This window comes from uncultured Psychroserpens sp. (assembly GCF_947501425.1).
GTDB lineage: Bacteria > Bacteroidota > Bacteroidia > Flavobacteriales > Flavobacteriaceae > Psychroserpens.
The window spans coordinates 1-57,671 of sequence record NZ_CANMVN010000005.1 but is presented as its reverse complement, the minus strand read 5'-3'; the positions used below and the strand labels follow the sequence as shown (position 1 = coordinate 57,671).

The following is a 57,671-nucleotide window of genomic DNA, read 5'->3' as shown; positions in this document are numbered from 1 at the left end:
GTAAAGCCAGCATCAGAACTAGAAATCAAACCTGTTGGGTCTGCAACTGTAACAATATTGGTAGCTTCATCAATGAGATTCACTCTGGCATTGTCATTACCAGCTGTAGCTGAATTAATACCTACTGGAGAACACCAGTAATTATATGCGTACTCATTTGCTGTTCCAGTTTGATATATACTCAATTCACCTATTCCAGAATTACCTGTAGTGCCAGTGCCTTGAATTAATTGTGCCTCGTTGCGCAAATATACTTTTGAATCGGCTTCTTGTAAGTTGACATTATCGTTTACAAACACAACTTCATCGGAAACAAAAATGTAAGCATTATTGCGAACTGTAAGTTGCGCAAAACTTAACGATGATATTGAAATTGCAATAATGAGGGCGTACAATTTTTTCATAATGGATTAATTCTAAATGGGTTTAATCTTGGTTTTCTAGAAGCACATTAAGTTTAGACTCTAAAAGTAATACTTTATCCTCTAAATCCTGAATTTTTGAATTTTGATTATCAATTAATGATTGTTGCTCCTTGATGGCTTTTGTCAAGATAGGTATAATTCTAGTGTAGTCCATAACAACAAATTGCTCATGACTATTACTTATTCCTTGTTTTGGTTTGATCTCAGCAGTAGCGTTAGTGTTTAAATTTTTGTCTCTGACTATCTCTGGTAATACTTCTCTAACTTCCTGTGCAATAAAGCCATACTCCATTTCTGTGTTGAGACCCATATAAGGATACTTATCATAGTCATAAAAATAGGTTACAGGGTTTAATTGAGAAATAATACTTAAAGCACCATTAATCTGTGTAATATTCTTTTTAGTTCTTTCGTCTGAAATAGCTCCAAAAAAACCTGTATATCCTAAATCGTTATAAAATTGACCTCCCCAGCCTTGGTCTGGACCACCACTATTAAAGCGAGAGCCGATAACTCCGGTACCTTGCCATTCGTTACTAGAACCAAAAACACCAATCGTATTTGAGTTGCCAGATCCTCCATAAATAGCTAAACCAAATACACCAGCTGGTGTAAAGGTAGTACCTGAGTAACTGGTTACACCTTCTATTGCATTATATGGATTGGTAGCAGAGGAATTGAATCCACTTAGGGAGACACCATCAGTTCCAGAATTTGTGCTTTCAGCTAATGAAGTTGCACCAATATTGCCTGTATTGACTACTTGAAAAGTGTAAGCAGGTGTTGTTGTACCAATACCAACTTGGGCTTGTGTAAAACTAAAAGTAAATAGAATTAATAAGCCGGTTAAGGTTTTAAGGTCGATTAAGGTTTTCATATTCAATTAATTAATATTAGACTAAATATATTACTAAGATGCTTTAGTTTTTCTACTTTTGTAAGTATTTTCGATGAATCGTGAATTATTTTCGTTAACATTACTTATTATGCAAAGAAAAATTAGTTATTTATTAATCCTAATTGGCGGAATTATAGCTATTTACGCTCAAGCTCAGGAACAACAAAATCAGTATATTTTGATTGGAGGCATTGTAATTTTAATGGTTGGAATTTACAGTGTGTCAAGACGAATTCCGAGCAAAACAGATAATGAAGACGATCAGCAAATGCCTATGCTATGAGACTAAAGGTTGGAGATGCTGTTTCTGTTTTAGATGAAGATATCAACGGTATCGTTTCTAAGATATCTGGAGATGTAGTTACCATTCATACAGAGGATGGTTTTGATATGGAATTCTCATTGTCTGAAGTTATAAAAACCAAACCTCTCACATCACAACTGTTTGTAAATACTGATCCAGATGCTATTATTTCTGAAAAGGAGCAGGTCACTAAACGAAAATCTGTAAAGGTTAAGCCTAAAGAACGCAATCAGCCATCTATGGAAGTTGATCTGCATATCAATCAAATTACTACGCGTCATAAGCACATGAATAATTTTGATATGCTTAATCTGCAATTAGATACAGCCAGACATAAGTTAGAATATGCTATTAGGAACCGAATTCAAAAAATTGTTTTCATTCATGGTGTAGGTGAGGGTGTACTTAAAACCGAATTGGAGTATCTTTTTGGACGTTATAATAACGTGAAATTCTATCCTGCTGATTATCAGAAATACGGTTTAGGTGCTACTGAAGTATATGTTCTTCAGAATGTTTAATCTTCTGTGCTAAAAGTGAGTGTGTTGGTGTAAGTTCCTAAGAATAAAGGCTGTATGTTTATAATTTCAATATTAGCCTCTAAAATTGTCACTTCAACAGTCACTAATCTGGTAAATTCATTGTCAATGAATTCATCTTGAATATACTCATCAACTGCATTACTGTCTAAATACCTTGGCGTATTATTTACACCATTTGAAAAATCAAAATCATCGGTTAAAGATAAATTGTCATTTTCATCTTCATCAGCGGTTAAAACACCATCTCCATCATCATCATTGTCTAAATAATTAGGAGTTCCGTCATTATCTGTATCTAATGCATCAGTGATGTCTCCATCTTCATTTGGATCAAACTCTTCAATCGCTGTTGGAACATTATCATTATCATCGTCTTCATCTATATAGTCAGGTATACCATCTCCATCAGAGTCAATTGCATTAGGGTAGGAACCATCTTCAGCTTGAGCGCCACGACCTTCAAGATCTGATGGGATTCCGTCATTATCATCATCCTCATAAGTGGATATAAACTCAACTGTAGCTCCTGAAGCAGCTTCATAATCATTAGTAATTGTGGTTCCAGGAACTGGTATGATTTGGCATATCAGGTTTTCTGGATTACCATCATAAGTTCTGTAGTTAAATGCTATAGTAGTACCATTGATATCTAAGGTGTAAGGTTCTCCAGTATTATCAGATGGATTGAAAATAGCATTATTAGCTGTGTTTACAGGAAATTTTAGTGATAGCGACTCATTAGGATCAGTTTTGATATCATATAGCAAATATTCTTGACTATTTTCATCACCACAAAGTTCCAGTTCTTCATCAAATAACAATTCTACCTCAAAGACATCTCCATCATCACAGGAAAAAGCAAGTAATCCAATAAAGCAAATGTATAGTAGTCGTCGCATGATCATAGATTTTAAAACAAAAATAATAGAATTGTTGAGTTAATATATACGTTTAACAAATAATTTTGATGGCTATAAAAAACAGTTATAAAGTTGCATCTTTGCATAATAATTTCAAACGTTATGAAGACTGTTTATTTTGATAATGCTGCTACAACGCAAATACGAGATGAAGTGATTGATCGTATGAGTGAAGTTATGAAATATAATTTTGGAAACGCTTCATCTACACATAGTTATGGTAGGCAATCTAAATCTTTAATTGAATCTTCAAGGAAGCGTATTGCATCGCATTTTAATGTTTCTGCAGCCGAGATTGTCTTTACTTCTGGTGGCACTGAAGCTGATAATTTGGTGTTGAGAAGTACTGTTAGAGATCTTGGTGTTAAAGCAATCATTACTTCAAAAATTGAACATCATGCTATTTTGCATACAGTTAATCAGCTGGAGAAAGAATATGGTATCAAAGTGCATTATGTCAACCTTAACGAGAAAGGAGACATCGATATGTCTCATCTGGAAAGTTTGTTGCAGTCTGAGCAAAAGCAATTGGTATCTCTTATGCATATTAATAATGAAATTGGAAACAAACTAGATATCAAGCGTGTGGCCGACTTGTGTAAGGCGAATAATGCACTGTTTCATAGTGATACTGTACAGTCTATTGGACATTACAGAATGGATCTTCAACAGATTCCAATTGATTATTTAGCTGCTAGCGCTCATAAATTTCATGGCCCGAAAGGTGTAGGATTTGCTTTTCTTCGGAAAAATAGCGGACTCCGAGCATCGATTTTTGGTGGTGAGCAGGAGCGTGGTTTAAGAGCAGGAACTGAGTCTATCCATAACATCATAGGACTGGATGAGGCCTTGCATATGTCCTATGAAAACCTTGATGAAGAGCGTGCCTATATTGAAGGCATAAAAACGTATTTTATCGAGCAGCTGAAATCGACATTTTCTGATATCTCATTCAACGGGCAATCAGGCAATATGGATAGAAGTACCTACACGCTCATTAATGTCTGTTTACCAATAGCTGCTGACAAAGCTGGACTATTGCAATTTCAGTTGGATCTTAAAGGGATTGCGTGTTCAAAAGGTAGTGCTTGTCAGAGTGGAAGTTCTCAAAATTCACATGTGCTCACCGAAATTTTAGATGAAGTACACTTGCAGCGACCTTCTGTGCGATTTTCATTCAGTAGGTTTAATACAAAAAGTGATGTAGACTATGTTATTGAGGTCTTAAAAGAGTTTGTGGATTAAAGACTCATAATGTGATTTTCTAAATTATCTTCAGAGGATAAGCTTAGTTTTTTTCTGAGTCGGTATCTGGCTTTTTTAACCCCTTCAAGAGAGATGTTGAGTAGAGATGCAATGGTATTAGAATCAAATTTCATCTTCAATAAGGCAATCAATCTAATGTCATTCTTTGTTAAATTACTGTAAGAGTTAGTGATATTTCCGTAAAAGTCAGGATTCATTTCAATAAATTGATTGGTAAACTGTTCCCAGTTATCATCTATTTGCTTTTCAATATGGAGTTTATTAAACAAATGATTAACTTGAACGTTATTACCGTTTTGCTTTTTGAGCTCTGAGAGGTCAGCTTTTAGCTCTGTTAGGAGTTCATTCTTTTGTGCGATATGTAATGCCTTAGACGCGAGTTCTCGTTTTTGATAGTCTACTTTTTGATTGAGATTATCATTCTCTAATTCTTTCACCTTGGCAATTGCTTCTTGTTTTAGCGCTTTTAGCCTAAACTTATTGATAAATGCATAAGCGATAGCTGCCAATAGAAGTAAAGCAATAAATAAGCTAATATTTCTATTGTTTGATGCCTTGTTTTTTGCTGATAATATATCGTTTTCCTGTTGGTGGATCTTAATTTGATTTTCTCTTTTCTCAGCTTCATAGAATTTTTCTAAGGCTGCTATTTCTTTAATTTTATCCGCACCTAAAATACTATCTTTTAGCTTGATATATTCTTTAAAAGATGCGTGGCTAAGTGTGTTGTTATTAACCTCATAACTGGCGTCGGCAAGTGTTAGTAAGCTTTTTAGTCTAGAGTATTTATCATTAGATATTTTGGATACAGAATCAGATTTCAACGCATATTCATACGCTAGTCTAGGCGCATTCTTCTTTTTGTATGCTACAACCAGAAAATTATAGAGATTGATGTTCAAGCTACTATCATCAATGTTTTTATTGACTTTTAGTGCATTTTTTAGATTGTCAATGGCTTTATTGTAGTCTCCTAATTGAATGTTTAGATTTCCATAATGTTGGTACACGTAAGCATTAGCCAACTGATGTTTATTAATAACAATTTTATGAGCTATCGGCAAATATTTTTGAACACTATCGGTTTGTTTTATATCGAGATAAGATGAGCACATATCAATAAGCGCTATAGCATATCTGAGTTCTTCACCCTTATTTTTATAAATCAAAGCTGCTTTTTTAGTAGCTTCTATAGACTTTTCTTCCTCTTGCATTTCGGAGTAAACCATAGCTAGATCTAAATTGACCATAGCTATTCCTGAGGAATCATTGATTGAGGTGTAGTTCTTTTCTGAATCAATTAAGCTTTTCAAGGCATTCTTGTAGTCACTTAGGTTAATATATGCTGCTCCAATGTAGGATTGTGCATGGGCGATTTTTTCGGTTTCACCACATCTATTAGCAATTTCCAGAGCATGACTGGCGCGTTTTAGTGTAAGATTAGGATCGTCTTGAAACAGTGCAAATCGAGTTAAATTAAATTGACTTACCGCTAATTTACAATCATATCCAGAGGTTTTTATTCTATCATATCCTTTTTGATGCATTTGTTCAGCAATGCTATCCCAATGGCCCATATCTAACCTGAGATTTGCAAATTTGTGATAGAATAAGGCAGCAGTAGTATCGGTTCCTACATGCTCCAACGCATCATTCAAAGTGTCGAATATGCCGAGATCTATTTTTTGTTTTCCAAGGTTTGATTTAAGGTGATTATAAATGCTATCAAGCGCTGTTTTGTCAAATGTTTCAGTTTGTGAAAAATTAAATAAAGATGATAAACAGAATAAAAAAGCACAAAAGGTTTTTTTGATATACATGGTAATCACGTTTAGGTATTCGGTTAAATAATTGATAGCTAATCTTATCTATAAAAATAAGTCTTTTTCAGTGGAAAGAAAAAAGTAAGAACTGATAATTAGATAGTGAATGAAATCACCAATGAGTAAAAACCTCTAATCTTTGGTTTTAATTACTTCGGAACATTGCTTGGTAAGCTTGTAGGTACGTCCGTTAAATTCAAAAAGACAACTGCACGTAAATTGTTCAGTGTCATCAATATCTGAAGATGAAATGGTTTCTATATCTCTGTTATCTGTGCCTTCATTTGAACAATAACATACTGTAGTTAAATCATCAGTATCATAAAACACTGAAATGGACCGACTGATGTCGTCATAAAAAATATGTTGTTCTGCAATTCTTGAACTCACCGAATATTCAAAATCCAATTGAAAGGCACCATCTTCAAAATGAGTTAAAGTAACATATTCCTCAAAACATGCATTGCATCTCATAACATTTCCAAAAAGTAAATATCTCGTTTTATTGTAGGTGTTAAAGGTTTTAATCTCATCATAACCATCGGAGAAAAAAATAGATGTGTCAGTTTCGCTATTCATAGCATCTACTTCAACATAGCTGTTGTTTTTTAGGTAGTACATCCATGACATGCGACTTCTATAAGAACCACCTGTTTTTTCATCTAAAGAAAAATGATACAGTTTATTGTCTTCAGATTTTATAGCATACAATTCATCGTTAAAATGGGTTGTTAAGTCTTTTGTAGTTGCTTCTTTTTGAGACATTACTACTGAAAGTAATCGACCAATTTTGCTTTGAGTGATTGATATGGCATTATACATATCAATTGAATCTGTCACTTTGAGGCCTTCATCGTTAAGATATAATATGGTTTCTATTTTTGAAAGTTTTAAATCTTTAACAGCATATGACTCAGAGCCAAAAGGCGACTGCGTTTGGTAGATCTCCAATTGTTCATTGAGTAGTTTTACCGCTGTGTTGAAATTTGATTCTTGGGCAAAAGTAACATAGGGAATAATTAAAATTAAAACTTTCAAAAATCTCATCTAAAACCTTGTTGATAGTCGCACATTAAATACACGTGGTGTTAAGAAGTTTGGAATAGCAAATTGACGCTTACTATATACATCTCTTACCCAAGTATTAGTAATAGTGTTTTGATTATTGAACATATTGAAAATCTCAATTCCAATAGTAAGTTCTTTAAATTTTTCTTTCCAGCTAGACGTGTAAGTTTTGTTAGGATCTACCATTACATAAGAAATACCCAGATCAGCTCGTCTGTAATCGCGTAAACGGGTTTGGAAATCGTAAGGATCGGCATAACTCGGTGATCCACCTGGAACTCCAGTGTTGTATACCAGATTTAGATACATTTTCAACTCAGGGATGTTAGGTACATAATCCTGAAATAAAATACCAAATTTTAAACGTTGATCTGTTGGTCGTGCAATAAAGCCTCTATCGTCAATATTTTCTTCAGTTTTAAGATAGCCAACACTAAACCAGCTTTCTGTACCTGGAACGAATTCACCATTCAAGCGTAAATCAACACCATAAGCATAAGCTGTAGCATTATTTCTGGCTCTGTAGCGTATTCTAACATTTTCTAAGGTGTAAGGATTTACATCTGACAATCCTTTATAGTAGGCTTCGGAAACCAGCTTAAACGGACGATTCCACAACTGAAAACTATACTCGTTACCAAGAACCACATGAAAGGACTTCTGCGCTTTGACATCGGGTTGTACAACACCTGAAGAATCACGTAGCTCGCGATAGAATGGTGGCTGATAATATAAACCTCCAGACACACGGAAAAGCATATCTTTTTCCCAGTCGGGTTTTATGGCAAATTGGGCTCTCGGACTAAAAACAATTTGATTAGAGCTGGATACACCTTCCTGGTTTGGAACTTCACTGTCTACATTCCAACTGTGAACTCTCACACCAGCATTGTAAAATACATCACTATTTCCTAAAGTAGTTCGTTTACTCCACTGAGCATAGGCTTGAAGTCTGTTTATTTTAACCGAATTAGTTGCTCTTACATTCTGGAATGCAACCAAAGGACCTTCAAATGGTTCGTAAGGTTGATTGTTTGGAATATCAAAAATTGGAGGTCTTACCGAAAATCCTGCACTATCAATAACTTCCCATTCAATCAAGCGGTCTCTGATATCTTCATGGGTGTATTTTAAAGACCATTCTAGTGTGCTTTCCTCATCAAGTTTGTAATCACCTTTGTGTTCTACGTTGACAATAACTGCATCTAAGTCGTTTCTGGCATGTGTGAGTTGTGAGCCAATACCTTCGGAAAACTCAACTTCTCCAAGATTTTCGTCTCCAATATTACTATTCACTTCACCAAGTCTGTATTGTGCTAATATGTCGTAGTACTCTTCTTCAGTCGTATGATAGCCCGAAGCAATAAGTTTTAAAGTGAGATCGTCATTGACGAAATAGTTGGCTTTGAACGCACCAAATGTCGTAAGATACTCGTCTTTCTCTTGTCCGTCATAAAACACCAACAAAGCTACAGGCTCGTCGAGTGTTCCAAAATTGGTTTGCCTGTTCTTTGGTCGGAACGTATATTTATTTAAAGATATATTTCCGAGGAAATTCAAATGAAATTTATCACTGAACTTATAAGTGAGATACGTTTGTGCATCTGCAAAGACAGGTCTTACATTAGTTTCGGTTTCTAAGGAATTAATGAATAAACTATTGTCTCTATAGCGTAAACCAACAATACCTGAAAATTTCGAATCTTTACTCACAGCTTCAGCAGCTACGGAGCCACCTAGCAGGCTGGCTTCAGCACGAACGCCAAAACGAATTGGATTTCGATAAGTAATATCAAGAACAGATGATAATTTATCACCATATTTGGCTTGAAATCCACCTGCGGAAAAATCGACATTCTGAACTAAGTCTGTATTGACAAAACTCAAACCTTCTTGTTGTCCTGAGCGAATTAAAAAAGGTCTGTAGACTTCAATTTCGTTAACATAAACAAGGTTTTCATCAAAGTTTCCACCTCTAACAGAATATTGTGTACTCAATTCATTAGAAATATTTACACCTGGTAGTGTTTTCAGGATATTCTCAACACCTGGTTGTGCGCCTTTAATAGTACGTAACACTTCTGGTGTGATAGTCGTTACGCCGTCTACAGATTGCCTGGTGTTGGTATTAATAACAACCATTCCAATTTGAACAGCATCTACTTTTAGTATTGGATTATACTCAATTTCTTGACCATTTTTTAGATTAAATGTTTGTTCAACACGTTCATGAGAGATGTGTGTAAAAACAATAGTAACATCTTGGTTTGCCGGGATTTTTAATTCAAAGAACCCATTAATATTGGATGTTGTTCCGCTGTCTGTTCCTTTAATTTGGATATTGACATCTTGAATTGGAAAATTTTCATCATTCAAAATGACGCCTTTAATAGTAGCGGTTTGTGATATTCCGAAGAAAGAAAAGCCTAGTAAGGCAATGAGTAGTGTGATGTTTAGCTTCAAGAGGTTGTTTTATTTTCTAAAAAATGTTGCTTCAAATGTAGTATTATTTCCAACATTATCGGTAACAATTACTTTAAGTTTATTTTCGGTTTCTGTACTAATATTATCTTCAAAGTCATACGTTAGGGTATCTTTTTTGTAATCATACTCCATCAAAATCCATTGTCCGTTTATAGTAGCTCTGTAATTACTAATGCCAGATAAATCGTCTTCAATCTTCACTTTTAGACGGTTTAATTTACTGATCCATTTACCATCCTGAAAATTCACAGGTGTAATGGTAGGGCTCACAGAATCAGTAACTAAAGTGAATGTTCCTAATGATTTGGTTCTGGCTGATAACGTATTTCCTATTCGTTTTGTTCTTATATAACTCGGCCTTTGGTAATATCCGTATAATTTAGCGATGAATAATTTTTCTTTATCGACATCACTGTAATTGCTTACATCAAATTTTATATTGTAATTCTTAGTTAACGGAATCACATCTCTGTGTAATTTAAGTGTATCGTTGCTGACACTAAAATCCATATAAAAGTCTTCGTAAAAGGTATGCTTTGGAAAACTTACGGATACAATTCCATCTTGCAGCTCTGTGACTTGATCTGCATAAACATAAGTGTTAGGTTTGAGCTCTGGCATTTCAAGGATTTCTTTTGCAGGTTTTCCTTTTATAGGAATTGATAACCAAGTTTCATTGTCTTTAAAGTCTCTAAGCCTAACTTTATAAACTGTATTTGTGCTGTCTTCAACTTTTACATAACCATTTCCATCAACATCTTTTAGCATGCTTAATGTGTTTCCTTGCTGAACGAATAGCTTTTGTACTCTGGATTTCTTTTCCTTGAAAACTTCAAAGTCTATAAAACGATTGATATGCTTGCTTTCGTCAAAACTAAAACGCTTGAAATCCATTTCAAAGCTTTTATTTCCGTTATAAAACGCCTGTATATTGCTGAGTCCGTTTTTGTTATTTGCCATATCTTGCTGGTCATAACTAACCACTCCAAAACCTATGTCGCCACGCGCTTCAATAGGAGCAGTACTGTAATCCCCATTTTTATTAGGTATTAGTCTTAGCTCTACACGTTTTTTGACATTGTCAACATGTGACTTTCTGTCTTTTGGATAAGCATAAACGGCAAGGAGAATAGGTCGCTTTGTGTCCTTAATATCAATGCCAAATAACATAGGATTTATAGGACGCTCCTCATTATCTCTGATTTCAAAATGGAGATGTGGTCCACCCGAACTACCTGAGTTTCCAGAGAATGCTACAACTTCGTCTGTTGAGACAGGAAGTTCATCGGGTGAAGGAAATACTTCAACCTCATAGCTTTCTTTTTCATATTGACAAGCTTTGATATAAGCTTCTATTTTGGGAGAGAATTTACTTAAATGAGCATAAACAGAAACATAGCCATTTGGATGGGTAATGTAAAGGGCTTTCCCATAACCATAATGTGAAACTTTGATTCTACTCACATAACCCTCGGCAACGGTATACACTTTGAGTCCTGTGCGTTGACGTGTTTTAATGTCTAGACCTGAATGAAAATGATTAGATCGTAACTCTGCGAAAGTACCAGATAAGACCAAATCGATATCTAAAGGGTTTCTAAAATAGTCTTGAGGATAGGGCGTTTGGCTAAAACAAAATTGAGATAAAAATATGACTACAAAAAAATATTTCATGTTTCTGATGTGCTACGTTAAACTTCTTTAACGTAAAAATATTGATTTTAATTTAATATAGAAAATATTCTATAAGTGTATTCTCTCATAGAAAAAGTGAATATCTGTAAAAAAGTAAAAATAACAAACTAAAACTTATAAAAAGGAGTTAAAGTATATTTATAAATCGTTAAGGACTAGTGATTATGCCTAGGATGACAGTATTAATTTCAAAAATAATAGGAAAACAATTGCTATTTTTCACTTAGTATATTAACTTTGTTACATCAGTATTGAAATTTGTAAATGAGTAAAATTGAAGATGTTGTAGATTCTTTAGAGAATAAAATAAGTAAAGTTTTGCACAAACTTGAAGTGTTGAAACAAACCAATGCAAAAATTTCAGAAGAATTAGCAATACAACAACAAAAAAGTATTCAACAGCAAGAAGAAATAAGTTCTTGGGTTGAAAAATATGAATCACTCAAAGTTGCAAACTCATTACTGGGCAGTGACGAGAATAACAGAGAAACCAAGCTCAAAATAAATACGTTAATCAGAGATATTGATCATTGTATAGCTCAATTATCTGAATAATGTTAACTATAATTCATGGCAGAACAGCTTAAAATAAAGCTATCTATAGCTAATAGAGTTTACCCTTTAACAATTGCACCAAGTCAAGAAGAAGGGTTGCGAAAAGCAGCTAAAAAGATTGAAGCCATGATTACTCAGTTTGAGCAAAATTATTCTGTTCGAGATAAGCAAGATGTGTTAGCCATGTGTGCTTTACAGTTTGCTACTCAAGTAGAACAGAAAACAATAGATAAAGCCAGTGTTAGTGAAGAAGTAGAGGAAAAGCTCAATGCTTTAAATCAACTGCTTAACGATCATTTAAGTGCATAACGTTCTTTAAAATAAAATAGGTTACTGCCTACATTAGTTATTATTTTTTGATAAACTCAACGTTAATTCTTTAAAAAGGGTGAGTTTAAGTTGTAAAACCGTGCTGCTATTACTGATTTATTTCAGTTCTTGGGCAGATTTTTGATCAGCTTGTTAGCCCTAAACTTGTTTTTAAGGAGTTTATACAAAATCCAAAACTGATGTAGGCTTTTTTTTTTACATATAAACACTAACTAAACATGGATACGAACACAATTTTAATGATTGTTGGAGGAGTAGTACTAGGTATTGTACTCGGATATATTATTGCAAAAACATTAGAAAAAAGCAATGCATCTAAGCTAATAAAGGATGCCAAAAGTGAAGCCAATTCAATTTTGAAACAAGCTAAGAGCGAAGGAGAGTCTATCAAAAAAGATAAAATTCTTCAAGCTAAAGAAAAATTTATTGAACTTAAAGCAGAACACGAAAAGGTCATTTTATCTCGTGACAAAAAGATGGCTGAAGCCGAAAAACGCACAAGAGATAAAGAATCTCAGGTGTCAAGTGAGTTGGCAAAGAATAAAAAATCAAATCAATCTTTAGAGGATAAAATAAAGGATTATAATTTCCGACTTGAATTCTTGGAAAAAAAGAAGGATGAAGTTGAAAAGGCTCACAAGAGTCAAATCAAACAACTAGAGGTAATCTCTGGTCTATCTGCTGAAGATGCTAAAGAACAATTGGTAGAGTCTCTTAAAAGTGAAGCTAAAACCGATGCAATGAGTTATATCCAAGATCGATTGGAAGAAGCTAAATTAACAGCACAGCAAGAAGCCAAAAAAGTAATTATTAATACCATACAACGTATAGGAACAGAAGAAGCCATTGATAATTGTGTGTCTGTATTTAATATCGAATCTGATGATGTTAAAGGAAGGATAATTGGTCGTGAAGGACGAAATATTCGTGCAATAGAGGCAGCTACAGGTGTAGAAATTATTGTTGATGATACTCCTGAAGCTATTATTTTGTCATGCTTTGATTCTGTGAGACGTGAGATCGCACGTTTATCACTTCATAAGCTGGTTACTGATGGTAGAATTCATCCAGCTCGAATTGAAGAGGTGGTTAGAAAGACTCAAAAACAAATTGAACAAGAAATTGTTGAAGTAGGGAAGCGTACTGTTATCGATCTTGGTATTCACGGATTACATCCAGAATTAATCAAATTAGTCGGACGTATGAAATACCGTTCGTCTTATGGTCAAAACTTATTGCAGCACTCAAGAGAAGTTGCAAAACTTTGTGGTGTCATGGCAGCCGAATTAGGTCTCAATCCTAAATTGGCTAAGCGTGCTGGATTATTACATGATATTGGAAAGGTACCATCATCTGAAGCGGATATGGAAACACCTCACGCTATTTTAGGAATGCAATGGGCAGAAAAACATGGTGAAAAACCTGAAGTATGTAATGCTATTGGAGCTCACCACGATGAAATAGAAATGACTACATTATTATCACCAATTGTTCAGGTTTGTGATGCCATCTCAGGAGCTAGACCAGGTGCAAGACGACAAGTATTGGACTCTTATATCCAACGACTTAAGGATTTGGAAGATGTTGCTTTTGGTTTCAATGGTGTTAATAAAGCTTACGCCATACAAGCTGGACGTGAACTTCGTGTGATGGTTGAAAGTGAAAAGGTCTCTGATGAGCAAGCCGCTAATTTGTCGTTTGAAATTTCGCAAAAAATCCAAACCGACATGACTTATCCAGGTCAGGTTAAAGTTACAGTAATTAGAGAGACCAGAGCAGTAAATATTGCAAAGTAGTCTTCAGAAAAATAGATAATTAAAAGCGCTTCAATTGAGGCGTTTTTATTTGTTAAAGCTTAGTGTAAATGTTGTGCCCTCGTTGAGTTTGCTCTCCACATCAATAGTACCACCTAATGCTTCAATTTGAGTCTTAGTAATGTATAAACCAATACCTCTTGAATCTTCTCGATTTGTACCATGAAAGGTCTGATACATTTCAAATAGTTGATTTTTAAATTTTTCAGTATCTATTCCAATACCATTATCTGAAACTAAAATCGTTACATCACTATCAGTTACTTCAGATTTTATAATAATCTTACCATGTCGCTCAGGATGTCGGTATTTTATACCATTAGAAATTAAATTAAAGATAATGCTTTCCAAATATGACCTGTTAGCAAATAGCTCAACATCTTTTTCAATAGTATTGAAAATGGCAATTTCGTTGTTGGCAATATCAATTTCAAGGTTATTAATTACTTTCTCTACAGAATCAAATACATTAACATTCTCATTTAGATCATTAGAATTGGATTTAGACTTAATGCTGATAATGTCATCAAGATCAACTATTGTAGAGGTTAATCCTTCAGAAATGGTCTTTAAATGTCCCATTAGCTCTTCTCTTTCAGTTTCAGAGTTTGTATCATCATAGAATTCTAAGATGTTTTTGAAATTACCAATATGAGTTTTCAAATTGTGGGATACTATATGCGTAAAATTATGGAGTCTCTTGTTTTGACTGGTAATGAGTTGAAGATATTTCTCTAGTTGCTCTTCTTTTTCAACCATTGAAGTAATATCTGTATGCGTGCCTATGATGCGTTTATATTTTCCTTCAGGTGTCCACTCAACCACTTTTCCTTTATCTCTAATCCATTTGTAAGTACCATCCTCGCATTTGATGCGATGTTCGTTTTCATACATATCAGTACTATTATCTAAATGGTCCTGAAATGCTTTGAAGTAATCGGTTCTGTCTTCTGGATGTACGCGATCGTTCCAATCGTTTGGATTATTTCCAAAATTAGGATCTTTCACACCTATGATCTGTTTGGAGCCTTCAGAGAAAAAAACTCGATTTAATTCAGCATCATATTCCCAAAGTCCGATGCTGGAATACTCCAAAGCTAATTGCCATTTTGAAGCGTCTAGTGAGAGTGAATCATCGTTTTTTGATCTTTGACTCGAAAGTTTATTAAATAACATTTTCATAGGTTAAATTTTAAATTTAGACACAGTAATATTTAAAATGTCACTAAAATTTAAATGTAGAAACTACTGTCTTGGATGATAGGTCATTAGCACATCTTTTAAATGCGAACGGTCTACATGCATGTAAATTTCAGTAGTAGTGATACTCTCATGACCAAGCATGAGCTGTATAGCCCTTAGATCGGCTCCATTTTCTAATAAATGTGTGGCAAATGAATGTCTAAAGGTATGAGGAGATATGACCTTATTTAAATTGATGGTCTTCGCTAAGTCCTTAATAATAGTAAAAATCATAGCTCTTGTTAACTGTTTACCTCTGTTGTTAAGAAACAACGTATCTGTATGCTGAGAATCTATAGTCATATGTGCTCTTATCTCTAACCATATGGTAATGTATTTTTGAGTATTAGAGCCAATTGGAACAAAACGTTGTTTATCACCTTTACCAGTCACTTTAATGAAGCCCTCATCAAAAAATAAATCAGATATGTTTAGATTAATAAGTTCACTAACCCGCAATCCACAACTGTAGAGCGTTTCTAGAATAGTTCTGTTACGTTCTCCAATTTGGACACCATTGTACGTTTTACTTAAGTCTATTGCATCAATTAAAGCATCAATTTCATCTGTAGAGAGTGTGTCGGGAAGCTTCCTTCCAATTTTTGGAGATTCAATATGATCTAATGGATTGGTGGTTCTGTAGTCTTCAAAAACCAAATAACTAAAAAAACTTCTTAATCCGGATATTAACCGTGACTGTGATCTTGAATTGAGCTGTTTGGAAGCTTCATAGATAAATGCTTGAATTGTTTCATGCGTTATATGAATAGGAGAGACACTAATATTATTTTTCGAGATATAACTTATTAGCTTTTCGACATCTAGCTGATAATTTGTGATAGAATTAGCAGATAATCCCCTCTCAATTTTAAGGTAATATGTATAGTCTTTTAAGGCGTTTTGCCACTTCATAGGTTCAAATTGAATGCAAGTTGTTGATTAATAGTATAAAAATACTATAATTTTTGCCTTGAAAACTATAAAATGCATACGTAATATGTCGTATTTTGATCAAAAATTGTTAATAACTAAAAATTTTAAAATACTGTTTTTCAGTAACTTACAATTTTTTGTTTATAAAATTGTTCATAAGATGTAAAAAAATGTTTATAATCTAAAAAAAAAGCGTTTAGTTTGTATCAATCAATTTTAAAACTTTTTAATTATGAAAAAATTAATGTTATTAGCTGCTGTTGCAGTTTTCGGATTTACTACCATGAATGCTCAAGAAGTAAAATTTGGAGCTAAAGCTGGTTTAAACTTAGCTTCTATTGGTGGAGATGACGTAAGTGACCTTAAATCAAGAACCGCTTTCCATATTGGAGCAGTTGCTGAAATTGGAATTTCTGATAAATTTGCTGTTCAGCCAGAATTATTATACTCTGCTCAAGGAGCTAAAGCTGATCAAGGAGATGGAGAGATTAAGTTAGACTACATTAGCATTCCTGTAATGGCTAAGTATATGGTAGCTGACGGTTTTGCAATCGAAGCTGGTCCTCAAGTGGGAATTCTTGCTTCTGCAAAATTAGACGATGGTACTGATGAAGTAGATGTTAAAGACGAAGTTAGTGGTATCGATTTTGGTGTAGGTTTAGGAGCTAGCTATAGACTAGAGAGCGGATTAAACTTTGCAGCTCGTTATAACTTAGGTTTATCAAACATTAATGATTTTGAAGGATCTGATAACTTCAAAAATCAAAACAATGTATTCCAAATTTCTGTTGGATATTTCTTTAACTAAGAGATAATTATAGTAAAAAAAGGAAGTCAAAAGACTTCCTTTTTTTATACTTATATATCGCTGAAAGTTGTAATTTTATCGATGAAACGCATAAATTTATGCGTTTTTTCTTGTTTCATATCATAGCAACATATATATTTGCCGACCAATTTAAAATTTAAAACCAAATTATTTAAACTTAATTATTATGAAAAAATTATTACTTATGGCTGCAGTTGCAGTATTCGGATTTACAAATGTAAATGCACAAGATGAAAACACAACTGGTGGTTTTGCTAAAGATGATGTTTATGTTTCTGGTACTGTTGGATTTAGTAACACAAAAGTTGCTGATGTAAAATCTAACGAATTTACATTTTCTCCAGCTGTTGGATACTTTATCAGTGACAACATTGCTTTAGAAGCAAACTTATTAGTTGGATCTGGAGAAGATTTTGACGAAGATAAAACGTCTACATTTGGTGCTGGTTTAGGTGCTACATACTTTTTTACACCTTCAAGCCAGTTTTCATTTACAGTAGGTGCTGGAGTTGCTTACGCAAGTTCTAAATTTGAGCCAAACGGTGGAGAAGAGTCTAAAGTTAATTCTTTTGGAGTTGCTGTATCGCCAGGACTTAACTATTTCGTATCTGATTGTTTCGCTTTAAGAGCTTCTGTTGGAGCATTATCTTATACAAGTGCTAAACCAGATTTCGATGGAGCAGAAGCAACAAACACTTTCGGATTAAACTTAGATTTATCTGATATCAACTTTGGTGTTGTTTACAAATTCTAATACAATCCTAACAATATATAAAAGGTCAAAGCAATAAGCTTTGGCCTTTTTTTATTCATTGTTAATTTACGATTTTTTACACAATTATTTGTAAGTAAAGTCTTAGTTTCGTTTCCTTAACTTTAAACTAAACCTATTATGAAAAAAGTACTTTTAATTGCTGTTGCTGCAATTTTTGGAATGACTACGACTAATGCACAATCTGACAAAGGTGATTTTACCTTAGCACCACAAATTGGAGTTAATATATCATCTTATGCATCTGATGCTGATTTTAACACAAGAACCTCAATAGCTGGTGGTGTTGTTGCTGAATATTATTTTAGTGATCGTTGGAGTTTTAGATCTGGATTGATCTACGACGCTATGGGAGCTGAAGATAGTTTTGGAAACATAGATAAGTTGAACTATATCACATTACCGTTAAATGCAAACTGGCATTTTGGTTCTAAAAGAAACTGGTATTTAAATTTCGGACCTGCAGTTTCGTTTTTAGCAAGTGCCAATGCAGAATTAACTGATGGACAAGAATTTGATCTTAAAGATTTCGTTCCTAGTACAGATATTGGTCTAACTATTGGTATTGGATACAAATTCAATATTGATGAGAACACACAAATGTATATTGATTATCAAGGGTATGGTGGATTTACCAATCTTGATGATACTGATGCTTTACCTTACGATATCAGAAACTCTAGAAGTTCATTTAATGTAGGCGTAATATTTAATTTATAAGCACATTATACAATTTGATATTAGAACCGAAGCTTTGCTTCGGTTTTTTTATGTTTGAAATTTAATATCTTTACTCTATGAAAAAACTCATTATTATCAATGGTCCTAATATCAATTTATTAGGTAAACGAGAGACTAATATCTACGGAAATCAATCCTTTGAGGATTTTTTTGATGCTATGGTCAATAAGTATCCCAATATCACGTTAGAACAATATCAATCTAATATAGAAGGAGAACTCATTGATAAAATTCAAGATGTAGGTTACAGTTATGATGGGATTATTCTCAATGCAGCAGCTTATACGCATAGCTCTATTGGAATAGGAGATGTTGTTAAAGCTGTTGAAACACCTGTTATTGAGGTTCATATTTCTAACACCTTCTCCAGAGAAGCGTTTAGACATCAATCTTATATTTCTCCTAATGCTCAAGGTGTTATTCTGGGTTTTGGTCTCAAGAGTTATGAGTTGGCTATCCAGAGTTTCTTAGATTGAATTACTTGTAAATAGTAACCATTTATCTAAAAATAGTTCTAATGATGAAACATTATTTGCTAACTGTTCTAATAAGTGCATTCATAAGTTTTAACACTAATGCTCAATCTCATGTTGATTTTGGAGTAAAGGGCGGACTCAATATCACCTTTTTTCAGGTTAATGAAGCCAATTTTGGTCCCAATACCGAAACTGAAGTAGGTTACTATGGAGGTGTTTTTGCCGATTTTTATGTGAGTGAGTCTTTCTCATTTCAGCCAGAGTTGCTATATATTGGGCTTGGAGATTTTAAATTTTTAAATGCACCATTATATGCTAAATATGAAGTAGCTCATAATTTGGATATTCTTCTTGGTCCGAGTTTAAACTATTTCTTTGATTTTTTTACTAATAAATTTAAAGTGAGAGGCGATGTAAGTATGGCCTATAATATTACTGATGATCTAGATGTGCACATAAAATACACCTTAGGTTTTGAAGAAATTTCTCCTAATGGTTTATTCTTCGGATTAGGATATCGATTATAAAAAAAAAGCGATTCAGAAATGAATCGCTTTTTTTAATTTATATGTTTGTTATTATAAGTGTATCACTTCATCATAAGCATCTGCTACAGCTTCCATAACAGCTTCACTCATTGTTGGGTGTGGATGAATAGCTTTCAAAACTTCATGACCTGTAGTTTCTAATTTTCTACCCAATACAGCTTCTGCAATCATATCTGTTACACCAGCACCAATCATGTGGCAGCCTAACCATTCACCGTATTTAGCATCAAAAATAACTTTTACAAATCCGTCTTTATTTCCTCCTGCGCTTGCCTTTCCAGAAGCAGAAAATGGGAATTTTCCAACTTTGATATCAATACCTTGCTCTTTGGCTTGCTTTTCTGTTAGACCTACACTTGCAATTTCTGGAGAACAATAGGTACAACCTGGTACATTTCCGTAGTCTAAAGCCTCAACATGATGGCCAGCTATTTTTTCTACACAAAGGATACCTTCAGCAGAAGCAACGTGAGCCAATGCTTGTCCAGGTGTTACATCACCAATAGCATAATATCCAGGGATATTAGTTTGGTAGTAATCATTGACTAAAATTTTATCTCTATCTACAGCAATACCTACATCTTCTAACCCTATATTTTCAATATTTGATTTAATTCCTACAGCAGATAACACCAAATCAGCTTCAAGTACCTCTTCACCTTTTTTGGTCTTTACCGTAGCTTTAACACCTGTTCCAGAAGTATCTACTTTAGTCACTTCCGAAGAGGTCATAACCTTGATGCCACTTTTCTTAAATGAGCGTTCCAATTGTTTTGACACCTCTTCATCCTCAACTGGGACAATATTTGGTAGGTATTCAACAATAGTCACTTCAGTTCCCATAGAGTTGTAGAAATAAGCAAACTCCACACCAATAGCACCAGAACCAACCACAATCATTTTCTTAGGTTGTTTATCTAATGTCATAGCTTCTCGGTAACCAATCACTTTTTTACCATCCTGAGGAAGGCTTGGTAACTCTCGTGAACGTGCTCCTGTAGCAATGATAATGTGGTCAGCACTATAGTCTTTTCCATCTACTTCAACTTTTTTACCAGTTTTCAATGTTCCGTAGCCTTCAATCACATCAATTTTGTTCTTCTTCATTAAAAATTGAACACCTTTACTCATACCATCGGCAACACCACGACTACGTTTTACAACAGCATCAAAATCATGATCGGCATCTTTTACCTTTAATCCGTAATCTTCTGCATGCTTTAAATATTCAAAAACTTGAGCAGATTTAAGCAAAGCTTTAGTAGGAATACAACCCCAATTAAGGCAAACACCGCCTAAGCTTTCTTTTTCTACAATAGCAGTTTTAAAGCCTAATTGAGAAGCTCTAATTGCAGTTACGTAGCCTCCAGGACCACTACCAAGTACTATAATATCATATTTACTCATGAGTCTATTTTTGTCTGATTTTTAAGGTTACGAAGTTACAAAACCAAATCGTAATATTAAAGGTCATCTGTAAAATGTCTTCTCCCTTTTTCTTTACTGAATTTGTCTTTGTTATAACTTGCTGATTTTCCTTTAGGAATTGATAAAGAAACCCAAGCGTCTCCTTTAAGAAGTTTGCCCAGATATACAATTTGCCCAGTATGATAGGCGTAATGTGCCAATTGACGATTAATAGCTTCGGTAACTGTATGACCTTGATTTCTTATGTAGATAATCCGTTCAAGATCTTCTGGAGTTAATGGTTTTATCGCATTGAATAAGCAATCCCATCCTGAATTCCATAAATCTATCAATGCTTTTTTATTCTGAAATGTATCTTCAAATTCTCCATCGCGATGTCTCCATTCTTTTTCACCATCCTCAGTCAGGAAGTTAGTCCAGCGACTAAGCATATTACCAACCATATGCTTAACAATAATAGCGATTGAGTTTGAGTCTTTTTCAAATTCATGTTTAAGTTCTTCAATACTAAATTGATCAATGGTTTTATCACCTAAACTTTTGTAATATTCAAATTGTTTAATGATGCTAGATAGATATGATGTATTCATTATGTTTGATTTAGCGACATAAAAATAGCGATACAAAATCTTCAAAACCATGAGATCTCATAGTTAGATTTTATATCGCTATTGGTGTATCCTTTACTTAAATTTTACTCTTCGGGAACAAACTTAAGAGCATCTCCATTGATGCAGTGACGTTTTCCAGTAGTTGATCTTGGACCATCACCAAACACATGACCTAAGTGTCCACCACAAGTAGCACAATGCTCTTCAGTTCTGGCATATCCTAAGTCATAATCTGTAGAATATTCTACATTGCCTTCAATCTCTCTGTCAAAACTTGGCCAACCTGTACCAGAGTCGTATTTGTGATCACTTTTAAATAGTGGTGTATTGCATGCAGCACAATGAAAAATACCTTTTCGGTATTCTTTATTCAACGGACTCGAAAATGGACGTTCGGTACCAGCTTTTCGTAAAACGTAAAATTGTTCGCTGGTTAGTTGTGCTTTCCATTCTGCTTCAGTTTTGGTAACTGGAAACTCTTTTTTGGTCTCAGTGTCATTTTTTTGTGCTGAAGAATTACAGCTAAATAAAAGTCCGAGGATAAAAACGATAACTATTCTTTTCATAATTTAAATGTCATAACAATCTATTGGTAGTAAAATTAAACATTAACTTACATTTTTTTAATAGTGATTATCATAAATTATCCTTAATTTATAAATTATTATTTTTAGGAGATATAAACAAGATGATATAAAACCGCTTAAGTCTAAATTATTAAATGAAAGTACTTTTTTGCACAAGAGAATTTCCACCATATGTGTATGGAGGAGCAGGAGTTCATGTTGAATATCTAGCATCTGAATTAGAAAAAATCACATCAATCGAAGTGAGAAGTTTTGGCGATCAAAACAGTGTCTCAGGTAATTTAACAGTTAAAGGATTTGATTATGAATATCCAGGTTTTGATTCTGCTGATCAAAAATTAAAGGCCGTTTTTCAAACTTTACGAACCTGTGTTAATATGAATGTTGACCCTGTAGATGCAGATGTTGTGCATTGTCATACCTGGTATGCGCATTTTGCAGGTATCGTTGCTAAATTGTGCTATGATATACCTTTGGTTATTACAACACATTCTCTAGAGCCATTAAGACCATGGAAACGGGAACAGTTAGGTCAGGGTTATGAGGCATCGTCGTGGATAGAAAAAACAGCTATTGAAATGGCTGATGCAGTCATAGCTGTTTCCGAAGAAACTAAAGATGATGTGCTTAAGTATTTTGATGTAGATCCATCTAAAATTAAAGTCATTTATAACGGTATCAATCTCAATGAATATCAAGTCACTAATACAACACATACCCTAGAACGATTTCATATTGATCCAAATACACCTTACGTACTTTTTGTTGGACGTATAACCAGACAAAAAGGCATTATTCATCTCGTCAATGCTATAAAGCATATTGACAAGAACACACAAATAGTGCTTTGTGCTGGTGCACCAGATACACCCGAAATTGCAAAAGAAATGGAAGATCGTATTGCTGAAGTGACTACGACCAGAAAAAATGTAACTTGGATTGCAGATATGTTGCCTAAAAAAGACGTCATTGAATTGTACTCACATGCTTCTGTCTTTTGTTGCCCTTCAATCTATGAACCATTTGGTATCATTAACTTAGAAGCTATGGCTTGTGAAACTGCTGTAGTAGCTAGTGCAGTAGGAGGTATTAAGGAAGTGGTTGTTCATAACGAAACGGGACTATTAGTACCTGTAGAGCAACAACAAACAGCCCCTTTTGAACCCTTAGATCCTGAAGGATTTTCTAAACATCTTGCTGAAGCTATAAATCAATTAATCAATAATGATGAACAAAGAATAGCCATGGGTAAAGCTGGACGTCAACGCGTAGAACGTGTTTTTGACTGGTCTGCTATAGCTAAACAAGTTCATCAATTATATCAATCTTTAAAATCGTAACCCATGATAAATAATAAAGTCTTATCTATAATTTTAGGAGGCGGTCAAGGTTCCAGACTATATCCGCTTACTGAAAACAGATCAAAGCCTGCTGTACCTATTGCAGGAAAATACAGATTGGTTGATATTCCAATTTCAAATTGCATCAATTCTGATATTAAACGCATGTTTGTATTGACGCAATTCAATTCAGCATCATTAAATAAACACATAAAAAACACCTATCATTTTAGTTTTTTTAGTTCTGCATTTGTAGATGTCTTAGCAGCTGAACAAACGATAAGCAGTGGTGAATGGTTTCAGGGTACTGCTGATGCTGTAAGACAAAGCATGCACCATTTTTTAGCGCATGATTTTGATTATGCATTAATCTTATCTGGTGATCAATTGTATCAAATGGATTTTAATGATATGATAAAAGCTCATGAAAATAGTGGTGCAAAAATTACTATAGCTACACAACCTGTTGATGCGAAAGATGCTACCTCATTTGGTATCTTAAAAACTGACGATGATAGTGTTATCAAGTCGTTTATAGAAAAACCTGATGCATCTTTATTACCAGATTGGTCCTCTAATGTAAGTGATGAGATGAAAAAAGCTGGACGACATTATCTGGCATCTATGGGAATTTATATTTTCAATAAAGACTTATTAATTGAACTGATGAACGTACCTGATACTGTTGACTTTGGAAAGGAAATCATTCCACAGGCGATTACAGAACATAAAACATTGAGTTATCAATATGAAGGCTACTGGACAGATATTGGTAATATAGATTCGTTTTTTGAGGCTAATCTTGGGCTAACTGACGATATTCCGCAATTTAATTTATATGATAATACCAGACGTATTTATACTAATGCAAGAATATTACCAACGTCAAAAATTTCTGGTACACTTTTAGATCGTACAGTAATTGCCGATGGATGCCTAATCCATGCAGCTAAGATTGAACGCTCTGTTATTGGAATTAGATCAAGAATTGGAAATGAATCTACTGTGATTAATTGTTATATGATGGGAAATGATTTTTATGAATCACTAGAGGAAGTAGAAGAACAAAAGATCAAAGTGTTTATGGGAATAGGAGAGCGTTGTTTTATTAAAAATGTTATCCTTGATAAAAACTGTAGAATTGGTGATGATGTCAGGATTAATGGTGGTCCTCATTTAAAAGATTTGGAAACCGATAATTACTTTATTAAAGAGGGCATTGTAGTGATAAAAAAAGGAGCAGTTATTCCAAAAGGAACCATAATCTAGAGCTATTATTTTTGAGAGGATTCTTTTCAAACGTTGTAGTTTGATAATTATAGTATATTCTTAATTTATTCATTAAAATTGAGGGTAATTTTATTAATTTCACAGCCTTAATGTACAATTAACCAACAAAATGCAAAATCAAAAACGTGTTGTCATTGATGCAGTTTCCCCACAAATTAACTGCGGAGAATTTTTTATTAAACGAATTGTAAACGAAATAGTAAATATTGATGCTCATGTGCTTGTTGATGGTCATGATGTCATCGCAGCTTCTGTATTGTATAAGCATGAAAAAGAGCGAAAATGGAGTGAAGCAAGAATGCACCATATTGAAAATGATGAATGGAAATCTTCTTTCACAGTCAATAAACAAGGATTTTATACGTATAAAGTTCAAGGATGGGTAGATTATGCGCTTAATTGGCAACATGGTATAGAGCGTAAGATTGATGACAATCAACATGTAAAATCTGAGTTATTGGAAGGTGTAACTTACTTAAAGACTTTGTTAAAGAAAGTTGATAGCACTGAGAAAGAATTTTTAAACAATTGTATCACTAACTTTGAAAATGAAAAAGCCTATGACGAAGCTATCAGTCAGGCTGTAAGCCAAAAGTTACATGCCATATTTGTCAAGTATCCTGAAAAGCTCTTAGTTAATGAAACACAAGATCTTCAGGTTTACGTGGATAGAAAAAAGGCAAGATTTAGTACATGGTATGAGTTTTTTCCGCGATCAGCTTCTGAAGTTGAAGGACAACACGGTACGTTTAAAGATTGTGAACGTTTGTTGCCGCGTGTAGCACAAATGGGATTTGATACCTTATATTTCCCTCCTGTACATCCTATAGGAGAGGTGAATAGAAAAGGCAAAAATAATACAACCGAAGCCAAAGAAGGTGATGTAGGATCTGCATGGGGAATTGGTTCAAAAGATGGTGGACATAAAGATTTACATCCACAATTGGGATCTGTTTCAGATTTTAAGCGTTTGATTAAAAAAGCTAAGGAATTTAATATTGAGATCGCTATGGATTATGCTTTACAAGCTGCTCCAGACCATCCCTGGGTTACATCACACCCAGACTGGTTTAAATGGCGTCCCGACGGAACTGTTCAGTATGCTGAAAACCCTCCAAAGAAGTATCAGGATATTTTACCAATCTATTGGGAAAGTAAAGATTATAAAAACCTTTGGAAAGAGTGCTTGGATACTATGCTGTATTGGATAGATTGCGGAATTCACGTCTTCCGTGTTGATAATCCTCATACTAAGCCTTATTATTTCTGGAACTGGCTCATTTCCGAAGTCAAAAAGCAACATCCTGATGTGATCTTTTTAGCTGAAGCATTTACAAAACCTAAAGTGATGCAGCGTTTAGCTAAAGAGGGCTACTCTCAATCATACACCTATTTTACATGGAGAGATAATAAGCATGAACTTATACAATACATGAATGAGCTCACTCAAACTGATCAGCGTGAGTATATGCAACCTAATTTCTGGCCTAATACACCTGATATTAATCCGTTTCATTTGCAAGGCGCTAATGAGTCTAAATACCTTCAGCGTTATGCACTAGCTGCTACTTTAAGTTCCAGTATTGGAATTTACGGACCAGTATTTGAGCAGATGATAAGTGAAGCTATTCCTGGAAAAGAAGAGTATTACATGTCGGAGAAATTTCAGATCAAACACTACGATTGGTTCAAGGAAAATAAACTGACGTTATTAATATCTAAGATTAATGCCATCAGGCATAACAACGAAGCCTTACAGCAAACTAACAATATCAAGTTCTGTCATATTGAAAATGACAACCTATTGGCATTCTACAAATGGAATCAGGATAAAACTAATGAATTATTGATCATTATTAGTTTAGATCAGTATTATGCACAACAAGGCAATGTACAATTACCTTTACAGGATTTAGGGATTCATAATGGACAGCAGGTTCGTGTTGAAGATCTGGTAACTGGAAGTAGTTATAATTGGCATAGTGAATGGAATTTTGTAGAGTTGCATCCAACCTTACCATTTCATATATTTAGTATTAATAAATAAATGGCAAAAAAAGTAACATCATCAACTGCATTGAATCCTCCCTATAACTTTAATGATAAATGGGAAGAACTACTTGAGAACAATGAGTTTATCAAAGTGTTTCTTTCTGATGTTTTAGAGCATTATATTATTAAGCAACGTTGGTATGGTGGAAAAGCCAGTAAGCTTAAGTACATAGAACTGGCTGAATATTTTAGAATACAACAACATGATGAAGTCTACTATGGATTGATTTTAGAGGTCAATTTCGTTGAAGCTTTTTACCAACATTATTTTTTACCAATTGCATTTGTCTCTGATGAGAGCTTTGCTAAAGATGACAGAATATTACCTATTAGCATCCAAGATCAAGAAGGCTTTATAATAGATGCGATTAATTTGGAGGCTTTTAGAAAAGTAGTTTTTGAACGTATTTTAACTGCGCTTCCTAAAGATAAAACACGAGTTCGATATCATAAAAGCGATTTATTTAAAGATTGCAAATATGAATCCTCACGGTTTATGGGAATGGAGCAAAGTAATACCTCTATAGTTTATAATGAAAAATACGTTCTAAAGTTCTTCCGAAGAATTTATGCCGATCGTAATCCAGATTATGAGATGAGCCGTTTTTTATCAGAAAAAAAGGATTTTAAAAACACACCTGCTTACTTGGGAAGTGTTCAGATTAAAGATCAGGAAAATACTAATATCACTATTGGTTTGATGCAGGAGATGGTTGAAAATGAAGGTGATGCTTGGGAATATATGCTCAAAGAGTTTCATAAAGTATTTTCAAATCTTGAATACAAGAATATTGATATTTCAAAACTTCCAGAAACTGAAGATTTTGGAAGATTACAAATCACCGATGTACCGCCTCAAATCATAGATTGGGTTGGTCTTAATGTGTTTAATAAAGTTCAAACCCTAGCTAAAAGAACTGCAGAAATGCATATTGCTTTAGGTAGTGAATTTGAAGATACAGCCTTTACACCTACACATTTTAATGGCGATTATACAGTTTGGTTAAAAAACAGATTACTATATCAATTTCAGAATAGGTTGAATACTATTGAGAATAGTTTGCATAAATTAGACGGATTGGCCTTAGAACTTGCGCATGAATTTCTCGATAAGAAAAATGAAATCAGAAAACGCTTTGTCAATTTTGATTGGACAAAATTAAAGGGAGAACGTATTAGAGTTCATGGCGATTACCACTTGGGACAGGTTTTGGTAAAAGATGACGATTTCTATATTCTGGATTTTGAAGGAGAGCCTGAAAGTACTATTCGAGATCGAAAAGTAAAACAACCGCCATTAAAAGATGTTGCAGGATTGTTTAGATCGTTTCATTATGCAATTTATGCAACAATTTTTAATAATATCGATCTTTACAAACACGAGCAGCATGAACTTTTTGAAGCTGGAGAAATACTATACCAATACCTTAAAGGTGTCTTTTTAGGCACTTATATCTTAAAAATTCAAGATGCCAATTTGAACATTGGTTACAATCAAGAGCGTATTTTTTTACTGAAATATGCCATGCTTGAAAAAGCAGTATATGAATTAGGCTACGAGCTTAATTCTCGTCCGCGTTGGGCAGTTATTCCTTTAAAAGGAATTTCAAATATCATTAATGATTAGTTTATGGCAGAAGTAATTGCACACAGTCTCTTTACAGATTTTGATATCGATCTCTTTAAAGCAGGGAAACATTATAAATTATACGAAAAAATGGGTTCTCACATCATGACCCTCAATGGTGTGGAAGGTACTTATTTTGCAGTTTGGGCACCTAGTGCAAAAATGGTCTCTGTTATAGGAGATTTCAATTTTTGGGTTGAAGGTGAACACCGATTAAATGTACGATGGGACGAAAGTGGCATTTGGGAAGGATTTATACCAGGCGCAGGAAAAGGAAGCACATATAAATATAAAATTCAAAGTCATAATAGCGATATCAAGACTGAAAAAGCAGATCCCTATGCACGCCGTTGTGAACATCCGCCTAAAACAGCATCTATTGTCTGGGATGAGCCTTACAAATGGAAAGATGCGAAATGGATGAAAAAGCGAAAAAAGAACAATGCTTTAAATGCACCTTTTTCAGTATATGAAGTTCACTTAGGATCATGGAAACGAAAATTGGAAGAGAACCGTTTTTTAACTTATGAAGAGTTAGCAGATGATCTTGTAACGTATCTTAAAGAGATGAATTTTACGCATGTCGAACTCATGCCAGTAATGGAATATCCATACGACCCAAGTTGGGGCTACCAACTTACAGGGTATTTTGCTCCAACATCACGCTTTGGTTATCCTGAAGAGTTTAAACTACTTGTAGATAAATTACATCAAAGCGATATAGGAATTATCTTGGATTGGGTGCCTTCTCATTTTCCTGAGGATGCTCACGGACTAGGTTTTTTTGATGGCTCTCATTTATATGAACATCCTGATAAACGCAAAGGTTATCATCCAGATTGGAAGAGTTTAATCTTTAACTACGGAAGAAATGAAGTAAAGTCATTTTTGATTAGTAACGCTATTTTCTGGTTAGACCAATATCATGCTGATGGCTTACGTGTTGATGCTGTAGCATCAATGCTATTTTTAGATTATAGTAGAGATGATGGAGAGTGGGAACCTAATATGTATGGTGGTCGCGAGAATTTAGAAGCCATGGCGTTCTTGAGAGAAATGAATGAAGCAGTATATACTATGTTTCCAGATGTGCAAACCATAGCTGAGGAGTCCACCTCGTTTCCAATGGTATCCAAACCTACATTTCTAGGTGGTTTAGGTTTTGGTATGAAATGGATGATGGGTTGGATGCATGATACACTTCAGTATTTTGCTAAAGAACCTATCTATAGAAAGCATCATCAAAACGATCTTACATTTTCAATGACCTATGCCTTTACCGAAAATTTCATGCTGCCTTTAAGTCATGATGAGGTTGTGTATGGTAAGCACTCAATTTTAGGTAGAATGCCAGGTGATGAATGGCAACGATTTGCCAACTTGAGATTATTATATAGTTACATGTTTACGCATCCTGGAACAAATTTATTGTTTCAAGGTGCAGAATTCGGGCAAAGTGAAGAATGGAATTTTCAACAAAGTCTGGATTGGCACTTGTTAGAGTACGCTCCACATAAAGGTGTTCAGCAATTACTAAAAGCCTTAAATACACTCTACAGATCTGAGCCAGCCTTACACGAAAAACAATTTTCTGCTGAAGGTTTTGAGTGGATCGATTACAACGATGCTGAAAATTCAGTATTAGTCTACATCAGAAAAGGAGAGAAGCGAAAAGATGATCTTATTGTAGCTTGCAATATGACACCAATGGCGAGAGAGAACTATCGTATCGGACTTCCGAAGAAAGGAAAACTTAAAGAAGTATTCAATAGTGATCTTAAAACATTCTTTGGTACCGGCGATTATAAAAATAAGCAGCTTACTTCAGAAAAAACATCATGGCAATTTAGAGACCATTCTGTAGAGATAACCATTCCTCCTTTGGGTATGGTAACTTTTAGGTATGTGTAAAATATAAAATCAAATAGGATTAAATTTCCGATTATCATAAAATACAATACCGAAATCGTTGTAGTTGATAAATCATAGCAATAACTAATTGCAATGCTTTTTTTCGTCCGTTTTTTTCCGTTTTTTTACATGCTTTTTGTAATAAAGAATGCTATATGATTGTAAATACAGAATTAGAAAGTAAAGGGAATTTATTTCCATCTAAAATAATAGATTTTAAGAAGGACGTTGATACGTTATATTTTACAACGGAAAATGAGGTTGTACTTCAGTTGACCGTATTGAGAGATAGTGTATTGCGTTTTAGATACAGTACTACAGGAAAGTTTGAAAACGACTTCTCCTACGCTATTACCAAATATGCAAGCACAGGGTATAACCTTTTGGAGATTGAAGACCTCAAAACACATTACAAAGTCACTACGTCAAGGCTGATCTGTCATATTTCAAAAGACAATTTAAAAGTGCAGTTATTTGATGCTGCAGACGGACTTGCTATCAATCAGGATGAAATTGGATTTCATTGGGAAGAGAGCTACGAGTATGGAGGCGATATTGTAAAAATGAGTAAGGTGTCTAATGATGGCGAGAGTTATTTCGGACTAGGAGACAAGCCTAATCATCTTAACTTAAAAGGAAAGCGCTATGAGAATTGGGTAACCGATTCTTATGCCTACGGAAAAGATACAGATCCCATATATAAGGCTATTCCATTCTACACAGGGCTTCATCACAATAGAGCTTATGGTATTTTCTTTGATAACTCGTTCAGGTCCTTTTTTGATTTCGCACAAGAACGAAGAAATGTGACCAGCTTCTGGGCTCAAGGTGGAGAAATGAACTACTATTTCATTTATGGTCCTAAAATGACTGAAGTTGTTGAGAGTTACACAGATCTTACAGGGAAACCACACCTGCTACCGCCATTATGGGCTTTAGGATTTCATCAATGTAAATGGAGTTATTATCCTGAGAGCAAGGTGAAGGAGATTACATCAACATTTCGAAAACTTCAAATTCCATGTGATGCCATTTATTTAGATATCGATTATATGGATGGTTTCCGCTGTTTTACCTGGAGCAAAGAGTATTTCCCAGATCCAAAGCGTATGGTGAAGGAACTGGCAGATGATGGTTTTAAAACCGTAGTCATTATTGATCCGGGAATTAAGATCGATAAAGAATATTCGGTTTTTAAAGAGGCTTTAGATAAAGATTATTTTTGTAAACGTGCTGACGGTCCTTACATGAAAGGAAAGGTGTGGCCTGGTGAATGTTATTTCCCAGATTTTACTAAACCTGAAGTACGAGACTGGTGGTCTGGACTGTTTAAAGAGCTTATAGAAGACATTGGTGTCAAAGGAGTTTGGAATGATATGAATGAGCCTGCTGTGATGGAAGTGCCAAACAAAACATTTCCTGATGATGTGCGTCATGATTATGATGGTAACCCTTGTAGCCATAGAAAAGCTCATAATGTCTACGGAATGCAAATGGCAAGAGCTACTTATCAAGGCTTAAAAAAGTTTGCGTATCCTAAGCGTCCGTTTGTCATTACACGAGCAGCATACTCAGGTACTCAGCGTTATACGTCTACTTGGACAGGTGACAATGTTGCCAATTGGGAGCACCTTTGGATTGCCAACGTGCAGGCACAACGTATGGCGATGTCTGGTTTTAGTTTTGCTGGAAGTGATATTGGCGGATTTGCAGAGCAACCACAAGGCGAATTGTTTACGCGTTGGATTCAGTTAGGAATTTTTCATCCGTTTTTTAGAGTGCACTCTTCAGGAGATCATGGTGATCAAGAACCTTGGGCTTTTGATACAGATGTTACTGACATTGTACGTAAGTTTATAGAAATCCGCTATGAATTGCTACCTTATTTATACACCGCGTTTTGGCATTATGTCGAAGATGGCACACCATTATTAAAGTCGCTGGTACTCTATGATCAGGAAGATGTACATACCCATTATAGGACTGACGAATTTATCTTCGGAAATCAGATTCTGGCATGTCCAGTTCTGGAACCTAACGCTAAAGGACGTCGTATGTATATCCCAAGGGGAAATTGGTATGACTTCTGGACAGATGCTATAGTTAAAGGAGGTAAAGAGATGTGGGTAGATGCCGATATTGATAGTATGCCAATTTTTGTAAAGGAAGGTGCTATCATTCCGAAGTACCCAAAACAACAGTATGTTGGTGAGAAAAAGATCGAATCAGTTATTCTAGACGTATATTATAAAAAAGGGAAAGAACGTTCTCAATTGTTTGATGATGCTCATGACGGCTACGATTATACAAAAGGGCGTTATAGTTATCGCACATTCAAGTTAGTTGGAAAGTCTGAAGAATTGATTATTCAGCAGCATAAAGAAGGAAAATTCAATGCCGAATACAAAACCTTTGAACTGAGAATTCATGGTCTGCCTTTTGATATTAAGGAAATACAATTAGACAACGTTAGTATCCCTTTGGATCATGTCACTAATAATGGCGTATCTAAAATGATTATTGAAAAAGAATTTACCGAGTTACATTTAAAAGGATAAATTTTTATCGTTTGAAATGTGACAAAATTCTAATTGTTTGTGTCAAACTTAATAGAATGATTTTTGTAAATTTAGCTAACACTATTAAATCTATAAACCATGAGTATTAAAAATAAAGTAGTAGCCATAGGTGTTTTAGCACTGTTTTTATCATGTGCTACTAATCCTTTTACTGGTAAAAAAACCTTAGCCTTAGTTCCTAATTCTCAGCTGTTTCCAACAGCTTTCGCACAATATGATCAGTTTTTAACAGAAAACAATGTAGTTACAGGAACCGCTGATGCTGAAATGATCAAACGAGTTGGTCAGCGTATTGCTGTAGCAGCAGAACGTTGGTTAAACGCTAATGGTCATCAAGGCTATCTGGATGATTACCAATGGGAATATAACTTGGTAAATGATAAAACCGTTAATGCATGGTGTATGCCAGGAGGCAAAATTGTATTCTACACAGGTATTTTACCTATAGCTCAAAACGAAACCGGAATTGCAGCAATTATGGGTCATGAGGTGGCTCACGCTTTAGCAAATCATGGTCAGCAACGTATGAGTGCAGGAATGCTGCAACAATTAGGTGCAGTTGCTGGGAATGTTGCAATTAAAGACCAACAATCCAGAGACATCTTCAATCAAGCCTATGGAGTAGGAAGCCAGGTAGGAGTAATGTTACCTTTTAGCAGAAGTCATGAAACACAATCTGATGAAATAGGAATCTATCTTATGGCTATTGCTGGTTACAATCCTGATGAGGCTGCTGAATTGTGGAAGCGTATGAAAGCAAATAGTGGCGGACAAGCTCCACCAGAATTTCTAAGCACACACCCTTCTAATGATTCAAGAATAAATAATTTAAAAATGTTAGCTCCAAAGGCTAGAGCAGAAGCTAAAAAGTTTGGTGTCGAATCTTTTCGACCTTTAGGTAACTTTTAATTGTAAAGAATAAAAATTATAGTAATTTAGAAGCTGTCCAATAAAGGGCAGCTTTTTTAATTTATACTATGGCACACCTAGAGAAGGGAAGTAAAAAACTGCTCAATGCTTGGGCGTTTTATGATTGGGCAAATTCTGTATATACGCTTACCATTGCATCATCTATTTTTCCTATATTTTATTCGGCATTATTTATATCGCAAACGGAAAAGCTTGTTCCTGCTTTTGGAATGGTTTTTAAAAGCACGGCACTGATAACGTATGTTACAGCATTTACTTTCTTAGTCGTTTCATTTACGTCTCCTATTTTGTCAGGTATAGCAGATTATGTTGGAAATAAGAAGAATTTTATGAAATTCTTCTGTTACGTAGGTGGTATAGGTTGTATTGGTTTATACTGGTTTAGTCTTGAGAATATCCATTTGAGTTTGCTGTTTTATTTTATGGGACTGATAGGCTATTGGGGAAGTTTAGTGTTTTACAATTCATATTTACCAGATATTGCTTTCCCAGAACAACAGGATCGAGTGAGTGCCAAAGGATTTAGTATGGGATATATAGGAAGTGTTATCTTATTGCTAATTAACCTTGCAATGGTCATGAAACCAGATTGGTTTGGTTTTGATATTAGTATTTCAGAAAATTTAAGAGAAACTGGTACAGAGGCTCAAATTGCAGAGGCTTTACAAAACGCAAAGGATAGTGCTTCATTTGAGGCAATGAAAGTATCTTTTATTACAGTTGGTTTGTGGTGGATTTTATTCAGTCAATATACATTTTATGTGCTCCCAAAAGGAGTATCTTCAGGCCATAAAGTTACAAAAGCTGTAGTTTTTAATGGATTGAAAGAGCTTAAACTCGTATGGAAACAATTGCAATTAAACTTAAGACTTAAACGTTACTTAATTGCTTTTTTTGTCTTTAGTATGGCAGTTCAAACCATTATGTTGGTAGCTGTATATTTTGGAGAAGAAGAGATAGCTTGGGGAAGCTCTGAAGCTAAAACTCAGGGATTGATTGTAAGCATTCTGGTTATTCAACTTGTAGCAATCTTAGGAGCTATTTTAACGTCTCGTGCGTCTTCAGCATTTGGAAACATTAAAACACTCATTGTAGTTAATTTTATATGGATGTCCCTTTGTGTCTATGCCTATTTTATGGAAACACCAATTCAATTTTATATTGCTGCATCTTTAGTAGGTCTCGTCATGGGAGGTATTCAGTCTTTAGCTAGATCTACGTATTCTAAATTTTTACCTGATACTGAAGATACAACCTCATATTTTAGCTTTTTTGATGTAGCCGAAAAAATAGGAATTGTAATCGGTATGGTCATTTTTGCAACTATAGATCAGCTTACCGGAAGTATGCGTAATGCTATTTTATTCCTGTTTATATTCTTTTTAGTAGGAATTATTCTTCTGTATAGAGTTCCTAAGGAAAACCCAAATGAAAAATTAAATTAGTATGTTTGTTTAAACTAAATCAATGTTATTATGAAAAAAATCAGTTATCTCTTGTGCCTATTTGTTCTATTATCGGCTTTTACTTGCGAAAATGAACCTTTAGAAGGCGACTTCGTTAATGAAGATATAGATAATCCAGGAGGAGGAGGTGATGTAACATTAGTAGGAACATGGGCCTTAGTTGATTTCACTGCTGATATCAATACCCAAACAAGTTTTGGAGGTATTGATTTTGTTGTAGATTTTCTAACTGAAGCCACCGATTCAGATTATATTTTAGAATTTACCGAAACAAGTTACACTGTTAATGGTGATTATGAATTAACATCATCTACAACTGTCAATGGAGAAACTACGAGTTATACAGATTCATATACTGATGTAAGTGGCTCTGGTGTGTATTCTACAGATGGCAATGAAATGACAGTTGATGGCTCATTTTTTGAATTGGATGTTGATGGTGTTGAGATGGAAGTGTTGCAAGGAGAGCAAACAGCAACTTATGAATTAAGTGCTGATGGTCAGACTTTGACATTTTCACAGAACGATGTAGAAACACAGAATGAAGGAGGTGCCGAAACAACGACCATCATTGTTTCAGAATCTGTTTGGCAAAAAGTAGAGTAAGACTAATATTTTAACATATATACAAGACCAGAGTTTGCTCTGGTCTTTTTTTGTGACTATGTTATTAACATCATAATTTATTATTAATTAGTATGTTTGTACAAACCCAATTCCAAATATTATGAAAAAGTTAAGTGCTTTATTTTGTCTTTTAATCTTATTATCTGCTTTTACCTGTGAAGACGAGCCTTTAGAAGGTGATTTCGTTACAGGAGAAAACACTTGTGAAGAAGCGACACTTAATACTGCAGAAGCTGCATTGAATTTTATATCAGTTAATGAGGATACTTATACACAATTATGTAATGCTTACAGAAATGCTTTGGAAGCTCAAATAGTAGCTTGTGGTGATGACGATGGTAGTTTACAGGATGTTATAGATGCTCTAGGAGATTGTACCAATAGTAACCCAATTGACGATTGTACTACGGCTACTGAGGCAGCCGATGCTGCTGAAGCTGCATTTGATGATGCTACAACAGATAACTACACACAATTATGTACGGCTTATAAAGCAGCTCTGGAAAATCAAATTTTTGAATGTGGAGATGAAGATGGAAGTATTCAGTCTATGATTGATGCATTAGGAGATTGTACACAAACAGCTACGCAAGTTGAAATTAGTTTGACAGCAGGTACATTACCAATAGAGTTTGATATTGTTGATGTTGTAGTTGATGGTGATATATTGAAAATAACAGGAGAAACATCTGCTCAAAACAATTACACTATTTATTTTGAAGTTGGTCAAGGTCAGACAGGAGTAGACATAATTAATCCTACTTTTGAATTAACACTTACTTCTGTATTCTTTCCATCAACGCAGGGCTTTGATGACTTTACTTCTAATATCACTGTGAATGAAACAGGTGTTTTAACTGGAACTTTTGGAGGTATAGTAACTAATTCTGGAGGAGGAGATCTAAGCTTAACTTCTGGAATGATAAACATCACCTACTAAGAAATTAAATTAATAGCCTATATAATAAAAGCCACTAGTCAATAGAACTAGTGGCTTTATTTTTTGATTGATGTGATAAGTTTAATTGTCTATACTTCCTGAACCAGACACTTTAGTGTCTTTGTTTTTTGGGTTCCCTCTGTATTCAATATCTCCAGAACCTGTTACTCGAGCTTTAAGATTTCCATTGCAAACAACTGCAGCATCACCAGATCCTGTGACAGATACATCAGTATTGGTAGCTTGTAAGTTAAATCCGTGGAAATCACCAGATCCAGTCACTCCAGCTCTTAGGTCGGTTGTAGACCCTTTTAAGGTCATATCGCCAGAACCTGTGACTTTACCAGATACATTTTTAGTTTGTACATCAAGAACAACGTCGCCAGAGCCAGATAGCGATACGTCTAAACTGTTAGACGTAATTGTGTCTTCATTCCATAGGTCACCTGATCCTGATAAGGATACTTTGTCAATATCTTCAAAAGGAATGGTGATCTTTATGGTTTTATTTCTACTCGGACTAATATTCTTGCCTTTTTCAGTTTTGATATGAAGGCTCCCATTTTTAACTTCTGTAACTATATATTGTAAAAGATTAGACTCTCCTTCAAGTGTTAATTGACCCTCTGTTCCTGCTACTAATATGTAGTCAAAACTTCCTGCACATTTAACAGCATCATAATCTGATGTTGATCTGGTTTCTGTGGTCATATTGCCATTTCCTTTGATCTTTTTCCATTGCGCCTGCGATACTGTAAAGCTTAGAAGCGCAATAACGACTACTATTGAATTTTTCATAATATGTGGTTTTAATTTTGTTGTATTTTTACTGTCTTTTGAATGAAACGCTACCATATTCAGATTTGATTCTGATCATATTTCCGCTGTTGGAATTTCCGTAGTAACCTTGATAATATTTGTCAGATGATTTTATACGTTTATTGGTAAAATTGAAATCGTCTGCATTTCGTAATGATGCATATTCAAGGTCAATATCAAAATTGAAATTGTAAGCTGGATCATAACCAATAGTAATACCATTGTAATCTGATTCTATTTCAATATTACCAGCATTTGCTGCCATTTTTTCAATTTTTATTGAACCATAATCAGCTTTGATACTTACGTTTTTATAAATAGTTCCAAGTCTTAGTGTTAAGTAGTCACCATTACCATCTACATTATTCACATTGTTGATTTTCATAGACCCATAATCACAGTTGTAATTAATGTTTTCTGCAATTTCAATTTCAGACTTTGTATAATCTGCATTGATATCTAAGCTTTTTGCTTTTCCAACGGTATAACCGCTATAATCTGCATTGATTCTTCCGCTTTTGATGTATTCAAAGTAACTGTTATTTGTGTAATCAAATGTCAATGAATTGTTATCTGCCATTAACTCTTTAGTTGTAATTTTACCATAGTCGCAGTTGATATTAGCACGCCCTTCTAATTTATCAAGGTCTATACTTCCGTAGTCATTATTAAGATCTACATTATTGGTTATTGGCATTTTGATAATGTAATTGATCTCCATATTCACATTGTTATTCTTTCCCCAGTTCCACCATGATCTTGATTTGTTTTTATTAAAAAGAGTCTTGGCAGAGACTACTGAACCTGAATTATTAAATTCAACATTAATATCATCTAGCTTCTTCTGAACTTTTTCAAGATCATTACCATTAGTTTTGATTTTTATTTCGAAAGTAATGGTAGAGCCTTCATAGGTGGTGATGTTGATATTTCCATAGCTATTATTGACTTTAAGAGTCGCATTAGCGCTGACATCAAATTGTTTCTTGATTGTTTTTTCTTTAGTATGCTTGCCATTCCAGTTGTCATTTACATTGGCAAATGTCATAGTTGGAATTAAAATAAAAGCAAACAATAACTTATATAGTAGTTGTATTTTCATTTTGGTTTAGTTTAAAATTTTTGACTTCTTCTATGTGTTCTAATACGGTTTTTAATACGTCTATTCTACTCTGAAAATTAGCAATCATGGCGTATACTACGCGTTTATCATTACCGCTTTCAGTAAGATCTATTTTAAGCATTTGATATTCGCCCTCAAGAACTTTAAGTTCTCTTAAAGCGTCATAGATCATATCCTCTGTCTCTGGAGAACGTTGAGCTTCGAGAGCTACTAATTCTTGTTCTATTGCAGTAGTAAAAAAGGACTGCGTCTGAGATAACTCTGGAGATACACTCGCTAAGTCCATTAATTCAGGTTCTTGCTGTTGCACTACAGTAAATATGCTAAAACATAATATTATAGATGCAGCAACGGCCAAGAATGGTTTCCAATAATTAAATCTATTTGGATGGGTATCAACAATGGTGTCATTTTGCTGTTGAAGCTTATCCAAAAATCGTTTCTGATGTCCAAGCTTAGGCATTTCAGTATCGAAATTTCCTTTTAGATTGTCAAACATGTCATTGATAGTGTCTTTACTCATAATAGTATTGTGTCTTTCCAGGATCTAATTTTTTAATAATGAGCCAAAGGGGCTAGCTTCTTACGTAAACTGTCTTTGGCTCTTGAGATCATTGTTCTGCAATTAGCAGGTGAAATATTCATAATGTCACAAATCTCTTCATAGTCATAGCCCTCAATTAAGTGCAGTGTCAAACTCATTCTGTAATTATCTTTAAGCGTATTCATAGTCTCCAGAACTTGATTAGCTTTCAGATTATTAAATTCTTGATCTTCATTTTTTACTGAATTATCTTCAATTTTATAAAGTACATCATCTAAAGAAACATCCTGATACTTACTACTTTTCTTGTAATGATATATACTGTTATTGATTACAATTCGTTTTAACCACGAACCAAAAGTCTTAATCTCTTTTAGAGTATTTAACTTTGTAAAAGCGGTTAAAAATGAATCCTGCATGATGTCCTCAGCTTCAAAACTGTCTTTCACAATTCTAAATGCTGTATTGTACATCGCTTTGTAGTATCTATTATAGACTTCCATTTGCGCATGCTGGTTGCCTGATTTACAAAGCTGCAGTAACTGCTCTATATTTTGATTGGTTAGTGTCAAAAAACAAATGCTTTAATATAGAGATGAGGTACAAATATGTTTGTTACACTTTTAATAAAAAAAGTTTTTATTGTAGTGAAGCGTAATGGCATAACTATTGAATTTATATAAAGGTATATAATTACTTTTACTTGGTAAACACTTGTTTTACAAGGTGAAAAGTAATTTTTAAAATAATTATAAATCTATAGTTCTGTTAGTTTTAATGACAGAATGACCAAAAAAATAATATGGGAAAGTTTAATTTTTTAAAGCTTGACAGTTTGTCATTACAAGATTTTGATGAAAATTCAGAATTAATTCCTTTAATGACTCCCGAAGATGAAGCAAAAATAAATAACGAAGAGTTACCAGATTCATTACCAATATTGCCATTGCGAAATACTGTTTTGTTTCCTGGTGTTGTAATTCCAATTACAGCTGGACGTGATAAGTCAATCAAACTGATTAATGATGCCAATAATGGCGGAAAAGTTATTGGTGTTGTGTCTCAAAAGGATGAAGTCGTTGAAGATCCAACAGCCAATGATATTTATAAAAAAGGAACAGTAGCTCGTATATTAAAGGTGCTCAAAATGCCAGATGGTAATACAACCATCATCATACAAGGAAAAAAACGTTTTGAAATTCAGGATGTTGTATCTGAAGAGCCGTATTTAACAGCTACAGTTAAAGATCTTCCTGAGGCAAAACCTGCGCTGGAAAATCAGGAGTTTACTGCCATCATCGATTCTATCAAAGATCTTTCATTACAAATCATTAAGGATAGTCCTAATATTCCAACAGAGGCCTCTTTCGCCATAAAGAATATTGAGAGTAATTCATTTTTAGTGAATTTCGTATCCTCTAATATGAATTTGTCTGTAAAGGATAAACAAGAGCTATTAGAGATCAACGACCTTAGAGAGCGTGCTTTAAAGACGCTAAAATTTATGAATATAGAGTTGCAGAAATTGGAACTCAAACATGATATTCAGTCTAAGGTTCAAAGCGATATGAACCAACAACAGCGTGAGTATTTCTTACATCAGCAAATGAAAACCATTCAGGAAGAACTTGGTGGTGTGTCTTCAGGAGAGGAGATTGAGGAGATGCGTCAACGTGCTAAGAGCAAAAAGTGGGATGACAAAGTTGCTGAACATTTTGATAAGGAATTGGCTAAAATGCAACGTATGAATCCGCAAGTGGCTGAATACTCCATTCAACGTAATTATCTTGACCTGTTCTTAGATCTTCCATGGAATGAATTTAGCAAGGATAAATTTGATCTAAAACGCGCCATGAAAATTTTAGATCGTGATCATTACGGATTAGATGATGTTAAAAAACGTATCATCGAATACCTTGCGGTTCTAAAATTACGTAACGATATGAAATCACCTATTTTATGTCTCTACGGACCTCCTGGTGTTGGTAAAACATCACTTGGTAAATCTATTGCAGAGGCTTTAGGTAGAGAGTATGTACGTATGTCATTAGGTGGTTTGCGAGATGAGGCTGAAATTCGCGGACATAGAAAAACATACATTGGTGCTATGCCAGGACGAATCATTCAAAGCCTTAAAAAAGCAGGGACTTCTAATCCTGTATTTGTTTTAGATGAAATTGATAAATTATCAAATTCTCATCAAGGCGATCCGTCTTCAGCATTATTGGAAGTATTAGATCCTGAGCAAAATAGTGAGTTCCATGATAATTTTCTCGAAATGGGATTCGATCTCTCAAAGGTGATGTTCATTGCAACATCAAATAGCTTGAATACCATTCAACCGGCTTTATTGGATCGTATGGAAATCATAAATGTGACAGGGTATACTATTGAAGAAAAAGTGGAAATCGGAAAACGTCATTTGTTGCCAAAACAATTGAAAGAGCATGGTCTTACCGATAAACATCTTAAAATAGGTAAGCCTCAACTTGAAAAGATTGTAGAAGGATATACTCGAGAATCTGGTGTTCGTGGACTTGAAAAACAGATTGCCAAAATGGTACGTCATGCTGCGAAGAATATTGCTATGGAAGAGGACTACAACATTAAGGTAACCAATGAAGATGTTATTGATGTGCTTGGAGTTCCACGTTTAGAACGCGATAAATATGAAAATAATAATGTGGCAGGTGTTGTCACTGGATTGGCATGGACTAGAGTAGGAGGCGATATTTTATTTATTGAATCTATTTTGTCTAAAGGAAAAGGTAATTTGACTATTACAGGTAACCTTGGTAAAGTCATGAAAGAATCTGCAACCATTGCTATGGAATACATCAAAGCCAATGCTGATGAGTTTGGAATTGATCCAGAGGTCTTTGATAAATATAATGTTCATATTCACGTACCTGAAGGGGCAACTCCAAAAGATGGTCCAAGTGCAGGTGTGACGATGTTAACTTCTTTAGTATCTTTGTTTACACAGCGTAAAGTCAAAAATAGTTTGGCCATGACTGGTGAAATCACTTTAAGAGGTAAAGTTTTACCAGTTGGTGGGATTAAAGAAAAGATATTAGCTGCCAAGCGTGCTAAGATCAAAGAGATTTTGTTGTGTGAAGACAACAAGCGAGACATTGATGAAATAAAGCCTGAATATTTAAAAGGACTCAAGTTTCATTATGTGAAAGACATGAGTGATGTCTTGAAACTTGCACTAACAAATCAAAAAGTAAAAAATGCTAAAAAGCTTTAAATTATGCATAACTGTTTTAGTGGTAACAGCTTCAAGCATTGGAGCTGTTGCCCAAACAGAAACTTATAAGGATGTTCTTTTAGACGGAAAACCAGCTAAACTCAATACCAAAACGGGAGAAGTGATTTTAGTAGATGCAAAATCTACTACAGCAAAAGCCGCCAAAGCTAAAGATTCCAAATCTAAAACTACAGATCAAAATTCAAAACAAACAGAGATTAAGGCCAATCTCATTACTACAACACAATCGGCTAATACAGCATCAGATCTAAAGGAAAAGACACAATCTAAAATGGATGTAGCTCAACCTGTCGATAGTCCAAAAAAACCTTTAACGCCTGAAAAATCAAGTCAAGCCGAAAAAGCGACAACTATGGTTTATGACACCTCTCTGCCAGAAACAGAGACTACCAACTCAAACTTTCATAAAGTCAAAAAAGGAGAGACGTTGTATGGCTTGTCAAAACGTTACAATGTGAGTTTAGAAGCGCTTAAGAGAGCCAATGATCTGGAAACTACATTGATAAAAACAGGAGAAACACTTCGTGTAAAAAATTTGGATGCGCTCTATGATGCCGATATTTGGATCGTCTCTAAAGATGATACTTTATATAGTATTGCTAAAAAAACCAATACCACTGTAGCAGCCCTTAAAGCCCTAAACGGATTGCAAAGTAATTTGATTAAGATTGGTCAAAAACTTCAGTTAAGATAGAATTCACACCTTTTAAAAAAATAAAATAGACATATACTCGTTTTAAGATAGATTTATTTACTTTGCACACTTATATGCTAAAGAAGATTACCACGATTATTTGTCTGTTGACAACAAGCACTTTTTTTGCCCAAGTAGGTGGTGAGTCAACATATCAATTTTTGAATCTTATAGCATCACCAAGACAAGCTGCTCTTGGAGGAAAAGTCATCACTAACTACGATTATGACGTAACTGGCGGATTGTTTAACCCTGCTACAATTAATCCTGAAATGGATAACCAATTGGCATTGAATTACTCGAGTTATTTGGGTGGTATTAGCTACGGAACAGCGGCTTATGCTTACACTTGGGATAGACATGTTCAAACCTTTCATGTTGGAATGACCTATATCAATTACGGAAGTTTTGATGGTTATGACCTTAATGGAGTATCAACAGGAACATTTACAGGAAACGAAGCAGCATTGTCTGCAGGATATGCATATCAAATTCCGTTTACTGATTTTTACGTTGGTGCAAATCTGAAAATAATTACCTCTAAATTAGAACAGTATAACTCTATTGGTGTTGCTGCCGATTTTGGTGCATTATATATTAATGAACGATTAGATTTTCATGCAGCCTTAACAGTTAGAAACTTAGGAACTCAAATTGTCACTTATGCAGGTTTGAATGAAAAGTTACCATTAGAAGTTACTTTAGGATTATCACAAACTCTAGAAAATATGCCATTACGTTGGCATTTGACTTTTGAAAATCTTCAGACCTGGCCAATTGGATTTTCTAATCCTGCCAGAGCTACCACAGATCTGGATGGTAATCAAACTCAGGAAAAAGTAGGATTTCTAAACGAAGTATTAAGACACACTATTATTGGAGCCGAATTATTTCCAGAACGCGGATTTAGCCTCAGAATGGCATACAACTTTAGACGAGCAGAAGAATTACGTATCTTAGAACAACGAAATTTTTCGGGATTATCCTTTGGTGTAGGGATTAAGCTTAATAAGATGCGATTTAGTTATACGCATGCAAGATATTCGGGAGCGACAAACGCAAGTTTCTTAGGATTACAAATTGATTTAAGATAATGACCAAAATTACTATAGCAATCGACGGATTTTCATCTACAGGTAAAAGTACTGTTGCCAAAAGATTAGCTGCAGAATTGGGTTATGTGTATGTCGATTCTGGTGCTATGTATCGTGCTGTGACACTTTACGCCATGCAGCATGGTTTTATAGAAACAGATTGTTTTGATAAGGAAGGACTAATTTCAAACTTAGATCATATTAAAATCAGTTTTAAGTTCAATCCAGAAAAGGGTTTTGCTGAAGTCTATCTCAATGATGAAAATGTTGAGAAGAACATAAGAACTTTAGAAGTATCTAAGTTTGTAAGTCAGGTAGCTACAGTCTCTGAAGTGAGAGAGCAGTTGGTATTACAACAGCAAAACTTCGGAAAGGATAAAGGTGTGGTTATGGATGGTCGCGATATTGGAACTGTTGTTTTTCCTGATGCCGAATTGAAAATTTTTATGACTGCTTCAGCAGAAAAAAGAGCTAAGCGTCGTTATGATGAACTTAGAGAGCGTGGTGATGAGGTGTGCTATGAGGATGTGCTTCATAATGTTCAAACAAGAGATCATATAGATTCTACAAGAGAAGATTCACCATTGGTTATGGCAGACGATGCAATTAAGGTCGATAATTCTAATATGTCACTCGAAGAACAGTTTGAGGTGGTTTTAGAGCTTTCCGAAGAAAAAATAAAATTACAGCACAAAAAAAAGCGACACTAGGTCGCTTTAATCTATTTTAATCTACCAATTTATAAGTTTGGTATGATTAGTTCTTGGTCTGGATGAATCAAATCTGGATTTTTTAAGATATCAGAGTTTGCTTCAAAAATTGCCTGGTATTTAGCAGGATTGCCATAGTATTGCTTTGCAATTTTCCCTAGAGTTTCTCCACTCTTAACCGTATGTCTGTGATACACAGAGTCATCAGCTACTTTGATATCAGCCATAATATCAGCTGGACTATCACCACCTGCAGCTTTGATACTGTCCCAAAGTAAATCTTTTTCGTATTGTGTTTTTGCAGTTCCCCAGATTTTTAATTTTCCATCTTCTACTTTAACATCGCCATCCTGGATGTTTAAAGATTCTCCTAAGTCTAATACACTTTGGTATTTTTCTCTAACCATAATAATATTTGTTTTTAATTTAGTGTTAATACTATTGTAAATATACCAATTTATGTGCCAAAATATTACTGATGTTAATAAAAATTATTAGGTTTAGTCGGACTCTAAATTAGTTATCAGTTCCTCTTGTATATGATGTCCAGATACGATTACTATTTTCAAAAGTCCAAACTTCGAGTATGTTAGAATCTATAGAGAAAAAAAGTGTATCTGTATTTTCGTTTTCTGTAGTGAATGTAAATACATCATTTTCTGGATCAACACTAAAGGTTCCGTTTGTTAGTGTACCAAAGTCATAACTATACCTTCCTCTTAAGTCTGAAGGATTAGTATCATCTATTAATTCTAATGTTTCACAACAAAACGCTTCGCCAGAAGTGATGTTATTTATACCACGAGCATTAACTTCCCAACGGCCTAAAACACCGGTACTTTCTAATGTTTCACTATTAGAATTTGAATCATCATTCGAGCAGTTAAACATTAAGACACATGCAAGAGTAGAGAGTAAAGTGACAATTTTTTTCATGACTTTATTTTTTTCAAAAGTACTTGTTAGTGTTTTCTGTATGATGTTTTATGTATTATCATTTTGTAAATAAAAGGTTTGCAGTATTAATAATGGTAATAGATATTTGCAAATTGATTAAAATTGATTAATTTTGCACTCCTTTTAGCGAGACTCAGAAAGATAAAAGGAACAAACAATCACAAACAATAACACTTCTGTGTGTTATCGCTTTATTCTTTCTAAACATGCAGAATACAAATTTTAATTCAGCACATGTCTGAAAAAGAAACAAAAAAAGCTGAAGTAGCAACTGCTGAGGCTCCTAAAACTGAGGCTCCTCAAGTATCTGAGGCTCAAGCAAACCCAGAAAAATTCTTAAAAGATTTCAATTGGCACAATTACGAAGAAGGAATTGATCCTGTTGATGACAAGCAATTAGAAGAATTTGAAAAATTAGTATCTGAAAATTTTGTGGATACCTTAGATGACGAAGTTGTAGAAGGTGAAGTGATCCATATTACTGATCGTGATGCTATTATTGACATTAACGCTAAGTCTGAAGGTGTAATCTCTCTTAATGAGTTTCGTTACAATCCAGATTTAAAAGTTGGTGACAAAGTAGAAGTATTAATTGATGTACGTGAAGACGCTACAGGTCAATTGGTATTATCTCACAGAAAAGCTCGTGTTATCAAAGCATGGGATCGTGTAAACAATGCACATGAAACTGGTGAAATCGTTAATGGTTTTGTAAAATGTAGAACTAAAGGTGGTATGATCGTTGACGTATTTGGTATTGAAGCATTCTTACCAGGTTCTCAAATTGATGTGAAACCTATTAGAGATTACGACCAGTACGTAAATAAAACTATGGAATTCAAAGTGGTTAAGATCAATCACGAATTCAAAAACATCGTTGTATCTCACAAAGCGCTTATCGAAGCTGATATCGAAGAGCAGAAGAAGGAGATCATTGGTCAGTTAGAAAAAGGACAAGTACTAGAAGGTATCGTTAAGAACATTACATCTTATGGTGTATTTATTGATCTTGGTGGTGTTGATGGTTTAGTTCACATTACTGATTTATCTTGGTCAAGAATCAACCATCCAAATGAGATTGTTGAATTAGATCAAAAATTAAACGTTGTAATCTTAGACTTTGATGAAGATAAGTCTAGAATCCAATTAGGTCTTAAGCAGTTAAGTAAGCATCCTTGGGAAGCTTTAGGAGACACTGTAAAAGTTGGAGATAAAGTAAAAGGAAAAGTTGTAGTTATTGCTGATTACGGTGCATTCGTAGAAGTAGAAGAAGGTGTTGAAGGATTGGTTCACGTTAGTGAAATGTCATGGTCTACACATTTACGTTCTGCTCAGGATTTCGTATCTGTAGGAGATGAAATTGAAGCAGTAATCTTAACGCTTGATAGAGAAGATCGTAAAATGTCTCTTGGTATTAAGCAATTAACTCCAGATCCATGGACAGATATTACATCTAAATATCCTGTAGGATCTAAGCATTCAGGTATTGTACGTAACTTTACAAACTTTGGCGTGTTTGTTGAATTAGAAGAAGGTATTGATGGATTAATTTACATCTCAGATTTATCTTGGACTAAGAAAATTAAGCATCCAAGTGAATTCTGTAACGTAGGTGATACTTTAGAAGTTGTTGTATTAGAGTTAGATGTTGAAGGACGTAAATTATCTTTAGGTCATAAACAAACTACTGACAACCCATGGGATAAGTATGAAACTGAGTTCGCTTTAGGAACGACACATACTGCTGAAATAGCTGAAATCGTAGACAAAGGTGCTACAATCAACTTCAACGATGATATCGTTGCCTTTGTACCATCTCGTCACTTAGAAAAAGAAGACGGAAGCAAATTGAAGAAAGGTGAAGGAGCAGACTTCAAAATCATTGAGTTCAATAAAGAATTCAAAAGAGTTGTAGCCTCTCATACTGCTATCTTCAAAGAAGAAGAAATGGCAAATGTAAAAGCAGCTGTTAAGAAGCAAGAAGCTCAGGCAGCAGAAGCAAAACCTACTTTAGGTGACGCTAACGACGCTTTACAAGCGCTTAAAGATAAAATGGATGGGAAGAAATAATTCCTAACATTTATAAATTGAAAAGCCTCTCAGAAATGAGAGGCTTTTTTATTGTAAAACAAAACCATTGCAAACCCTAAATTTTTAGCTTAACTTTGTCAGCCAAATACGTTTGGAAAACCATATGAGTCAAAAAGTGTTACTTAATGCTAAAGAGGTAAACATCATTCTTCATCGATTGGCTTGTCAACTTATTGAAAATCACAACGATTTTACAAATACTGTTCTTATTGGATTACAACCAAGAGGAAAATTTCTTGCTAATCGCTTGGCTACAATGCTTAGAGAAGATTACAAGATTAAAAATATCCAACTGGGTCACTTAGATATTACATTTTTTAGAGATGATTTTAGAAGAGGTGAGAAGATATTAGAAGCCAATACAACCGACATCAATTTCATTGTTGAAAATAAAAATATTGTTTTTGTCGATGATGTCCTGTATACTGGTCGTAGTATTAGAGCAGCACTTACAGCCATACAATCGTTTGGAAGACCAAATGAAATAGAATTGCTGACACTTATAGATAGACGTTTCAGCAGGCATTTACCAATTCAGCCTAATTATAGAGGACGACAAGTAGATGCAATTAATGAAGAAAAGGTGAAAGTAAACTGGGTTGAAAATGAAGGAGAAGACTCAGTATATTTGATAAATAGTTAATAATTATGAGCGAGTTAAGTGTGAATCACTTATTAGGAATTAAATATCTTAATACAAAAGATATTCAATTGATCTTTGAAACTGCCGATCATTTTAAAGAAGTGATCAATAGACCAATTAAAAAAGTTCCTTCGCTTAGAGATATTACAATAGCTAATCTGTTTTTTGAAAATTCTACTCGTACAAAGTTATCTTTTGAACTAGCAGAAAAACGATTATCTGCTGATGTTATTAATTTTTCAGCGTCTCAGTCTTCGGTAAAAAAAGGGGAAACACTCATAGACACAGTAAACAATATCTTATCTATGAAAGTAGATATGGTTGTTATGCGTCATCCTAATCCTGGAGCAGGTGTGTTTTTATCGCAACATGTCGATGCTAGTATTATAAATGCTGGAGATGGTGCACATGAACATCCTACACAAGCTCTTTTAGATAGTTATTCCATACGAGAGCGTCTAGGTGATGTTAAGGGCAAAAATGTGGTTATTGTTGGTGATATTTTACACAGCAGAGTGGCATTGTCTAATATTTATGCCTTACAACTGCAAGGTGCCAATGTGATGGTCTGTGGACCAAAAACATTGCTTCCTAAATACATAAAAGATTTAGGTGTAAAAGTAGAAACAGATCTTCTTAAAGCTTTAAATTGGTGTGATGTCGCTAATATGTTACGTGTTCAAAATGAACGTATGGATATTAGCTATTTCCCATCAACCAGAGAATATACACAGCAATATGGTGTAAATAAAACTTTGTTAAATTCTCTGGACAAGGAAATTACTATTATGCATCCTGGACCAATAAATAGAGGCGTAGAGATTACCAGTGATGTAGCCGATTCTGATCAGGCGATTATTTTAGATCAAGTTCAAAATGGTGTAGCGATTAGAATGGCTGTGATCTATTTATTGGCCTCTAAAATAAAACACTAAGTTTATGATTTTTGATAAAAGCGGAAATACGACTATAATTACTCAGGAAAACGAAGAAACAGTAGAACTTGTTAAAAAAATACAAGTCCTTTATGAACGTTATAAAAATAATAATATTATTGTATCGCTAACCACACTAGACAAAGTAACACTACCAGATATTGTTGAGTTTTTGCAATTGTCTAACACACATCGAAAAGCAAAACATTCATTTGTTATTGTCACTGATAAAGCTAATCTTGATGAAACTCCAGATGAAATAGTTGTCGTACCAACCATTCAAGAAGCCTACGATATCATTGAAATGGAAGATATCGAAAGGGATCTTGGCTTCTAAAAACCATTTAGTCGCTTAATCGTTTTGTTGTTAAGCCGATATTTTCCTTTTTGAGAATCAATTTAATAACTCAACAACTTTACTTCTAACTAGAAATGAAACTAACCATACTTGGCTGTTACAGTGCCACTCCACGAACTGATACAAATCCAACCGCTCAGGTTTTGGAAATTAATAATCACATGTTTTTAATCGATTGTGGTGAAGGTACTCAGGTTGAGTTAAGACGTAATAAGATAAAATTCAGTAGAATTAAACACATCTTTATTTCGCATTTGCATGGAGACCATTGCTTTGGTTTAGTAGGCTTAATTTCTACGTTCAGATTATTAACTCGTGAAGCCGATCTTCATGTCTATGCACCAAAAGGTCTGAAAGAAGTGATTACACTCCAAATGAAACTTTCAGAATCTTGGACAAATTATAAACTCATTTTCCATGAGCTATCTTCTAAATCTTCGGAAATGATATACGAAGACGATAAGGTTGAAGTACATACTATTCCGTTAGATCACAGAATCTATACTAATGGATTTTTGTTTAAAGAGAAATTAGGTGAACGGAAGCTGGATATGAATGCTGTTTTGAACGCAGATATTGATGTAGCTTACTACAGAAAACTAAAACAAGGTGCAGATGTTCCAGACAATAACGGATATATGGTAGAAAATGCAACAGTTACCTTAGATCCTAAACCACCAAAGAGCTATGCGTTTTGTAGTGATACAGCTTATAATGAAGCTATGATACCTGTGATACAGAATGTTGATGTTTTGTATCATGAATCTACTTTTATAGAAAAAAATGAGGCATTAGCAGCACCAACTAAGCATTCAACAGCAAAGCAAGCAGCAACTATAGCAAAAAAAGCAAATGTTAAACAACTTATTTTGGGACACTATTCAACCCGTTATGATGATTTAAGTATGTTTAAAACCGAAGCTGAAACAATCTTTCCTAATGTTGAATTGGCTAGAGATGGAAAAACGTTTGAGTTTTAAAAGAGGGTATCTATTTTTTAATCTCTTTCTTAAACTCATCCAATTGTGTCATCCATTCGATAGCTTCATCTAAACTACGACAACGTTTCAAGCTTTTGCTGAAGAAATGTTTTTCTAAAGTTGAATTAAGATAGCTAAAGTCATTGTATGATACGATGGCAGTGGCAATGAGGAAATCATATTCGTTATTGAAATCTAACCATAACTGTGGTTCAAAAGAGTAGGAGTTCACCCGGTTTGCAATATATCCAACTCTAATACCTTTACGTATATCCTCAGTAAATCTGGTAATTAGTTCACTGGCAACACTGTGATCAACGTGTATACCTTCGTTTAATTCTGAGATCACAAAATGTTTTGTAGAGTAAATTGTTCCGAACGGAAAATCGATTTTTTTATATTCTAAAAGTTTAGAATATTTACTGTTTTCAAATTTCATTACAAGGGATTATTCCTTAAATTTATAAGAAATTTATGAGGATGAGAAAGAAAAAGAATATTAAATACGATAATAAAATCTAATGAATACAGACTTAGGCAATTACAGAAAATCTTACGAAAAGCAAGAATTATTAGAAACCAATGTAAGTGATAACCCTATGGAGCTTTTTCAAAAATGGTTTCATGAGGTAGATAAAAACTTTGATATTGATGAGACTAATGCTATGACTATCAGTACAATTGGTTTAGATGGTTATCCAAAGAGTAGAGTGGTGTTGTTGAAAAAATTCACCTATGAAGGCTTTATTTTCTATACCAATTACACAAGTGAAAAAGGCAAGGCCATTCTTAAAAATCCTAATGTTTGTATCTCTTTCTTTTGGCCAGCTGCTGAACGTCAAATCATTATTAAAGGTAAAGCTGAAAAAATAGCTGAGAATTTAAGCGATGGTTATTTTGAATCCAGACCAAGAGGAAGTCAGTTAGGAGCAGTTGTTTCAAATCAGAGTGATGTGATTGAAAACAGAGATGTTTTAGAACAGAATCTCAAACAGCTAGAATCTAAATTTGAAGGAAAAGAAATTCCAAGACCTGACTTTTGGGGCGGATTCATAGTAAAGCCAGTTGAACTTGAATTTTGGCAAGGGCGACCTAACCGATTACATGATAGATTACGTTACCAATTGGATGAAAACTTCAATTGGATTCTGGAACGTTTATCACCCTGATTTGAATTTTCAAAACATCGATGAAATGCACTTAAAAATCGCTTAAGTGTATTTTTTTTGATTCAAAACATGTATTTCATCGATGATTTACCTAATTTTTCGATGAAATGCATGTATTTTATCGATTTTAACAAATCATTAACAGTTTTTATATAATACGGACTCTATTTTAGTAATCCCAAATCTAAATAGTCCACATTATGAAACCTACTAAGTACTTGCCTATTATGGTATTAGTTGCCTTGTTATCGTTTTCTTGTTCTACAGAAAACTTTCCAGAAGAGACAATTGACAGTATGGAATTGCCTGTTCCTCCAGCAGCAAAACTCATTGAAATAGAAATTCTTGAGTTAATCAATGCACACAGAATTAATGAAGGTCTTACACCTTTAAACAATCATAATATTATTAAAGCCGTAGCTTACACTCACACTGATTATATGGTAGAATCTAATACTGTAGGTCATGATAACTTTTTCCAACGCAAAAACAGTTTAATACAAAATGCTTCAGCTACTAGAGTATCTGAAAATGTTGCCTATGCATATAACTCAGCAGAATCTGTTGTAAATGCATGGTTAAATAGTGATGGACATAGAGAAAATATAGAAGGAGATTACACCGATTTTGATATTTCTGCAGAACAAAATGATGAGGGGAAATGGTATTTCACCAATATATTCATCAAAAAATAAACGTTTAAAAATTGATTAATAGCAAATCGTTATTTTTAGGCCACAGGTTTACTGTGGCTTTTTTGTTTAGTGATTAAAAGGTTCTGAAAAGTCTCTTATTCTTTTTAAATCTGTTCCTTCTAGATTTTCATATTCTGCCCAAAGGATTACATCTCTTGCATCACTCTTAGCAGCTTCAAGGTGCTTTTTTAGAGTATTTATATTACCATCACTTAAAAATATAATACAGCGTATGACACGTGCAATGTTGAGATGAAGATTATTTAACAGAAATATAGATATGATAGACATTGCTGTTATATGGTCTTCTTTAAATAGAATTCTTATTTTCTGTCTGATATCTTCTGGTAATGGTTTCAATCTTTTTGATGACGATCTTAAGTATGAAAGTAAATATACTAAGGTTTTCATTCTACCTATATGTATTCATATAAAAAAAGCAGACTCATGTCAAGTCTGCTTTTTTAAAGTTTAGTTTAGAGGGTAATAATTATTCTTTTAGTATGTAGAAATATGATCTTCTGTTTAATTGGTGCTTTTCCTCGCTACATTTAACACCGTTTGCACATTCATTTAGTAATTGTGATTCACCAAATCCAATAGCACTCTCTATACGTTCTGGTGCGATTCCTCTGGAAATGATATAATCTCTGGTTGACTTAGCTCGTCTATCTGATAATTTCATATTGTATTTATCACGTCCACGACTATCTGTATGAGATTCAATCTTAATTACCATAGTTGGATGCGCACGCATCACATCCACAATATTTTCAAGTTCATACTGAGCATCTGTTCTAATATTCCACTTATCAAAATCAAAGAATATAGGGTTGATGACAATCTGGCTATCATTGATTAATGGCTCTAAGTAAAGGTCAGCTTCAGTCACTTTTTCGTGTTCGTTATCTGTGGTAATCTTCTTTTGATCTTCTTTATAATCTTCTTTACTGGCTATAACTGTGTAGGATGTATTACAATCTGCAGTAAACTCATAAGTTCCATCTGCTCCAGATCTAACTTCAGCAATAACTTTTCCTACATCGTTGATTAGTTTTACAGTCGCGCCTGGAAGTACTTCGTTAGTATTTCGATCTCGTGTAACTCCTTTTATGGTTTGAATACAAATTGAGGCATCAAATGCATATATATCATCACTTCCTTGACCATTAGGTCTATTAGATGAGAAGTAGCCTGTATGTTCATTTTCTACTTCAGAAGCATTTTTGAAATATGCAAAATCATCATAACCACTATTGTAAGGTGCACCTAAATTTTCTGGCTCTGTAGTTTCATCTTTTAGGATGTTAGATTTAAAAATATCTAAAAACCCTAGATTTAAATGACCATCAGATGAAAAGTAGAAGGTACTGTCTTTCTCAATAAACGGGAACATCTCACGACCTTCAGTATTAATTTTATTACCTAAATTTTTAGGTTCAGAATACTCATTACCACCTTTGATGTCAACTACATAAATATCTGTTTCTCCCAGTCCGCCTTCACGATCAGATACAAAGTATAATTGTTTGTTATCTGGACTTAATGCTGGATGACCAGTAGAGAACACGTCATCATTAAAAGGTAATTCTATAATGTTAGTCCATTGCTCACCAACTAAGGTAGCTTTATATAATTTTAAATGAGTGGTACCTTTCTTATCATATTTCACTTTTTTATTACCCTTACTCATATTATCTCTTGTGAAATACATTGTGTTTCCGTCATTAGTTATGGCAATAGTGGCTTCGTGAAAATCGGTATTTAATTTTTCCGCATTTATAAAATCTGGTGTCCCATAAGTTACAGTATCTACTTTTTTGTTAACATCAACTTGATAGATATCCAGAAATGGTTCTTGGTTCCAATTATATAATTTTTTATCATCTGTATTTCGTGAAGATGCAAAGAAAAGTTTATCATCATGGACATAAGATCCAAAATCTGAATACTTAGAATTAAACGGTAGATTCTGGATAGTTACAATTTCATTCTTTTCTGAACTAGCCAGCTCATTGTATTTAGCAATATTTTCTGGATTATAGTCCTTTACACGAGAATCATTATTTTGAATGGTCATGAATGTTTGCATCCAGGAGTCTGCTTCTTCATATTGTCCAAGACTTCTCAAAGATTGTATATGTTTGTAGATATATTCTGGGTTAATATCATCTTTTCCGTATTTTTCTAGAGCAATACCATACCAATAGGCAGCTTTTTCAGATTTAGAATTGTTGTAGTAACAATCACCTAAACGTGTTAATACGTGAAGACTGGTGTCTCCCTTTTTCAGAACTTCTTCATAAAGCTCTGTGGCTTTTACATACCCAAAGTTGCTAAAAAACTTATCAGCAAGTTTTTCCTGGGCCATCATAATTGTGCTACTAAACACAAAAATTAAGATTAATAACTTTGATTTCATGTGTTGTTTTTTAGAAGTATCTTGGTGATTTAATACGTTTACTTTTAAATATTTCAAACATTAATAAGACTTCGTGTGTACCACTTGTATAAGGTCTTAGGTCTGAAATAGGATATTCGTAGGCGTAACCAATTCGTAATTGTTTCGAGACTTGAAAATCTGCAATTCCACCAAGAGCTCCTGCACGTTCGTTAACTCTATAACCAGCACCAATCCAGAATTTTTCATAAAATAAAAAGTTTGCTGTTAGGTCAAAGGAAAGTGGTGCTCCGTTGGTAGCTTTCAGGAGTGCAGCAGGCTTGAATTTAGTGTTCTCGCTTATGTCAAATACATAGCCACCAGTAAAGTAGTAGCTAATTCTTTCCAATGCTTGAAACTCGGCATCACCAGTATAATCTGTGTTTAAAATTCTTGGTGCTGACAAGCCTAAATACCATCGGTCACTATGCCAGTATAGTCCTGTACCAATATTTGGTTTCCATCGATCTTCAAAACCGAAGATTACTGGATCATTTGCTTGTGATTGCTGGAAATCGGCATCTAAGCTATAACTTGTAAATCCGGCTTTTATTCCAAAAGCTAATTTACTATTCTCTCCAGTTGGAATAGTATATGAAAAATCTCCATACAAATATGAAAAGTTTTGATATCCAAGTTCATCATTTATAAACGAAACCCCTAAACCAATTCTTTCATTTCTAATTGGTGTATGCACAGAGAGTGTTTGAGTTTGCGGACCTCCTTCGAGACCAACCCACTGACTTCTATGTAAACCTACAACACTCAATGTTTCTCTACTTCCTGCATAAGCTGGATTTATAGAAATAGTATTGTACATATACTGGGTAAACTGGGGTAGTTGTTGTGCAACTCCCATCCAGCTACTGAACAGTATAAATGCTATAATATTAAACTTGACTAATTTCATATAGGTTAAGATTTATTTTGTTGAAACGTAGATTGGTCCTGTAAACGGTCTTAGTCCACTATTCTTAATATTTAATACATAATAGTATGTTCCTGTTGGTACAAAGTTTGAACTTCCTACTGAAGCTTTAGATGATGTACCATTCCAATCATTTTGATAATTGAAATTCTCATATATTTTTGCTCCCCAACGGTTGAAGATTTGCAATTCATAAACAAATCCACAATCTTCAACACCAGTAATGGTAAAGAACTCATTAATACCATCAAAGTTTGCTGTTACTGCTTTAGAGATCACTACATCATCTTCTCCACATGGGAATACAACACATTCATCATCTATAGTAATAGTTACAGTTACTTCGTCTGGACATTCTCCAGCATAAGTGTAAGTGAATTCATAATCACCTAATTGATCTTCAGTATAATCACCATTGAAATCTAATAATGATGATGGGTTAAATATACTTCCATCAATTGTGGCATTTCCTGATGTAACGGTCCAAACTCCATCTACGTCATAGTCGCCAATCAATAGATCGAAAAGGTCAAATTCAAAATCTTCAGCAATACAAAGTGATCCGTCTTGAGTTGGAATCTCACTTTGTACAGTGACGTTAATAGTTTGTGTAAAGATGGCTTCATTACCACACTCATCACTTACAAACCAATCTCTTATGATTTGATAATCCATATCTGTTCCATCTGATGTTGAAGTTTCATTAAATTCTACCGTCATATTAGTAGAACAAGCATCTTCAAATACCAATTCTGGTACTTCAGGAATATCACTACAAACCACATCTATTACTTCTTCTAATTCACCAACTAATGTTGGAGCAGTAGTATCTTGAACGGTTATGGTCTGAACAAAAGAAGACGCATTTCCACAGTCATCAGTTAATGTCCAAACTCTGGTAATAATAGATTCACTTGGACAATCACCTTCAGCAACTTCATCGGTAAAGATGGCTTCAAGATCTGTTGAGCAGTTGTCCGCTTCATCAGTCACATCACCAGTTAAAGTAAGATCGTTGACATCTACATCACATTCTATAACTATATCCGCAGGAACAGTAAATGTAGGCGCTGTTGTATCTTGAACCGTAATGGTCTGAACTTGTGTAGTTGTATTATCACAGTCATCCGTTAATGTCCATGTTCTGGTAATGATAGATTCGTT

55 protein-coding genes and 1 other RNA gene (1 of these 56 running past the window's edge) are annotated in these 57,671 nt (G+C 34.3%); 33 read left to right on the top strand and 23 right to left on the bottom strand.

Annotated features, from left to right (window positions below; translation table 11 throughout):
• On the bottom strand, positions 1-404 hold the start of the coding sequence (locus Q0951_RS08750) for a T9SS type A sorting domain-containing protein (protein ID WP_299336201.1). It extends 1,426 nt beyond the left edge of the window; only the first 404 of its 1,830 coding nucleotides appear in the window; it begins with the start codon at positions 402-404; its stop codon lies beyond the left edge, outside the window.
• A 22-nt stretch (positions 405-426) separates the two neighbouring features.
• Entirely contained in the window at positions 427-1,302 is an 876-nt protein-coding gene (locus Q0951_RS08745; protein WP_299336200.1) for a tail fiber domain-containing protein, read from the bottom strand.
• 109 nt (positions 1,303-1,411) lie between these two features.
• Here Q0951_RS08745 and Q0951_RS08740 point away from each other — a divergent pair, with 109 nt between their 5' ends.
• Both Q0951_RS08740 and Q0951_RS08735 read left to right on the top strand, forming a co-directional pair.
• Positions 1,412-1,606: a hypothetical protein gene (locus tag Q0951_RS08740; protein ID WP_299336199.1), complete on the top strand. Its 195-nt coding sequence runs from the start codon at positions 1,412-1,414 to the stop codon at positions 1,604-1,606.
• Positions 1,603-2,148 (top strand): Smr/MutS family protein, encoded by a 546-nt coding sequence (locus Q0951_RS08735; protein ID WP_299336198.1) that lies wholly within the window; start codon positions 1,603-1,605, stop codon positions 2,146-2,148. Before Q0951_RS08740 ends, Q0951_RS08735 begins: the two co-directional genes overlap by 4 nt.
• Here the strand turns inward: Q0951_RS08735 and Q0951_RS08730 are convergent.
• Complete coding sequence (locus Q0951_RS08730) at positions 2,145-3,068, bottom strand: hypothetical protein (RefSeq protein ID WP_299336197.1); 924 nt, start codon at positions 3,066-3,068, stop codon at positions 2,145-2,147. The genes Q0951_RS08735 and Q0951_RS08730 overlap by 4 nt on opposite strands.
• 123 nt (positions 3,069-3,191) lie before the next feature.
• On the opposite strand from Q0951_RS08730, the gene Q0951_RS08725 reads away from it, so the two are divergent.
• Positions 3,192-4,334, top strand: coding sequence for a cysteine desulfurase family protein (locus tag Q0951_RS08725; RefSeq protein ID WP_299336196.1), 1,143 nt, complete (start codon positions 3,192-3,194; stop codon positions 4,332-4,334).
• Here Q0951_RS08725 and Q0951_RS08720 read toward each other — a convergent pair.
• From Q0951_RS08720 to Q0951_RS08705, 4 genes are all read right to left on the bottom strand, one after another.
• On the bottom strand, positions 4,331-6,175 hold the full coding sequence (locus Q0951_RS08720; RefSeq protein WP_299336195.1) for a hypothetical protein: 1,845 nt from the start codon (positions 6,173-6,175) through the stop codon (positions 4,331-4,333). The genes Q0951_RS08725 and Q0951_RS08720 overlap by 4 nt on opposite strands.
• A 135-nt stretch (positions 6,176-6,310) precedes the next feature.
• Positions 6,311-7,225 carry a hypothetical protein gene (locus tag Q0951_RS08715; protein ID WP_299336194.1) on the bottom strand — a complete coding sequence of 305 codons (915 nt, stop codon included), beginning with the start codon at positions 7,223-7,225 and terminating at the stop codon, positions 6,311-6,313.
• A complete protein-coding gene (locus Q0951_RS08710; protein ID WP_299336193.1) occupies positions 7,226-9,709 on the bottom strand; it encodes a TonB-dependent receptor in 2,484 nt (827 codons plus the stop codon).
• A gap of 9 nt (positions 9,710-9,718) precedes the next feature.
• Complete coding sequence (locus Q0951_RS08705; RefSeq protein ID WP_299336192.1) at positions 9,719-11,404, bottom strand: M23 family metallopeptidase; 1,686 nt, start codon at positions 11,402-11,404, stop codon at positions 9,719-9,721.
• A gap of 285 nt (positions 11,405-11,689) precedes the next feature.
• Here Q0951_RS08705 and Q0951_RS08700 point away from each other — a divergent pair, with 285 nt between their 5' ends.
• The 4 genes from Q0951_RS08700 to rny all read left to right on the top strand — a co-directional run bounded on the left by Q0951_RS08700 (position 11,690) and on the right by rny (position 14,106).
• A complete protein-coding gene (locus Q0951_RS08700; RefSeq protein WP_299336191.1) occupies positions 11,690-11,980 on the top strand; it encodes a hypothetical protein in 291 nt (96 codons plus the stop codon).
• 15 nt (positions 11,981-11,995) lie between these two features.
• Positions 11,996-12,289 carry a cell division protein ZapA gene (locus tag Q0951_RS08695; protein WP_299336190.1) on the top strand — a complete coding sequence of 98 codons (294 nt, stop codon included), beginning with the start codon at positions 11,996-11,998 and terminating at the stop codon, positions 12,287-12,289.
• A gap of 54 nt (positions 12,290-12,343) precedes the next feature.
• A non-coding RNA gene (gene ssrS / locus Q0951_RS08690) (6S RNA) lies at positions 12,344-12,471 on the top strand.
• A gap of 57 nt (positions 12,472-12,528) precedes the next feature.
• Positions 12,529-14,106 carry a ribonuclease Y gene (rny, locus tag Q0951_RS08685; protein ID WP_299336189.1) on the top strand — a complete coding sequence of 526 codons (1,578 nt, stop codon included), beginning with the start codon at positions 12,529-12,531 and terminating at the stop codon, positions 14,104-14,106.
• Positions 14,107-14,151: 45 nt separating this feature from the next.
• Here the strand turns inward: rny and Q0951_RS08680 are convergent, their stop codons facing one another.
• Both Q0951_RS08680 and xerA read right to left on the bottom strand, forming a co-directional pair.
• Positions 14,152-15,306, bottom strand: a complete 1,155-nt coding sequence (locus Q0951_RS08680; protein ID WP_299336188.1) for a PAS domain-containing sensor histidine kinase — start codon at positions 15,304-15,306, stop codon at positions 14,152-14,154.
• Between the two features lie 63 nt (positions 15,307-15,369).
• Positions 15,370-16,278: a site-specific tyrosine recombinase/integron integrase gene (xerA, locus tag Q0951_RS08675; RefSeq protein ID WP_299336187.1), complete on the bottom strand. Its 909-nt coding sequence runs from the start codon at positions 16,276-16,278 to the stop codon at positions 15,370-15,372.
• Positions 16,279-16,531: 253 nt separating this feature from the next.
• Here xerA and Q0951_RS08670 point away from each other — a divergent pair, with 253 nt between their 5' ends.
• The 5 genes from Q0951_RS08670 to Q0951_RS08650 all read left to right on the top strand — a co-directional run bounded on the left by Q0951_RS08670 (position 16,532) and on the right by Q0951_RS08650 (position 19,644).
• Positions 16,532-17,107, top strand: coding sequence for a porin family protein (locus tag Q0951_RS08670; protein WP_299336186.1), 576 nt, complete (start codon positions 16,532-16,534; stop codon positions 17,105-17,107).
• A 187-nt stretch (positions 17,108-17,294) separates the two neighbouring features.
• Entirely contained in the window at positions 17,295-17,882 is a 588-nt protein-coding gene (locus Q0951_RS08665) for an OmpW family outer membrane protein (protein ID WP_299336185.1), read from the top strand.
• 138 nt (positions 17,883-18,020) lie between these two features.
• Complete coding sequence (locus Q0951_RS08660) at positions 18,021-18,620, top strand: porin family protein (RefSeq protein ID WP_299336184.1); 600 nt, start codon at positions 18,021-18,023, stop codon at positions 18,618-18,620.
• Positions 18,621-18,697: 77 nt separating this feature from the next.
• Positions 18,698-19,117: a type II 3-dehydroquinate dehydratase gene (locus tag Q0951_RS08655; RefSeq protein ID WP_299336183.1), complete on the top strand. Its 420-nt coding sequence runs from the start codon at positions 18,698-18,700 to the stop codon at positions 19,115-19,117.
• Between the two features lie 41 nt (positions 19,118-19,158).
• Positions 19,159-19,644, top strand: coding sequence for an outer membrane beta-barrel protein (locus tag Q0951_RS08650; protein WP_299336182.1), 486 nt, complete (start codon positions 19,159-19,161; stop codon positions 19,642-19,644).
• 51 nt (positions 19,645-19,695) lie between these two features.
• On the opposite strand, the gene lpdA is transcribed toward Q0951_RS08650, so the two are convergent.
• The 3 genes from lpdA to msrB all read right to left on the bottom strand — a co-directional run bounded on the left by lpdA (position 19,696) and on the right by msrB (position 22,270).
• Positions 19,696-21,072, bottom strand: a complete 1,377-nt coding sequence (lpdA, locus tag Q0951_RS08645; protein ID WP_299336181.1) for a dihydrolipoyl dehydrogenase — start codon at positions 21,070-21,072, stop codon at positions 19,696-19,698.
• A 56-nt stretch (positions 21,073-21,128) separates the two neighbouring features.
• On the bottom strand, positions 21,129-21,683 hold the full coding sequence (locus Q0951_RS08640; RefSeq protein WP_299336180.1) for a DUF1572 family protein: 555 nt from the start codon (positions 21,681-21,683) through the stop codon (positions 21,129-21,131).
• A gap of 104 nt (positions 21,684-21,787) precedes the next feature.
• Positions 21,788-22,270, bottom strand: a complete 483-nt coding sequence (gene msrB / locus Q0951_RS08635; RefSeq protein WP_299336179.1) for a peptide-methionine (R)-S-oxide reductase MsrB — start codon at positions 22,268-22,270, stop codon at positions 21,788-21,790.
• Positions 22,271-22,425: 155 nt separating this feature from the next.
• Here msrB and glgA point away from each other — a divergent pair, with 155 nt between their 5' ends.
• From glgA to Q0951_RS08585, 10 genes are all read left to right on the top strand, one after another.
• Positions 22,426-23,631, top strand: coding sequence for a glycogen synthase (glgA, locus tag Q0951_RS08630; RefSeq protein WP_299336178.1), 1,206 nt, complete (start codon positions 22,426-22,428; stop codon positions 23,629-23,631).
• Between the two features lie 3 nt (positions 23,632-23,634).
• Positions 23,635-24,900: a glucose-1-phosphate adenylyltransferase gene (locus Q0951_RS08625; RefSeq protein WP_299336177.1), complete on the top strand. Its 1,266-nt coding sequence runs from the start codon at positions 23,635-23,637 to the stop codon at positions 24,898-24,900.
• A gap of 130 nt (positions 24,901-25,030) precedes the next feature.
• The gene (locus Q0951_RS08620) at positions 25,031-26,968 is read left to right on the top strand and encodes an alpha-1,4-glucan--maltose-1-phosphate maltosyltransferase (protein WP_299336176.1); all 1,938 of its coding nucleotides are present in this window, start codon (positions 25,031-25,033) and stop codon (positions 26,966-26,968) included.
• The gene (locus Q0951_RS08615) at positions 26,969-28,600 is read left to right on the top strand and encodes a trehalose synthase (RefSeq protein ID WP_299336175.1); all 1,632 of its coding nucleotides are present in this window, start codon (positions 26,969-26,971) and stop codon (positions 28,598-28,600) included.
• 3 nt (positions 28,601-28,603) lie between these two features.
• Entirely contained in the window at positions 28,604-30,511 is a 1,908-nt protein-coding gene (gene glgB, locus Q0951_RS08610; RefSeq protein ID WP_299336174.1) for a 1,4-alpha-glucan branching protein GlgB, read from the top strand.
• A 155-nt stretch (positions 30,512-30,666) separates the two neighbouring features.
• Complete coding sequence (locus Q0951_RS08605) at positions 30,667-33,069, top strand: glycoside hydrolase family 31 protein (protein ID WP_299336173.1); 2,403 nt, start codon at positions 30,667-30,669, stop codon at positions 33,067-33,069.
• Between the two features lie 99 nt (positions 33,070-33,168).
• On the top strand, positions 33,169-33,999 hold the full coding sequence (locus Q0951_RS08600; protein ID WP_299336172.1) for a M48 family metallopeptidase: 831 nt from the start codon (positions 33,169-33,171) through the stop codon (positions 33,997-33,999).
• Positions 34,000-34,067: 68 nt separating this feature from the next.
• Positions 34,068-35,465 (top strand): MFS transporter, encoded by a 1,398-nt coding sequence (locus Q0951_RS08595; RefSeq protein WP_299336171.1) that lies wholly within the window; start codon positions 34,068-34,070, stop codon positions 35,463-35,465.
• Positions 35,466-35,495: 30 nt separating this feature from the next.
• Positions 35,496-36,092 (top strand): hypothetical protein, encoded by a 597-nt coding sequence (locus Q0951_RS08590; RefSeq protein WP_299336170.1) that lies wholly within the window; start codon positions 35,496-35,498, stop codon positions 36,090-36,092.
• Positions 36,093-36,213: 121 nt separating this feature from the next.
• Complete coding sequence (locus Q0951_RS08585) at positions 36,214-37,053, top strand: hypothetical protein (protein WP_299336169.1); 840 nt, start codon at positions 36,214-36,216, stop codon at positions 37,051-37,053.
• An 81-nt stretch (positions 37,054-37,134) separates the two neighbouring features.
• On the opposite strand, the gene Q0951_RS08580 is transcribed toward Q0951_RS08585, so the two are convergent.
• The 4 genes from Q0951_RS08580 to Q0951_RS08565 are packed head-to-tail and all read right to left on the bottom strand — an operon-like array spanning position 37,135 to position 40,111.
• Entirely contained in the window at positions 37,135-37,851 is a 717-nt protein-coding gene (locus tag Q0951_RS08580) for a head GIN domain-containing protein (protein WP_299336168.1), read from the bottom strand.
• Positions 37,852-37,879: 28 nt separating this feature from the next.
• Positions 37,880-38,974, bottom strand: coding sequence for a hypothetical protein (locus Q0951_RS08575; RefSeq protein ID WP_299336167.1), 1,095 nt, complete (start codon positions 38,972-38,974; stop codon positions 37,880-37,882).
• Entirely contained in the window at positions 38,952-39,518 is a 567-nt protein-coding gene (locus tag Q0951_RS08570) for a hypothetical protein (protein WP_299336166.1), read from the bottom strand. Before Q0951_RS08570 ends, Q0951_RS08575 begins: the two co-directional genes overlap by 23 nt.
• Before the next feature lie 32 nt (positions 39,519-39,550).
• Positions 39,551-40,111, bottom strand: coding sequence for an RNA polymerase sigma factor (locus tag Q0951_RS08565; protein ID WP_299336165.1), 561 nt, complete (start codon positions 40,109-40,111; stop codon positions 39,551-39,553).
• A 230-nt stretch (positions 40,112-40,341) separates the two neighbouring features.
• On the opposite strand from Q0951_RS08565, the gene lon reads away from it, so the two are divergent.
• The 4 genes from lon to cmk all read left to right on the top strand — a co-directional run bounded on the left by lon (position 40,342) and on the right by cmk (position 45,311).
• Positions 40,342-42,792 carry an endopeptidase La gene (gene lon / locus Q0951_RS08560; protein WP_299336164.1) on the top strand — a complete coding sequence of 817 codons (2,451 nt, stop codon included), beginning with the start codon at positions 40,342-40,344 and terminating at the stop codon, positions 42,790-42,792.
• Positions 42,776-43,507 (top strand): LysM peptidoglycan-binding domain-containing protein, encoded by a 732-nt coding sequence (locus Q0951_RS08555; RefSeq protein WP_299336163.1) that lies wholly within the window; start codon positions 42,776-42,778, stop codon positions 43,505-43,507. Before lon ends, Q0951_RS08555 begins: the two co-directional genes overlap by 17 nt.
• Positions 43,508-43,581: 74 nt before the next feature.
• Positions 43,582-44,601, top strand: a complete 1,020-nt coding sequence (porQ, locus tag Q0951_RS08550; RefSeq protein WP_299336162.1) for a type IX secretion system protein PorQ — start codon at positions 43,582-43,584, stop codon at positions 44,599-44,601.
• On the top strand, positions 44,601-45,311 hold the full coding sequence (gene cmk / locus Q0951_RS08545) for a (d)CMP kinase (RefSeq protein WP_299336161.1): 711 nt from the start codon (positions 44,601-44,603) through the stop codon (positions 45,309-45,311). The genes porQ and cmk overlap by 1 nt, the downstream gene beginning before the upstream one ends.
• Before the next feature lie 29 nt (positions 45,312-45,340).
• On the opposite strand, the gene Q0951_RS08540 is transcribed toward cmk, so the two are convergent.
• Together Q0951_RS08540 and Q0951_RS08535 are read right to left on the bottom strand one after the other, a co-directional pair.
• The gene (locus Q0951_RS08540) at positions 45,341-45,718 is read right to left on the bottom strand and encodes a LysM peptidoglycan-binding domain-containing protein (RefSeq protein ID WP_299336160.1); all 378 of its coding nucleotides are present in this window, start codon (positions 45,716-45,718) and stop codon (positions 45,341-45,343) included.
• Positions 45,719-45,827: 109 nt separating this feature from the next.
• On the bottom strand, positions 45,828-46,247 hold the full coding sequence (locus Q0951_RS08535) for a hypothetical protein (RefSeq protein ID WP_299336159.1): 420 nt from the start codon (positions 46,245-46,247) through the stop codon (positions 45,828-45,830).
• A 255-nt stretch (positions 46,248-46,502) separates the two neighbouring features.
• Between Q0951_RS08535 and rpsA the strand changes: the two genes are divergently transcribed.
• From rpsA to Q0951_RS08510, 5 genes are all read left to right on the top strand, one after another.
• Complete coding sequence (rpsA, locus tag Q0951_RS08530) at positions 46,503-48,338, top strand: 30S ribosomal protein S1 (protein ID WP_299336158.1); 1,836 nt, start codon at positions 46,503-46,505, stop codon at positions 48,336-48,338.
• A gap of 124 nt (positions 48,339-48,462) precedes the next feature.
• Positions 48,463-49,002 (top strand): bifunctional pyr operon transcriptional regulator/uracil phosphoribosyltransferase PyrR, encoded by a 540-nt coding sequence (gene pyrR / locus Q0951_RS08525; protein ID WP_299336157.1) that lies wholly within the window; start codon positions 48,463-48,465, stop codon positions 49,000-49,002.
• Between the two features lie 5 nt (positions 49,003-49,007).
• Complete coding sequence (locus Q0951_RS08520) at positions 49,008-49,937, top strand: aspartate carbamoyltransferase catalytic subunit (RefSeq protein ID WP_299336156.1); 930 nt, start codon at positions 49,008-49,010, stop codon at positions 49,935-49,937.
• A 4-nt stretch (positions 49,938-49,941) separates the two neighbouring features.
• Entirely contained in the window at positions 49,942-50,274 is a 333-nt protein-coding gene (locus tag Q0951_RS08515; protein ID WP_299336155.1) for a ribonuclease Z, read from the top strand.
• A gap of 95 nt (positions 50,275-50,369) precedes the next feature.
• On the top strand, positions 50,370-51,275 hold the full coding sequence (locus Q0951_RS08510; protein WP_299336154.1) for a ribonuclease Z: 906 nt from the start codon (positions 50,370-50,372) through the stop codon (positions 51,273-51,275).
• 10 nt (positions 51,276-51,285) lie between these two features.
• On the opposite strand, the gene Q0951_RS08505 is transcribed toward Q0951_RS08510, so the two are convergent.
• On the bottom strand, positions 51,286-51,714 hold the full coding sequence (locus Q0951_RS08505; RefSeq protein ID WP_299336153.1) for a hypothetical protein: 429 nt from the start codon (positions 51,712-51,714) through the stop codon (positions 51,286-51,288).
• Between the two features lie 82 nt (positions 51,715-51,796).
• Here Q0951_RS08505 and pdxH point away from each other — a divergent pair, with 82 nt between their 5' ends.
• Entirely contained in the window at positions 51,797-52,444 is a 648-nt protein-coding gene (pdxH, locus tag Q0951_RS08500) for a pyridoxamine 5'-phosphate oxidase (protein WP_299336152.1), read from the top strand.
• Positions 52,445-52,644: 200 nt separating this feature from the next.
• On the top strand, positions 52,645-53,139 hold the full coding sequence (locus Q0951_RS08495) for a CAP domain-containing protein (RefSeq protein ID WP_299336151.1): 495 nt from the start codon (positions 52,645-52,647) through the stop codon (positions 53,137-53,139).
• A gap of 66 nt (positions 53,140-53,205) precedes the next feature.
• Here the strand turns inward: Q0951_RS08495 and Q0951_RS08490 are convergent, their stop codons facing one another.
• The 4 genes from Q0951_RS08490 to Q0951_RS08475 form a co-directional block, all read right to left on the bottom strand.
• Positions 53,206-53,550 carry a hypothetical protein gene (locus Q0951_RS08490; protein WP_299336150.1) on the bottom strand — a complete coding sequence of 115 codons (345 nt, stop codon included), beginning with the start codon at positions 53,548-53,550 and terminating at the stop codon, positions 53,206-53,208.
• Positions 53,551-53,629: 79 nt separating this feature from the next.
• The gene (locus Q0951_RS08485) at positions 53,630-55,561 is read right to left on the bottom strand and encodes an OmpA family protein (RefSeq protein ID WP_299336149.1); all 1,932 of its coding nucleotides are present in this window, start codon (positions 55,559-55,561) and stop codon (positions 53,630-53,632) included.
• A gap of 10 nt (positions 55,562-55,571) precedes the next feature.
• A complete protein-coding gene (locus Q0951_RS08480) occupies positions 55,572-56,489 on the bottom strand; it encodes a type IX secretion system membrane protein PorP/SprF (protein WP_299336148.1) in 918 nt (305 codons plus the stop codon).
• Between the two features lie 12 nt (positions 56,490-56,501).
• Positions 56,502-57,671, bottom strand: a 1,170-nt coding sequence (locus Q0951_RS08475; RefSeq protein WP_299336147.1) for a gliding motility-associated C-terminal domain-containing protein, incomplete at its 5' end; no start/stop codon positions are given.

What these genes read in the sequence shown, in the direction of transcription:
- Q0951_RS08745 (WP_299336200.1), bottom strand. Translation starts at nt 1,302, where the DNA reads ATGAAAACCTTAATCGACCTTAAAACCTTAACCGGCTTATTAATTCTA.
- Q0951_RS08740 (WP_299336199.1), top strand. Translation starts at nt 1,412, where the DNA reads ATGCAAAGAAAAATTAGTTATTTATTAATCCTAATTGGCGGAATTATA.
- Q0951_RS08735 (WP_299336198.1), top strand. Translation starts at nt 1,603, where the DNA reads ATGAGACTAAAGGTTGGAGATGCTGTTTCTGTTTTAGATGAAGATATC.
- Q0951_RS08730 (WP_299336197.1), bottom strand. Translation starts at nt 3,068, where the DNA reads ATGCGACGACTACTATACATTTGCTTTATTGGATTACTTGCTTTTTCC.
- Q0951_RS08725 (WP_299336196.1), top strand. Translation starts at nt 3,192, where the DNA reads ATGAAGACTGTTTATTTTGATAATGCTGCTACAACGCAAATACGAGAT.
- Q0951_RS08720 (WP_299336195.1), bottom strand. Translation starts at nt 6,175, where the DNA reads ATGTATATCAAAAAAACCTTTTGTGCTTTTTTATTCTGTTTATCATCT.
- Q0951_RS08715 (WP_299336194.1), bottom strand. Translation starts at nt 7,225, where the DNA reads ATGAGATTTTTGAAAGTTTTAATTTTAATTATTCCCTATGTTACTTTT.
- Q0951_RS08705 (WP_299336192.1), bottom strand. Translation starts at nt 11,404, where the DNA reads ATGAAATATTTTTTTGTAGTCATATTTTTATCTCAATTTTGTTTTAGC.
- Q0951_RS08700 (WP_299336191.1), top strand. Translation starts at nt 11,690, where the DNA reads ATGAGTAAAATTGAAGATGTTGTAGATTCTTTAGAGAATAAAATAAGT.
- Q0951_RS08695 (WP_299336190.1), top strand. Translation starts at nt 11,996, where the DNA reads ATGGCAGAACAGCTTAAAATAAAGCTATCTATAGCTAATAGAGTTTAC.
- rny (WP_299336189.1), top strand. Translation starts at nt 12,529, where the DNA reads ATGGATACGAACACAATTTTAATGATTGTTGGAGGAGTAGTACTAGGT.
- Q0951_RS08680 (WP_299336188.1), bottom strand. Translation starts at nt 15,306, where the DNA reads ATGAAAATGTTATTTAATAAACTTTCGAGTCAAAGATCAAAAAACGAT.
- xerA (WP_299336187.1), bottom strand. Translation starts at nt 16,278, where the DNA reads ATGAAGTGGCAAAACGCCTTAAAAGACTATACATATTACCTTAAAATT.
- Q0951_RS08670 (WP_299336186.1), top strand. Translation starts at nt 16,532, where the DNA reads ATGAAAAAATTAATGTTATTAGCTGCTGTTGCAGTTTTCGGATTTACT.
- Q0951_RS08665 (WP_299336185.1), top strand. Translation starts at nt 17,295, where the DNA reads ATGAAAAAATTATTACTTATGGCTGCAGTTGCAGTATTCGGATTTACA.
- Q0951_RS08660 (WP_299336184.1), top strand. Translation starts at nt 18,021, where the DNA reads ATGAAAAAAGTACTTTTAATTGCTGTTGCTGCAATTTTTGGAATGACT.
- Q0951_RS08655 (WP_299336183.1), top strand. Translation starts at nt 18,698, where the DNA reads ATGAAAAAACTCATTATTATCAATGGTCCTAATATCAATTTATTAGGT.
- Q0951_RS08650 (WP_299336182.1), top strand. Translation starts at nt 19,159, where the DNA reads ATGATGAAACATTATTTGCTAACTGTTCTAATAAGTGCATTCATAAGT.
- lpdA (WP_299336181.1), bottom strand. Translation starts at nt 21,072, where the DNA reads ATGAGTAAATATGATATTATAGTACTTGGTAGTGGTCCTGGAGGCTAC.
- Q0951_RS08640 (WP_299336180.1), bottom strand. Translation starts at nt 21,683, where the DNA reads ATGAATACATCATATCTATCTAGCATCATTAAACAATTTGAATATTAC.
- msrB (WP_299336179.1), bottom strand. Translation starts at nt 22,270, where the DNA reads ATGAAAAGAATAGTTATCGTTTTTATCCTCGGACTTTTATTTAGCTGT.
- glgA (WP_299336178.1), top strand. Translation starts at nt 22,426, where the DNA reads ATGAAAGTACTTTTTTGCACAAGAGAATTTCCACCATATGTGTATGGA.
- Q0951_RS08625 (WP_299336177.1), top strand. Translation starts at nt 23,635, where the DNA reads ATGATAAATAATAAAGTCTTATCTATAATTTTAGGAGGCGGTCAAGGT.
- Q0951_RS08620 (WP_299336176.1), top strand. Translation starts at nt 25,031, where the DNA reads ATGCAAAATCAAAAACGTGTTGTCATTGATGCAGTTTCCCCACAAATT.
- Q0951_RS08615 (WP_299336175.1), top strand. Translation starts at nt 26,969, where the DNA reads ATGGCAAAAAAAGTAACATCATCAACTGCATTGAATCCTCCCTATAAC.
- glgB (WP_299336174.1), top strand. Translation starts at nt 28,604, where the DNA reads ATGGCAGAAGTAATTGCACACAGTCTCTTTACAGATTTTGATATCGAT.
- Q0951_RS08605 (WP_299336173.1), top strand. Translation starts at nt 30,667, where the DNA reads ATGATTGTAAATACAGAATTAGAAAGTAAAGGGAATTTATTTCCATCT.
- Q0951_RS08600 (WP_299336172.1), top strand. Translation starts at nt 33,169, where the DNA reads ATGAGTATTAAAAATAAAGTAGTAGCCATAGGTGTTTTAGCACTGTTT.
- Q0951_RS08595 (WP_299336171.1), top strand. Translation starts at nt 34,068, where the DNA reads ATGGCACACCTAGAGAAGGGAAGTAAAAAACTGCTCAATGCTTGGGCG.
- Q0951_RS08590 (WP_299336170.1), top strand. Translation starts at nt 35,496, where the DNA reads ATGAAAAAAATCAGTTATCTCTTGTGCCTATTTGTTCTATTATCGGCT.
- Q0951_RS08585 (WP_299336169.1), top strand. Translation starts at nt 36,214, where the DNA reads ATGAAAAAGTTAAGTGCTTTATTTTGTCTTTTAATCTTATTATCTGCT.
- Q0951_RS08580 (WP_299336168.1), bottom strand. Translation starts at nt 37,851, where the DNA reads ATGAAAAATTCAATAGTAGTCGTTATTGCGCTTCTAAGCTTTACAGTA.
- Q0951_RS08575 (WP_299336167.1), bottom strand. Translation starts at nt 38,974, where the DNA reads ATGAAAATACAACTACTATATAAGTTATTGTTTGCTTTTATTTTAATT.
- Q0951_RS08570 (WP_299336166.1), bottom strand. Translation starts at nt 39,518, where the DNA reads ATGAGTAAAGACACTATCAATGACATGTTTGACAATCTAAAAGGAAAT.
- lon (WP_299336164.1), top strand. Translation starts at nt 40,342, where the DNA reads ATGGGAAAGTTTAATTTTTTAAAGCTTGACAGTTTGTCATTACAAGAT.
- Q0951_RS08555 (WP_299336163.1), top strand. Translation starts at nt 42,776, where the DNA reads ATGCTAAAAAGCTTTAAATTATGCATAACTGTTTTAGTGGTAACAGCT.
- porQ (WP_299336162.1), top strand. Translation starts at nt 43,582, where the DNA reads ATGCTAAAGAAGATTACCACGATTATTTGTCTGTTGACAACAAGCACT.
- cmk (WP_299336161.1), top strand. Translation starts at nt 44,601, where the DNA reads ATGACCAAAATTACTATAGCAATCGACGGATTTTCATCTACAGGTAAA.
- Q0951_RS08540 (WP_299336160.1), bottom strand. Translation starts at nt 45,718, where the DNA reads ATGGTTAGAGAAAAATACCAAAGTGTATTAGACTTAGGAGAATCTTTA.
- Q0951_RS08535 (WP_299336159.1), bottom strand. Translation starts at nt 46,247, where the DNA reads ATGAAAAAAATTGTCACTTTACTCTCTACTCTTGCATGTGTCTTAATG.
- rpsA (WP_299336158.1), top strand. Translation starts at nt 46,503, where the DNA reads ATGTCTGAAAAAGAAACAAAAAAAGCTGAAGTAGCAACTGCTGAGGCT.
- pyrR (WP_299336157.1), top strand. Translation starts at nt 48,463, where the DNA reads ATGAGTCAAAAAGTGTTACTTAATGCTAAAGAGGTAAACATCATTCTT.
- Q0951_RS08520 (WP_299336156.1), top strand. Translation starts at nt 49,008, where the DNA reads ATGAGCGAGTTAAGTGTGAATCACTTATTAGGAATTAAATATCTTAAT.
- Q0951_RS08515 (WP_299336155.1), top strand. Translation starts at nt 49,942, where the DNA reads ATGATTTTTGATAAAAGCGGAAATACGACTATAATTACTCAGGAAAAC.
- Q0951_RS08510 (WP_299336154.1), top strand. Translation starts at nt 50,370, where the DNA reads ATGAAACTAACCATACTTGGCTGTTACAGTGCCACTCCACGAACTGAT.
- Q0951_RS08505 (WP_299336153.1), bottom strand. Translation starts at nt 51,714, where the DNA reads ATGAAATTTGAAAACAGTAAATATTCTAAACTTTTAGAATATAAAAAA.
- pdxH (WP_299336152.1), top strand. Translation starts at nt 51,797, where the DNA reads ATGAATACAGACTTAGGCAATTACAGAAAATCTTACGAAAAGCAAGAA.
- Q0951_RS08495 (WP_299336151.1), top strand. Translation starts at nt 52,645, where the DNA reads ATGAAACCTACTAAGTACTTGCCTATTATGGTATTAGTTGCCTTGTTA.
- Q0951_RS08490 (WP_299336150.1), bottom strand. Translation starts at nt 53,550, where the DNA reads ATGAAAACCTTAGTATATTTACTTTCATACTTAAGATCGTCATCAAAA.
- Q0951_RS08485 (WP_299336149.1), bottom strand. Translation starts at nt 55,561, where the DNA reads ATGAAATCAAAGTTATTAATCTTAATTTTTGTGTTTAGTAGCACAATT.
- Q0951_RS08480 (WP_299336148.1), bottom strand. Translation starts at nt 56,489, where the DNA reads ATGAAATTAGTCAAGTTTAATATTATAGCATTTATACTGTTCAGTAGC.